Genomic DNA, 57,671 nt, shown 5'->3' with positions numbered 1-57,671 from the left:
ACCATCTTTTCGCATGGCACCTTCCTCGGGCGCGAGGCCGGGGTCACCCTGGTCATCGCCCTGCTGGCCCTGAAAACGCTGGAGCTGCGCGCACGGCGCGACGCGCTGGTGATTTTCTTCCTGGGCTTTTTCGCCATGATCAGCACGTTCTTCACCTCCCAGTCGCTGCTGACTGCGGCGGCCATGCTGCTGGGCCTGCTGGGCATGTTGACGGCGCTGGTCAATGCCCACATGCCGGTGGGCCGCCCGCCGTTGTGGCAATCATTCCGCATCGCAGGCACCATGGCCCTGCTGGGCACGCCCATCATGGTGGCGCTGTTTGTGCTGTTCCCCCGCATGGCTCCGCTGTGGGGGGTGCCCAACGACCAGCTGGTGGGTGGCACGGGCCTTTCAGGCTCCATGAAGGTAGGCACGATTGCAGAGCTGGCGCTCAACGAGTCCGTGGCATTCCGCGTGCGTTTTGATCAGCCAGCACAGCAACTGCCCCCGCCCTCCAGCATGTATTTCCGGGGGCCTGTGCTGACGGGATTTGATGGGCGCGAATGGAAGGCCGAGCCATACCGTGAAGACAACAACTGGGCACGCCGTGTCGGCCTGCCCGCCGACTTGCAGGTGCAAGGCCCACCACTGCGCTACGAAGTCACCATGGAAGCCCTCAAGCGCCCCTGGGTCATGGTGCTGGAAGCCACCCCCACCGCCCCCACATTGCCCGACAACCCCGTCTACATGACGCAGGACCTGCAATGGACGGCGGCCCGCCCCATCATGGACATCGTCCGCTACCGGGCCGAAAGCTACCCAACCTTTCAGCACGGGCCCCTCACGCCCGTGAGGCAACTGCGCGAATTCACCGATCTGCCCCCCGGCTTCAACCCCCGCACTCTGGCGCTGGCAGCGCAAATGCGCGCCGACCCGGCCCTGGCCAATGCCGACGCCGCCGCCCTGGTAGACGCCACGCTCGCCCGCCTGCGCACCGGTGGCTATACCTACACGCTGGAGCCCGGCGTGTACGGCCAGCACACGGCGGACGAATTCTGGTTTGACCGCAAGGAAGGCTTTTGTGAGCACATCTCGTCGGCCTTTGTGGTGCTGATGCGCGCGCTGGACGTGCCCGCGCGCATCGTCACCGGCTACCAGGGCGGCAGCATGAACCCGGTGGATGGCTTCTGGACCGTGCGCCAAAGCGATGCCCATGCCTGGGCCGAGGTCTGGATGGAGGGGCGCGGATGGGTGCGCGTAGACCCCACCGGGGCCGTGGCACCGGGGCGCGTGGGACAGGCACAGCGCCTCACCGTTCCGCAGGGAGCCTTCGCATCGGCCATGGGCACCATGATCGGTGCCAGCACCTTGCAGCGCATGCGCGCCATGTGGGAAGCCGTGAACAACAGCTGGAACCAGTGGGTGCTGAACTACACCCAGAACAGCCAGATGAACCTTTTGAAAAAGCTGGGATTTGAATCGCCCAGCTGGCAGGACCTGAGCACCGTGCTGGGCGCGCTGCTGGCCGCAGCAGCCCTGGCAGGTGGCGGCTGGAGCTGGTGGGAGCGCAGCCAGCACGACCCCTGGCTGCGCCTGCTCACCCAGGCACGCAAGCGCCTGGCCGACAAGGGCCTGGAGCTGCCCGAAAACCTGCCCCCCCGCAGCATGGCCCAGCGCGTGCAGCAGCACTGGGGCGCGGCAGCCAGCGTGAAACCCCTCCACGACTGGCTGATGCGCATGGAGCAGGTACGCTATGCCCCGCAACCCGCCGCATCCCTCGGCACCCTGCGGCGCGAATTCAAAGCCCTGGCGTGGCCAGAGCCCCCGCCCCGTTCTTGATGTATTTCATGTTCAAAACTGTTCTGCTTGCTACTAGTTTCATAGCTGCCACCGCTCTATCCGCAAGCGCAAAGCCCCAAAAAACCTCTCAAGTTCCCGCTATAGCGCGCAGCCCTGTGCAAGGGGGTACCCTCTACGCCCAGCGCGGCGATGCCATGCAGTTTGCCGACGACGTGGCAGAGCGTCGCGGGCTGGACCGTGAATGGGTGCGCCAGGCCATTGGGCAGGCCCGTTTTCTAAGCAATGTGCCCAAGCTGATGCTTCCCCCCGCATCGGGCACCGCCAAGAACTGGCGCGTGTACCGCAGTCGTTTCATCGACCCCATCCGCATTCGCGCCGGGGTGCGCTTCTGGCAAGAGCACCGGGAAGCCCTTGCGCGGGCCGAGCAGGAATACGGCGTGCCCGCAGAGATCATCGTCGGCATCATCGGCGTGGAGACTATCTACGGCCAGCAGATGGGCAACTTCCGCGTGATGGACGCATTGGCAACGCTGGCGTTTGATTTTCCGGCGGCCCACCCCCGAGCCAAAGAGCGCACGGAGTTTTTCCGCCGTGAGCTGGAGCAGTGGCTCAGCCTGGCCAACCGCACCAACATCGACCCTTTCGAGGTGCGTGGCAGCTACGCAGGAGCCATGGGGCTAGGCCAGTTCATGCCCTCCAGCTGGGCCCGCTTTGCCGTGGACTTTGACGGTGACAGCCGCATCGACCTCTTCCGCAGCCCCACGGATGCGATTGGCTCGGTCGCCAACTACTTCAAGGGCCACGGATGGACCACGGGTATGCCCACCCATTACGCGGTGCAGTTTGACCCCGCCCTGCTCAAGCTCGACGAGCTGCTGGCCCCCGACATCCTTCCCACCTTCAGCGCAGCCAGCATGCAGGCCAAGGGCGTGGTACTGGAGCCCGCAGGCGCGGCCCACAAAGGCCCCATGGCCCTGGTGGAGCTGCAAAACGGTGGCGACACGCCCACCTATGTCGCGGGCACCGAGAACTTCTACGCCATTACCCGCTACAACTGGTCCAGCTACTACGCCATGGCGGTGATTGAGCTGGGGCGCGAGGTGGCCGCGGCACGTGGCAAGCTGTGATCGGACGCTTTCACGGTCTGTGCTGGTGACCAGCCCAGCGCGGGCGCGATGTACCGCGCGGTGTCGCTCAGGATCTGGGCGTACTCCTCGCCCGTGAAGTCGTATGGCAGCTCCAGCCGCAGCTCCTGCACGCTCGGCACGATGGGGTCCTGGCGCAGGCTCTCCAGGATTTCGTCAGACGTGCCCACCAGGTCGCGCGCGAACAGTGTGCAGCGATCACCCTGCGGCCCCAGCGTGCGAGGCACCCTGAGCGCAGCCCAGGCGCGGTAGCGTGCACGGGTGGCGGCGTCGGCGCTGTCCAGCGGCACGATGACACGGCCCAGCGCCACGCGCGGGGCATAGGGCGCCGACCAGTTCGCGTGGAACAGGTCCAGCTGGCTGCGCTGCGCCTCGAAGAAATTGTCGGTCTGCTCGCCCCGGTTGAGGTTACCGATGAGTAAGTGGTAGCCCTGCGCACCCGCCCACTGTGCCGATTTCAACGAGCCGCCGCCGTACCACAGGCGCTCCACCAGCCCGGCAGCATGAGGCTGCACACGCGGACGGTGGCGGCCTGCGGGCGACTCCACGAAGAAGTCGTCATCGCCAAAAAAATCACCCCGCAGGTTGCTGCGCAGGCGCTCCACACGCGCATGCGAGAAGTCGATGCCCTGCGCATCGCCATCGAACAGGCGCCCACCCAGCAGCGGCCCGTACGGCGGCACACCCGCGCTCAACCCCACCTGCAGCCGCCCGTGCGAGAGCACATCCACCGTCGCCAGGTCTTCCGCCAGCCTGAAGGGGTTTTCATACCCCATCTGGATCACCGCCGTGCCCAGCGCAATGCGCCGCGTGCGCTGCGTGGCGGCTGCCAGCAGCGTGGTTGCGGACGAAACCGCCCGCTCCAGATGCCGCTGGCGCACCCAAGCGCCCTGGTAGCCCAGGGCTTCCCCCTGCTCGAACAGGCGCAAGGTATCTTCCAGCCCCTGGTGTGGACTGTCCTCGGCGTAGTTGCCGGGGGTCAGAAATGCAAGGTGCTCAATCGCCATGGTCAGAACTTCGGCAGTCCAGGGGGGTTGGTCTCGGACTTGGGCAAGGCCTCTTCCAGCAGGCTCCAGCGCTGCAGCGCCTGCGTGTACTTGCCGCTCTTGATGAGCCCGTTGGTCGCCAGCGTGAGCGCATCGGCCAGGCCCGAGCCCTTGCGCGTGGTGATGGCCACGTCGGACTTGAGCGGCCAGCCCGCATTCACCGTGCCCACGAGCTTGATCTTGCCGTCCTTGGCCGCGTGGTAGGCCTGCGGTGCGTTGGGGTTGAAGTTCGCGTCGGCCCGGCCCGAGACCACGCCCAGCAACCGTGCGGCGTCGTCGTCAAAGTACACCGCCTCCACGGGTTTGAGGCCCGCTGCGATGTTCTGCTTGTTCCACTCCAGCAGGATGCGCTCCTGGTTGGTTCCCGAACCGGTGATGACCTTGAGCCCGGCAATGTCCTTGGGCTCCTTGATGGACGTGATTTTGCTGTCGGCACGCACGTAAAAGCCGTGCAGCCCCAGGCGGTAGGTGGAGAAGTCGTACTTTTCCTTGCGCTGCTCCGTCACGCCCACGTTGGAGATCACCGCGTCGTACTTTCCGGAGGAAAGACCCAGCGGCCAGTCGGCCCAGGCAATCGGCAGCAACTCAAGTTGGAGGCCCAGCGCATCGGCGATGAGCTGTGCGTAGTCGGGATCGAAACCCACCACGGTCTTGGCGTCGCTCGCGTAGGTGGCGATGGGCGGCGCAAAGGGTGCGATGGCCACGGTGAACACGCCCTCCTTCACAAACTTGAAGTTCTTCGGGATCGCCTGAATGGCAGCGGCGTCCTTCTCGGCGCGGACACGGCCTTTCTGCTCGGGGCTGAAATCGAATGCGGCGGCAGCGCTGGCAACGGTCCAAGCGCAGGACAGCGCACACGCCGAGGCCAGGGCCACAAGGCTGCGGCGCGACAGGGAAGACAGGGGATGGAGAGTCATGGAAGGTCCTTGAACACTGCAGAGGCTTACTTCTTGGGCAGGCCGGGTGGGTTGGTGCGCGCGACCTGGATCGCCTCGGACTGCAGGTTCCAGCGCTCCAGCGCCTTGGCATAGTTGCCGTTCTTGATCTGCGCGTTCAGCGCCACCGTGATCGCATCGGCAATGCCCGAGCCCTTGCGCGAGGTCACGGCGATCTCGGCCGCCTGGGGCCAGCCGCCCGAGAAGGTGCCCACCAGCCGGGTCTTACCGTCGCGTGCGTTGTGGGCGGCAATGCCGTTGGGGGCCAGGTATGCGTCGGCGCGGCCCGAAGCCAGGGCCAAATACAGCACCACATCGTCGTCGTAGTACTGGATCTCCACGGGCCTCAAGCCCGCTGCGATGTTCTGCTGGTTCCAGCGCAGCAGGATCTGCTCTTGGTTGGTGCTTGCGCCCACCACCACCTTCAGGCCCGCCACGTCCTTGGGCTCCTTGATCGACGTGATCTTGGATTTGGCAGACACGTAGATGCCCAGCTGATCGTTGCGGTAGGTGGAGAAGTCGAATTTCTCCTTGCGTTCCTCGGTCACGGTGACGTTGGAGATCACCACATCGAACTTGCCCGACTGCAAGCCCAGCGGCCAGTCGGCCCAGGCTACGGACACCAGCTCCAGCTTGCGGCCCAGGCTGTCGGCCACCAGCTGCGCAATGTCGGGCGCGTTGCCCACGGGCGTCTTGTTGTCAGTGGCGTAGGCACCAAATGGCAGGCGGCCTGTGGTGGTGCCCACGGTGAGCACGCCCTCCTTGGCGAACTTGAAATCCTTGGAGACGAGCTTGATCGCTTCGTCTACCTTTTGCGAGCGCGGACGCCCGGGCTGTTCAGGGCTCAGGTCAATGGCCTGAGCAGAGGCATGGATGGGCGCGAGGGCTGCGATGGAGGCAGCGGCCAGCGCCAGGGCGGCCAGGGTCTTGTTCACAAAGGTCATGGATCGACTCCAGGATAAAAAGGCTGTCGGGATGGTTGAGAAGTAAGCTGCGTTGCACACGCTGCCGCCAGGCCTGTGAACAGACCTGCAACAGCGGCGCACGAGAAAGGTCTAGAGCACCTTGGCCAGGAAGGCCGCCGTGCGGGGGTGATCGGGCTGGCTGAACACCTTGGCGGGCGTGCCGGTCTCCACCACCCGGCCTTGCTCCATGAACACCACGGTGTCGGCCACCTCGCGGGCGAAGCCGATCTCATGCGTCACGATGACCAGTGTGGTGCCGGTGCGCGCCAGCTCCTTGATGACGTCGAGCACTTCGCCCACCAGCTCGGGGTCTAGCGCCGAGGTGGGCTCGTCGAACAGCAGCACCTTGGGCTTGAGCGCCAGCGCCCGGGCAATCGCCACACGCTGCTGCTGACCGCCCGAAAGCTGCCGGGGGTAGCTGTGCGCCTTATCCGACAGGCCCACGCGGGCCAGCAGCTCCAGCGCCAGGGCCTCCGCCTCTGCACGCGCCAGCTTGCGCACGGTGACCGGCGCTTCGACGATGTTCTCCAGCACCGTGAGGTGCGGGAACAGGTTGAAGTTCTGGAACACCATGCCCACGTCCACGCGGCGCTTGAGGATGTCTTTTTCGCCCAGCTCGTAAAGCGTGTCCGCATCCTGGCGGTAGCCGATCAGCTCGCCGTCGATGGCGATGAAACCGCCGTCCACGCGCTCCAGGTGGTTGATGGAGCGCAGCAGCGTGGACTTGCCCGAGCCCGATGGACCGAGGATCACTGTCACGCTGCCGGGCAACACGGTCAGCGTCACGTCCTTCAAGACCTCCAGCGCACCATAGCGTTTGGACACCCCATGGATGGTGACCTCACCGCCGCGGTTGAGTGCGCCTGTCCAGCGGGGAACGGCCACAGGCGCAGGCGCTGCCGGCACAACGGCCTCCGGCGCCACAACGGCCCGCCGCGCGGGCCACAGACGGACCGCGACAGCGCTAAATAGGGAGGGCGGCGGGCTGCGTAGCGCGCCCTTGGAGAAATGGCGTTCGATGTAGTACTGCAGCAGCGACAACACAGTGAGGATGACGAGGTACCACACGGTGGCCACCATCAAGAGCGGGATCACTTCCAGATTGCGGCGGTAGATGATCTGGATGGTGTAGAACAGCTCAGGCAGGGCCAGGATGTAGACATTCGAGGTGCCCTTGGCCAGACCGATGATGTCGTTGAAGCCTGCGGGCAGGATGGAGCGCATGGCCTGCGGCAGCACGATGCGAAACGCCTGGCGGCGGCGCGGCAGGCCCAGCGCGGCCGCCGCCTCCAGCTGCCCCTGGTCCACCGACAGGATGCCGCCGCGCACAATCTCCGACGCGAAAGCCGCCTGGTTCAGCGTGAGCCCGATCAGCGCCGCCACGAAGGGGCTGATGAGCTGCGTGGTGGGGTACGAGAAGAAAGTCCAGTCAGTGAACGGCAGGCCCACACTCACGGTCTCGTACAGATAGCCCAGGTTGTTGATGATGAGCAGCAGCACGATGACCGGAATGGACCGAAAGATCCAGATGAAAGCCCACGACAGCCCCGCCAGCAGCGGCGACCGCGACACGCGAGCCAGGGCCAGCGCCGTACCTAGCGTGAAGCCGAACAGCGCCCCCAGCGCCGTGAGCAGCAGGGTCCGGCCCAGACCTACCAGCACGGGCTCCGAGAAGAAATACTCACCGAAAACGCCCCAGCCCCAGCGCGGGTTGGTGAGCACAGAGTACAGCACCAGCGCAATGACAACTGCGGCAAACACGGTGCCCGCGGCCCGCGCGCGGTGCCGCGCGGGCACGACCCGGTAGTGCGAGTAGTCGCCCTTGGCGGGCGATGGTGTTGCAGGGGGCGCACTGGGCGCGTGGCTGCCAGCAGGTGCAGCGGCATGCACAGGGCCTCGTGGCAGGCCTCCAGCGGCATCCAGGGTGGTGATTGTGGACATGGTGAGAACTTGTGGGGAGTGATCGATCAACAGCAGGCGGAATCAGGCGACGCGGGCCAGCGCGGCCACCCGCAGCCACTTCTCGAACGGCAGGTGCCGGTAGGTTTCGTGCGGCAGCGAGGTATCGAACAATGCGGTGTAGCCGTGGCGCAGGTACAGCCCCACAGCCTCGGGCTGGCGAAAACCAGTGGTGAGGTACAGCCGCGCATAGCCCTGGCGCAGCGCCTGGGCCTCCAGCTCCTGCAGCACGCGGCCCGCCAGCCCCTGGCGGCGATGGGCCGAGTGGGTCCACACGCGTTTGAGTTCAGCCGTTTCGGGGTCGTCATGGCGCTTGAAGGCGCCGCCGCCAATGGCTTGTCCATCGCGCAGCAGTAGCACGAAGTTTCCGCCTTGCGCGGGCGAGAACAGCTCGGGCGCGTATTTGTCCATTTCGCGCGGGCCGCCGTCCTGCTGGTAGAACTCGCCATAGCGGCTCTCGTACTCGTGCGAAAGCTCGTCGATCAGTGGCCGGGCCAACGGATCCAGTGGCGTGGTGTAGATGAATCTGTCGCTCATGGTGGGCTCCCGTCAGGCAAGAAACCGCTCGGCCAGACGCACCCAGTAGGTGGCCGAGGGCGCGAGGATGGCGTCGTTGAAGTCGTAGTAAGGGCTGTGCAGTGATGCACCATCGCCATTGCCCACGAACACATAGCTGCCAGGTCGTTTGAGCAGCATGAATGCGAAGTCCTCGCTGGCTGTGCGCGGGCGAAAACCTGCATCGACGCGTGCATCTCCGAAGGTGTCCCGGGCCACACTGCGCGCCAGTTCCGTCTCTACTTCGTGGTTCAGCACGGCGGGGTAGCCCGGCAGGTACAGCACCTCGGCCGTCGCGCCAAAGCTCTCGGCCTGGGCTCGGGCAATGGCGGGAATGCGCTGCTTGAGAATTTCGCGCACCTCCGGCTTGAAGGCACGTGCGGTGAGCTTGAGTTCCACGCTCTCGGGCACCACATTGGGCGCATTGCCACCGTGGATGGAGCCCACCGTGACCACGCCCATGTCCAGCGGGTCCACGTTGCGCGACACCACCGTCTGCAGCGCGGTGATGATGTGGGCGCTGGCCACCACCGGGTCCACCGTGTCGTGCGGTGCGGCGCCGTGGCCGCCCTTGCCGCGTACGGTGATGGTGATCTGGTCCACCGAGGCCATGGCCGGGCCAGTCACGCAGCCAAAGTGCCCTTCGCCCACACAGGGCCAGTTGTGCAGACCGAACACGGCATCGCACGGAAAGCGCTCGAACAGGCCCTCGCCGATCATGCGGTTGGCACCGCCGCCATGCTCCTCGGCGGGCTGGAAGATCAGGTTCAACGTGCCGTCAAAGCGGCCCGACTCCGCGAGGAAACGCGCCGCCGCCAGCAGCACCGTGGTGTGCCCGTCGTGCCCGCAGGCGTGCATCACTCCGGTGTTGCGGCTGGCATAGGGCAGGCCCGTAGCCTCGGTGATGGGCAGTGCGTCCATGTCGGCACGGATGCCCAGGGCCTTGCTGCCCTGCCCTTTGCGCAGCGTGCCCACAACCCCGGTGCCCGCAATGCCTGTGGTGACGGAATAGCCCCAGTGCGCCAGGCGCTCGGCCACAATGGCCGAGGTCCGGTGCTCCTGGAACGACAGCTCGGGGTGCTGATGCAGGTCGCGGCGCAATGCCTTGAACTCGTGGATGAAGGCGGCAATGCCTGCTTCCACGCGTTCCACGTCCTGCTTCAATGGGATGGGCAACGCCGCTCCCATCACGCCACCTTTCGAGCTGGCGCCGGTGCAGCACCTGCATCGGCTTGCGCGTAACGGCTGGCCTTGCGTGGCAAGCCAAGGTGGTCGCGCAGGGTGCTCCCAGGCAGCGTGCGCTGGTAGCGGCCCCGCGCCTCCAGCACGGGGATCACGTAGGTGATGAAGTCATCGAGCCCCTGCGACAGCACCGGGAAGCCCAGGATGAAGCCATCGGCCGCGCCTTCATCCACCCAGCGGATGATCTCGTCAGCCACGCGCGCGCCCGTGCCCACGAACTGAGAACGCGGTGTGGCGGCCTCCAGCGCCACCTGGCGCAAAGTCAGGCCACGCGCCTTCGCATCGGCCTTGATGCGGTCGGTGGTGGAGCGAAAGCTATTGCGTCCGATCTCGCCCAGCTCAGGGAAAGGCTCATCGAGCGGGTACTGGCTGAAGTCATGGTGGTCGAAAAAGCGGCCCAGGTAGGCCAGCGCTTCATCGACCGTGAGCAACTCTCGGATGACCTGGTACTTGGCCTCGGCCTCTTCCTGTGTGGCCCCCACCACAGGCCCGATGCCTGGAAAAATTTTTACATCATCTGCCTGGCGGCCCTGCGCCACGGCACTGGCCTTGACCTTGCGCAGAAAACTGCGGGTCTCTTCGATGGAGGGCGAATGGGTGAACACCGCATCGGCGTACTTGCCCGCCAGGCCGATGCCCGCGTCCGAAGAGCCAGCCTGAAAGATCACTGGCTGCCCCTGAGGGGAGCGGCCAATGTTGAGCGGCCCCGCGACCTGGAAGAAGCGCCCCTTGTGGTTCAGCGTGTGCAGCTTGTCGCGGTCGAAAAACTGACCGGTCTCGCGGTTGCGCACCAAGGCATCGTCGTCCCAGCTGTCCCACAGCCCCTGCGTCACCTGCAGGTACTCGTCCGCGATCTCGTAGCGCAGCGAATGCTCGGGGTGGTTGCGGCTGTAGTTGGTCGCCGTGCCCTCCAGCGGCGTGGTCACCACGTTCCAGCCTGCGCGCCCCTGGCTGATGAGGTCCAGCGATGCAAATTGCCGGGCAACAGTGAACGGCTCGCTGTATGAGGTGGAGATGGTGCCCGCCAGACCGATCTTGGACGTTGCCACGGCCAAGGCTGACAGGATGGAGATGGGCTCGAAGCGGTTCAGAAAGTGCGGAATGGACTTCTCGTTGATGAACAACCCGTCGGCCACGAAGGCGAAAGCAATGCCGTTGGCTTCGGCCTTTTTCGTGGTCTCGATGTAGAAGCCAAGGTTGACGCTCGCGTCCGCTGGGCCTGCCGGGTGTTTCCACGAATTCATGTGGCCGCCCGCGCCGTGCAGCATGACGCCAAAGCGGATGGGAGACTTGAGGGTGTCTTGGTGGCTCATGGGTTTTTCTCCAAGGGATGGGGGTGAGCAAGCTCAGGCTTCCGCCGTGGCGTAGGCACTGGCCAGCAGCTCGACGGAGGCCAGCCGTTCAGCGAAGCCCGTGACGGGCGTATCGATCACAAACTCATCAATGCCGTATCGCTCGCTGAGTACATCGAACTGTTCGCGCACATGCTCGGGTGAGCCCGCAATCACATGGGGGCGGGTCTCTTCCAGCCGGTAGTCCGCCACGCCAGCTTGGCGCGCAAACTCCGCTGCGGCCTGGGCGCTGGGTAGGTTGACGCTCTGCCCCGTAGAAAGGTGCAGCTTGAACACGCGCAAGGCACCCACCAGGCTTTCAGCCTGCGCCTGCGTGGGGGCCACCAGGGCATATAGCGCCAGCGATGGCGAACGCCCCGAAGCCTCGCGGTACACACGTACCGTTCGCTCAATGTTCACCGGGTCGCCATTGAAATGGCCTGCGTAAGTAAAGTGCCAGCCGTGGCGCGCGGCCAGCGCTGCGCTGTCGGGGCTGCCGCCGAGCAGGTGGCGCTCAGGCAGGGAGGGCGGCGCGGGGAAGGCTACCGCGCCCGCCAGCGGGTGCTCAGGGTCCAGGGTGCCGTGCAAAAAGGCATCCAGCTCCGCAATGCGCACATCGAAGCCTGAAGCCGGGGACTTGACGTGCATAGCCTGCAGCGCACGGGTGGCCAGTGGCAAGCCGCCAGGCGCCTTGCCCACGCCCAGGTCCACACGGCCCGGCGCGAGCGAAGCCAGCACCTTGAAGACCTCGGCCACCTTGAACGGGCTGTAGTGCTGCAGCATCACACCGCCTGAGCCGATGCGAATGCGCGAGGTGCGCGCCAGCAGGTGGGCCACCAGCACCTCGGGTGCCGAGCCGGCCAGGCCCGGGTTGCCATGGTGCTCGGCCACCCAGAAGCGGCGATAGCCCAGTTGTTCTGCGCGTTGGGCCAGCGCTACGGTGCGCTGCAGCGCCTCGGCCGCCGTAGCCCCTTCGGGGATGGGACTTTTGTCAAGCAGGGAAATGGCGTAGGGCACGGTGGGAGCAGCAATTTGCGCATGAGTGATCAATGCGACAAATTCTGTGGCCCGGAGCCATGTGCTGGTTGCGCTAACTTTTCATATCAATATGCGGCGGGCGCTTCGCCGCATATTCCACAGTTTTCTAATCAGGGGCGCTGCATCTGGCAGCTGTGCGGTTGCTCTGCCCTGGCTGCAGCAATCTGCCGCACCACGCGGAAGCCGTAACCCGAGCCTTCCACATCAAACTTCACGCCGGGCGCGCCTTTCTTGTCCATCACGCCCACCGCCAGGGCCTGCTGAAACTGGTGGTCTGCTGCGCGCATGCTGCCGCCCTGCCCGGCCAGCTGCACGCTGGCTTTTTCCATCTGGCGGGCAATGGCCACCACGTCGGTGCTGCCTGCACGCTCCATCGACTGGGCCAGCGCCTCGATCATGAGCTGCATGCGCATGTGCACATAGTCGTCCTGCGGCTTGGGAAAGCGTTCGCGGAAGGACTGGTAGAACGCCTCGCTTTGCGCACCGGGCACATTGGGCAGCCAGTCGGCCACGGCCACCACCTTGCCAATGCCTGCGTCGCCCATCGCTGCGGGCGCTCCCAGCGCATTGCCGTAGAAGGTGTAGAAGCTGCCTTCAAAGCCCACCTCGCGTGCGGCCTTGACCAGCAGGGTCAGGTCATTGCCCCAATTGCCGGTGATGACGGCCTGCGCACCGCTGGCTTTGATCTTGACGGCATAGGGAGCGAAGTCTTTCACACGGCCCACAGGGTGCAGCTCATCGCCCACCACGTTCACGTCCGGGCGCTGCACGGCCAGTTGCTTCTTGGCCTCGCGCAGCACGGCCTGGCCAAAGCTGTAGTCCTGGCCGATGAGGTAAACGCTCTTGAGCGCCTTGTCCTCGCGCATCACTTCCATCAGCGCAGCCATGCGCATGTCGGCATGGGCGTCAAAGCGAAAGTGCCAGAAGCTGCACTTCTCGTTGGTCAGAATCGGGTCTACCGCCGAGTAGTTGAGGAACAGCACGCGCTTGACGGGCTCACGTTCGTTGTGCTTGTTGATGGCCTCGATCAGCACGGCTGCGGTGGCTGATGAGTTGCCCTGCAGGATGACCTGCGCCCCATCGTCAATGGCGGCGCGCAATGCCGACAGCGCCTCTTCGTTCTGGCCCTTGCTGTCGTAGCGCTCAATGACCAGCGGGCGCGCGCCACCGGCAGAGGCAGGCAGCTTGACGCCACCGCGTGCATTCACCCGCTCCGTAGCCCAGTAGACGTTGCGGAACACCGCTTCGCCCGTGTTGGCAAAGGTACCCGAGAGGCTTTCAATCAATGCCAGCTTGAAGGGCTTGCCCGCAGGTGCGGAGGCCGCAGCCCCTGCCGGTTGCGATGTTGCCGCCGATGCGGGCTGGGCCAAGACCACGAGTGCAGCGCTGGCAATGGCCGATGCCCCGACAAGGGCCTGGACAGCGCTTTTTAAGGCGCTGCGGCGATTTTTCAAGAGGCGAGGCTTCAAAAAAAACATGCGAAAAAACTCCTTGAAACCCGGCGCGCCATGCACACCTGTTGAGCATGCGGCCACCACCGAGCGCCGCGCAGTGTATAGGAGTCCCTCTCATGATCTTCGCCCCCGTAATGCGCCGTGCTGCTGTAGCCTACGCCCCCGCTTACTCTCCCCGCGCTGCTGACGCCGCAGTGCAGCGCTTCATGGCCGATGCCTTGCGCGCATCCCGCCCCGCCCAGCGCACGCCGGGCCTGCAGTTCAGCCACGACGAAAAAACCTTCACGCTGCAGCTGGATGTGCCCGGCCTGGCCCGCGAGCAGCTGGACATCGAGATCGAAAACGATGTGGTGCGCGTGAAGAGCGTAGAAGGTGCGGCCCGTCCCTTCCAGGGTGCATGGCAACTGCCCGAAGCGGTGGACGCCACCACCAGCCGCGCCAAACTGGAACATGGGGTGCTGACGCTCACGCTCACCCGCATTCAGCCCGAGAACAAAGCCACACGTCTTGCGGTGGAATAAGGCCTCGTTCCTTCATTCCTTCATCCTCTTCACCCGCAAGCCCCTGGTCTCACGGCCAGGGGCTTTTTCATTGCTATCGGCGGGATCGTTCATCAGTCTCCCGCCGTCGCTCACTCATGCCGTAGCGCGTCAATCGGGTCCATGTGCGCCGCGCGCCGTGCCGGAAAGTAGCCAAATACCACCCCGATACCGGCAGAAAACACGAACGACAGCAAGTTGACCCCGGGGTTGAACAGGAAGGGCACACCCATGAGCGCGGACAGCCCCAGCGATGCCAGCCCCGCCAGCACAATGCCCGTGAGCCCGCCCAGGGCCGCCAGCACCACGGCCTCGATCAGGAACTGCATCAGCACCTCGCGCTCCAGCGCGCCAATGGCCAGGCGCAGGCCGATCTCGCGGGTGCGCTCCGTCACGCTCACCAGCATGATGTTCATGATGCCGATGCCGCCCACCAGCAGGCTCACCGCCGCCACAGCGCCCAGCAGCGTGGTCATCACCTTGGTGGTGCCAGACAGCGTATCGGCCAGTTGCTTGGTGTCCAGCACGTTGAAGTTGTCCTCATCGGTATCTGCCAGCTTGCGCAGCTCGCGCAGCAGCTGGGTCAGCGCCTGCTTGACGCGCGTGGGGTCGCTGCCGTCCTGCATCGACACCAGCAGCGTGTTCACGCGGGTATTGCCGGTGACCCGCCGCTGCAGCGTCTTGAGGGGCACCAGCACCATGTCGTCCTGGTCATTGCCAAAAGCGCCCTGCCCCTTGGATGCCAGCAAGCCCACGATCTCGCACGAGAACGCCTTGACCCGCAATTGCTCGCCCACCGGGTCGCGCCCGCTGTAGAGCTCGCGGCGAATGGTCTCGCCCACCAGGCACACGGCAGCGCCTGCGCGCATCTCCTCATCGGTGAACGCGCGGCCCGAACTCAAAGTCCAGTTGCCTGTCTCCAGCCAGGCGTTGGTGCTGCCGATGATGCTGCTGGTCCAGTTGCGTCCGCCGGCCACCACCGTGGTGCTGGCGCGGGCCTCGGGCGCTACGGCCAGAATGCCACCGATCTGCTGCGCAATCACATCGGCATCAGTGTCCTTGAACGCCGGGGCCCCCGTACCACCGCCGGGCCCCATGCGCTGCCCAGGCCGCACCTGCAGCAGGTTGGTGCCCAGGCTGGAGATTTGGGTCTGCACGGCCATGGTGGCACCGTTGCCCAGCGTGACCATGGTGATCACGGCACTCACACCAATGACGATGCCCAGGATGGTGAGGAAAGAGCGCATCAGGTTCCGCCGGATGGACCGCAGGGCCAGCAAGATGGTGCTGAACAGCATCACACACCTCCCTGCATGTCTGTGACCGGAGCCACTGGTGCGTGGCCTGTGGCGCGCAGACCGGTAGGACGCGGGTTGATGGCATCGGTGTCCACCACGCCATCCACAAAGCGCACGATGCGGCGCGCATATTCCGCCATGTCGGGCTCGTGCGTCACCATCAGCACGGTAATGCCCAGGTCGGCGTTCAAGCGCCACAGCAGTTCCATGATTTCGTGGCTGCGCTGCGAGTCGAGGTTGCCCGTGGGTTCATCGGCCAGCAGCACGACGGGTTCGGTCACGATGGCCCGCGCAATCGCCACCCGCTGCTGCTGCCCGCCAGAGAGTTCGGCCGGGGTGTGATGCTCCCAGCCCTTCAGGCCCACCGCCTCCAGCGCACGGGCCGCTGCGGCCTTGCGCACCGGGGCAGGTTCGCCACGGTACAGCAGGGGCAGCTCCACATTCTCTTGCGCTGAGGTACGTGCCAGCAGGTTGAAGCCCTGAAACACAAAGCCGAAGTAACGGCGGCGCAGCAGCGCGCGTTCGTCACGCGAAAGCGACTCCACATGCACGCCCTTGAACAGGTACTCGCCCGTGGTGGGCCGGTCTAGGCATCCCAGCGTGTTCATGGCCGTGGATTTGCCCGAACCGCTCGGGCCCATGATGGCGACAAAATCGCCCGGGGCAATGCGCAGGTCCACCCCTTTCAGGGCCTGAAAAGCCAACGCACCCTCGCCGTACACCTTGGTCACGCCCCTCAGTTCGATGATGGGCGCAACAGCTTCGTCAGCGTGGCCCGCACCATTGCGGCGGTCTTTCATCATGGTGCGGCCTTGCCCGTGCGTTGGTCGGTGATGACGCGCGCGCCCGGCTCCAGCCCCTCTGCGCTCACCTCGGTCATCCGGCCATCGCTGATGCCCACCTTGACCTGCAGCGGCTGTGGCACGCCGTCTTTCAGCAGCCAGATCTGTTTGGACTGGCCCTCTCCTTCACGTGCGTTGCCCGCGCCTGCAGGCTTGCGCCCCGAAGGGGCACTGCGCGGTGGTCCGGGCATGAGCTGCGACATGATTCCACGGTTTCCGCCAGCAGGTTTGCCTGCAGCCTCGGGCCCTGCCGCACTGGCGGGGGCAAAGCGCAACGCCGTGTTGGGCACCAGAAGCACATCGTTGCGCTCTGTGGATGTGATCGTGGCTGCCGCCGTCATGCCGGGGCGCAGGCTCAGGTCCTTGTTGTCCACGTCCAGCCAGGTGATGTAGGTGACGACGTTATCAGTCTTGGTAGAGCCAAACGACACCCGCGTCACATCGGCCGGGTAGCGGCGTGAAGGGTAGGCACTGACCGTGAAGCTGGCCTTCTGCCCCACTTTCAGGGCCCCCACATCGGCCTCGTCCACGCTCACATCCAGGCGCAGGCGGGTCAGGTCTTCCACCACGGTGAACAGGGTCACTGCCTGCAGCGATGCAGCCACGGCATTGCCGGGCTCCACACTGCGGGTCAGCACCACGCCGTCAATGGGTGAACGGATGGAGGCCTTGGACAGATTGGTTTCATCGGTCGCCAACGCCGCCTTGGCATCATCTACCGATGCGCGGGCACTGGCTTCATCGGCCTTGGCGCGGTCCAGCGTGGCCAAGCCCGAATCCAGTTCGGTGGCAGAAGGCACCTTGCCGCCAGAGAGGCGGGCCACTTCCTGCAAGCGTGCATAGGCCGCCTGGGCCTCTTTGGTGGTGGCTGCTGCCTGGGCCAGCTTGGCCTGGGCAGACGCCAGCGAGGCGCGCGAGCGGAGCACCTGCGACTCCAGCTTGGCGGTGTCCAGCTCGACCAGCACCTGGCCTTTTTTGACCTTGTCGTTCACATCCACCAGCACGCTGCGCACGGTGCCCGAGAGTTCGCTGCCAATGCTCACCGTCCGGGTGGGCTGCAGCGTGCCGTTGGCCGACACGCTCAGGGTCAGGTTGCCACGGCGCACCTCTTCGGTCACATAGCTGGGGGCCGCCTGCGCGGCGCGGCTGGCCTGCCAGGCTACCCAGCCGCCTGCCAGAACGACCACGGCCGCCACACCCAGCCACACGGTGGTGCGTTGCCACCAGCGGCGGCGGGGGTGCCCACCCAGCAGGTCTGCAATGCCATCTTGCGAACTGGGGCGAGCGCCGGAGGATGCGGGTGCAGACGCACCCGGTTGAGAGGAAGAACCCGTGGAAGTGGGAGACTGGTTCATGGAGTCAAGCCAAAAGAGAAAAATGAGGGATCAGGAAAGGGCAGCCGGGCAGGACCTGCACGCAGGACCGGGGTGGGGATGCACTGCACCAGGAGGTGCTGCTGCCGTGTCATTACCGCGCTACTGCCAGCCACCACCCAGCGCCTTGTACAGGCGCACATGGTCGGCCGCCACGCTGGCAGCGGTCGAGGCCACGCTGTCCTGCGCGGACAGCTGGGTACGCTGTGTCTCCAGCACCGTCGCAAAGTCAATCAAGCCGCTGGCATAACGCTGCTGGGCCAGCAATGCCGCGTTGGACGCTGCCTCTGCCGCGGCCTGCAGGCGCTGCAGCCGTTCGCGGTCGCCTTGCAGGGCCACCAGCGCGTCTTCCACGTCCTTGAGGGCTGTCAGCACCGCGGATTCGTAAGCCCCCCGCACCTGCTCCAGTGCGGCCTCTTGCGATCGCACCTGGGCACGCGCTGCGCCGCCGTCCAACAGCGCCGCCGTCATACCCGCCGCCAGCGAACTCGTCACCGCATTGCCCGCTGTCAGCGCACCCACCGTGAGCGCCCGCAGCCCGAGCGTGCCGCTGAGCGAGAAGTCGGGGTAGCGGGCCGCATCGGCCTGCGCCACACGCGCCACGGCAGCAGCTACGCGGTGCTCGGCAGCGCGTACATCGGGGCGCTGGCGCAGTGTCTGGGCCGGTATGTCCAGGGCTAGGTCGTCAGGGGGCAGCGGCACGGTCGCCACAGCCTCCAGCCGCTGGTCCAGCGCTGCAGGGGGCTGGCCCGTCAGCACCGCCAGGCTGTGGCGCGACTGGGCCAGGCTGCTTTGCAAAGCCGGTATCTGCGCCGCCGTCTGCTCAGCCGCCGCACGGGCCTGCTCTGCCACCAGCGAGGTGGTCAGCCCTGCCTGCAAGCGCCACTGGGTAATCTGCAGCGTCTCTTGCTGGCTGGCCAGGTTGCTGCGCGCAATTTGCAAGCGCTGCTGCAGGCCACGCAGCTCGATGTAATTCACCGCCACCTCAGCCGCCAGCGACACCTGCACATCCGCCAGGCTGGCCTCGGCCGCACGGGCATCGGCCTCAGTGGCCTTCACCCCCGCACGCACACGGCCAAACACATCGGGCTCCCAGCTGGCATCAAACCCGGCGCTGTAGGTATTGCCCGTGCTGCCCGAGGCCCGGCTGCGCTGCGCCGAGGCCGATGCCCCGACCTGCGGCAATGTGCTGGCCGCCTGCACATCCACCAACGCCCGCGACTGCTGCAACGCCGCCTGCGCGCTGCGCACTGAAGTGTTTGCCGCCAGCGCTTCGGTGATAAGCGCCGTCAGCTCCGCATCCCCCATACGGCTCCACCACTGGGCCAAGGGCGTGGCAACGCTGCCGGCAGGGGCTACCGACCAGCCCCCAGGTACGGCCACTGCTGGTAGCGGGGCATCGGAGGAACGCAAGTTGCTGCAACCCGCCAGCACCAGGGCCGATGCCAGTGCCAACAGGACACCGGCCTGCCGCGGGGCGGAGTGCCCGCGCACGGGCAGGCCCTGCGGATGGGAAAACGAAAACTTCATGGATGTATTTGACAATCATTCTCAACAACATCCATTGTCCCGGTTTCCGTTGTCAGGCTGAAGACTCTTGCGTCAAGCTTTGGTAAAGAAACCATGCAACGGCAAACTGAGTTTCCAGGCAGCGCGCCCCTGCGCTCGGGGCATCACCAAGCTGCGCCCCGATGTGTGCGGCCTTGCGGGCTAAGCGCAGGCTACGGGACAACGATACCGAGTGGGAGCGTGTCAGCCGCTCTTAATCCGACTGCAGACCAGCGGCCAAGTCCAAGGCCGTTGATCGAAACTCCGTAGGCGACACCCCCACCCGCGCCCGGAACACACGGCTGAAATGCGCACTGCTGCTGAAGCCCCATCCAAAGGCAATTTCGCTGATGGTGCGGTGGCGACTTTCGGGCTGGCGCATCTCATCCATGCAGGCCTGCAGGCGGCGTTGCAGGATGTACTCGGCCAGGGTTGTGTCGGCGTTGGCAAAGGCGTTGTGCAGGTGCCGCTTGCTGCAGTTCAGGGCCTGGGCCATGCGCTCAATGCTCAGCTGGGGGTCTCGCAGGTGCTGGGCGATGTAGGCGTGGATGCGGTCTTTGAAGGCGGCTTGCAATGCGGGGGCGGGCGCGTGTCCGGCCAGCTCCTGCAGCGACAGGCACACCAGCTCGCCAATCATGCGCCCCGCGCCCGCTGCGGCCTCGGCGGTCATGCTGGGCAGCTCCTGGTAGGTGCTGCGCATGGCATCGAGCGCTACACGCGAGATACCTGCGGCCCCGCCCACTGTGCGGCCCATCAGCGTCGGCAGATGCAGGCCCCGCTGGGTCAGCAAATGGGTGGGCACCATCACGATAAGGTGGCGGATGCGCTGGGGGTTGGCGACTTCATAGCTGCCCGAAGTGTCGTAAATGGCCCAGCCACCGGGCTGCACCAGCGCCTGCCGCCCGTGCTGCTGCACCACGGCCTGGCCGTGCCATGGGGCGACGATTTTGAGATAGCGCTGCGCACTGGCGCGGGCCGCGCGGGGGCGGCGAATGACACGGTGGCGGTTGGCCTCCAGCTGCGTCAGCACCACATCACCCGCCCAGGCGCTGTGCAGGTGGCCGTCAAAGCCAGTGTCGCCGTACAGGTCAGACTCCAGCCCATCAAACAGCGAGGCCATCCAGTCGCGCCAGGCCAGCGCGCTGTCCTGCGGTGCAAGGTTGTCGGTGGTCAGACGGGTTTCGGCAGGCATGGTTTGGACATTGAACCTGTTCAAAGGGCTGATGGATTATGGGCCGCATGCCAAAGCCATTGCACCCAAGTGGCAAGGGATATCCCTAGCGGACGTGCGCTACCAGTCAACACGCCCGTGCGCTGTGAGACAAGCAAGTAGCACCGCGCTTACATAGCATTGCTGCAACAGATACCCAGGAGACGCATCCATGCAAACCATTTCCATGCTCATTGGCGGACAACCCCGCGCTGCATCCAACGGCGCAACGTTTGAACGCCGCAACCCGCTGGACCACACCGTGGCCACCACCGCACCTGCCGCCACGGTGGCCGATGCCGTGGCTGCAGTGGATGCTGCAGCCACGGCCTTCCCCGCCTGGGCCGCCCTGGGGCCGGGCGAGCGCCGCGCCCTGCTGATGAAAGCCGCCCATGCGCTGGAGGCCAAGGCCGAGGCCTTCGCCCAAGCCATGGCAGCCGAGACCGGCGCATCCGGCATTTGGGCGGGGTTTAACGTGCACCTGGCGGCCGACATGTTGCTGGAGGCCGCAGCCATCACCACCCAGATCAATGGCGAGGTGATTCCATCGAACGTGCCGGGCTCGGTGGCGATGGCGGTGCGCCAGCCAGCGGGCGTGGTGCTGGGCATTGCGCCGTGGAATGCGCCGGTGATTCTGGGTGTGCGCGCCATTGCCACACCGCTGGCCTGCGGCAACACGGTGGTGCTCAAAGGCTCGGAGCTGTGCCCCGCCACGCACGGCCTGATCATCGAGGCGCTGCAAGAAGCCGGGCTGCCGCCGGGCGTGGTGAACTTTGTGACCAACGCCCCCGCTGACGCTGGAGCCGTGGTGGAGGCCATGGTGGCCCACCCTGCCCTGCGGCGCGTCAATTTCACGGGCTCCACCAAAGTGGGCCGCATCATTGCGCAGACCTGCGCCAAATACCTCAAGCAGGCGGTGCTGGAGCTGGGTGGCAAGGCCCCCTTGGTGGTGCTGGACGATGCCGATGTGGACGCCGCCGTGGCTGCAGCCTCGTTTGGCGCGTTCGCCAACTCGGGGCAGATTTGCATGTCCACCGAGCGCATCGTGGTTGACCAGAAAGTGGCCGACGAGTTTGTGGCCAAGCTGGCCGCACGCGCTGCCAGCCTGCCCCTGGGCGACCCGCGCAAGGGGCCGGTGGTGCTGGGATCGGTGGTGGACCAGGCCACCGTCACCCGCTGCAACGCCCTCATCGACGATGCCCTGGCCAAGGGTGCCACGCTGGTGTGCGGCGGCAAGGCCCACAGCACGCTGATGCCCGCCACGCTGCTGGACCATGTGACGCCTGCGATGCACATCTACCGCGAGGAATCCTTCGCCCCGGTCAAAGCCATCGTGCGGGTCAACGGTGTGGAGGAAGCCGTGGCCTGCGCCAACGACAACGAGTTCGGCCTCTCGGCCGCCGTGTTTGGCCGCGATGTGGCACGTGCCTGGCAGGTGGCCGGGCGCATCGAATCGGGCATTTGCCACGTCAACGGCCCCACGGTGCACGACGAGGCACAGATGCCTTTTGGCGGCGTGAAGGCTTCGGGCTATGGCCGCTTTGGCGGCAAGGCGGGGATTGATGCGTTTACCGAACTGCGCTGGATCACGGTGCAGACGGCACCACGGCACTATCCGTTTTGAGAAAAAATGGGCTGCAGCGCTTATCCATCAAGCGCAAGCAGCTCACTTTTTGATAGCAAACACCTGTACAAGAATCAGGCTGCAGGTGCTGTGATCGCATCCAGCGGCCAGCGTGGCTTCACGTCAAAGGCGTAGGCTGTGTTGGCCTGCTGTTGCCCGGCCTGCAGGCGCATGGCGGCAGCCATGGCAATCATGGCGCCGTTGTCGGTGCACAGGTGCAGCTCGGGGTAATGCACGCGCACGCGGTTTTTCTCGCAAGCGGTGTTGAGCTGCTGGCGCAGCAGCCGGTTGGCCCCCACGCCACCGGCCACCACCACGCGCTTCAGGCCTGTTTGTTTCAGGGCCGCCAGGGTCTTTTTCACCAGCACTTCCACAATCGCTGCCTCGGTGCTGGCAGCCAGGTCGGCCTTGCGGGCTTCCAGGTCGTCGCCCAGCTTTTTGGCCTGGGTCAGCACCGCGGTTTTGAGCCCGGCAAAAGAAAAATCCAGATCGCCGCTGTGCAGCAGTGGCCGGGGCAGCTTGAAAGCCGTGGCATCGCCCTGCTGCGCCAGGCGCGACAAGGCAGGCCCGCCGGGGTAGCCCAGGCCCATGAGCTTGGCGGATTTGTCAAACGCCTCGCCCGCTGCGTCGTCAATGGTCTCGCCCAGAATTTCGTAGCGCCCCACTCCGTCCACCCGCATCAGCTGGGTGTGGCCGCCCGACACCAGCAGCGCCACAAACGGAAACTCGGGCGGGTCGGCACTCAAAAAGGGCGAGAGCAAATGCCCCTCCAGGTGGTGCACCCCCAGCACGGGCTTGCCCAGGGCCGCACCCAATGCGCAGGCCACGCCCGCGCCCACCAGCAAAGCACCAGCCAGGCCCGGGCCCTGCGTGTACGCCACCACATCCACATCAGCCAGGGTGTGGTGCGCATAGTCCATGACCTGGGTGGCCAGTGGCAGCACGCGGCGGATGTGGTCGCGGCTGGCCAGCTCTGGCACCACGCCGCCATAGGCCTGGTGCATTTCAATCTGGCTGTGCAGTGCGTGGGACAGCAGCACGGGCACATTGGTGCCAGTGGAACGCACCAGCGCCACGCCGGTCTCGTCGCAGGAAGATTCAATACCCAGGATCAGCAAACTCATGCGCCGAGTGTAAAACCCCTGGACGAGCATCCCGCTGCCCAGGGCATCCACCGCGCGTCTACCAGCGGTCAGACCGCATGCGCAGCTCCCAGTTGCCGCCGCGCAGTTCGTACACGCCTACCGCGCCGTAGCGTTGCTCGCCCTTGTCGTCCCAGCTCATGGTGCCGATCACCGGGGCGTAGCCGTTGATGGCGTGCAGGGCTTTGGTGATGTCTTTGGGGTCGGCAGACTTGGCCTTCTGGATGGCGGCGCTCAGCACGTAGGTGCTGTCGTAGCTGTAGTGACCGCCGTAGGCGGGCGGCTTCTTGTAGGCCGCCAGGTATTTCTCCAGAAACGGTTTGCCGGTGGTGAACTCTTTGGCCTCCAGCACGGGCGAGGTGGCGTACACGCCTTCGATGAGCCCGGCCCCCTTGGTCATGTCGGTGGTCTTGACCGTGTCGCCCCCCAGCAGGCGCACGCGGGTGTAGCCGATCTTCTGCAGTTCCTTGAGCAGCGCCAGCGCCTGGAAGTCGTTCAGGGTGGAGACGATCACCTCCACGCGGGCGGCCCTCAGCTCGCCTGCCAAGGCCTCAAACTCCACGGTCTTGTCGTCAAACGACTTGCGGATCACGACCTCCTTGTTCTCGGACTTGAGCTGAGCGGCTGCACCATCGGCCAGGCCCTTGCCGTAGGGTGTGCCGTCGTCCAGCGCTGCGTAGCGGGCCGCGCCGAGCTGTGTCGCGGCAAAGGAGCCAATGGCACGGGCCTGCAAGGTGTCGTTGGCCACCATGCGGAAGGTGGTGTCAAAGCCGAGCTGTGTGAATTTGGGGTTGGTGGAGATGGCGATTTGCGGTATGCCCTTGGCCGCGTAGATGGGCGCGGTCTCAATGCTCACGCCCGAATTCAGGTGGCCAATGACGGCCACCACACCGCCATCCACCAGTTGCTGGGCCACGGTTTTGCCGGTGGCGGCATCGGCCTTGTCGTCCACCGCCACCACTTCCAGCGTCACGCGCTTGCCATCCACCGTGTAGCCGTCGCGGTTGAGCTCTTGCACAGCCAGGTTGACGCCGTTGAGCAAGTCCTGCCCCAAAGCCCCCAGCGGACCGCTGAGTGGCTGTGCCACGCCGATCTTGATGGTGTCTGGCACCTTGCTGCAGCCCGACAGGATTGCGGCCCCCACAAGGGTGGGCAACAGTGCCAGGGCCCAGGAAAAACGGCGGCGTGCCATGGAATTCATCATGCAAACAGCTCCTTGATAAAGGGTGATTTCAAAGTGGCAGGAGGTATAGAAGCGCCAGCACGGAAGCGCCACAGGGTATGCCCTGCCCCACAGTCCGCGCCAGCGCCCGCCCGGGTCAGGCAGGCTGCAGCGACGGCACTGGTTACAACTATTAGCAAATTCCGGGCCCCGCCAATGCTGGCAAGCGCTGCACGCCGATGGCGCACCGCAACAGTGCACCAAAATGTGGCGTGCATCTTGCTTGCATCAGCGGCATGAATGAGGCATTACGGATTGTGGTGGTAGCGCCCGACCTGCATGTGGCCGACCCGGGCGACGACCATGCGGTGCTGCAGGCCGAGCGTTCGCGGGCCCTGCGCATTGGCCTGCTGGAGAACAACTTCAACTTGGTTGCCACCCTGCCTGCCGACGTTTTTCTGAGCGACCGGCTGGCGCAGCTGCAACCCGATCTGATCATCGTGGACGCCGAGAGCGAAGCGCGCGATGCACTGGAGCATGTGGTGATGGCCACACGCGACGCACGCAGGCCCATCGTGATGTTCACCAACGACGAGGACACCTCCCACGTCAAGGACGCTGTGGCCGCCGGCGTGTGTGCGTACATCGTGGCGGGCCTGGCCCCGCACCGCATCCGCCCCATTCTGGATGTGGCCATGGCCCGCTTTCAGCATGAGCAGGCCTTGAGAGCCGAATTGGCGGACGCACGCACCGAACTGAAAGACCGCAAGACCATTGACCGCGCCAAGGGCCTGCTGATGCAGCGCCAGGGCCTGAGTGAAAAAGAGGCCTACGAAAAGCTGCGCAAGACAGCCATGGACAAGGGCCTGAAGCTGGCCGAGGTGGCGCAGCGCATGCTGGATGTGATGGACCTGCTGGGGTAAGAGCTCTGCCAAACCCGCATTGGTGCACCGCACAAGTCACGTGCATGCACTCGCCCTGCCAGGCGCAACCGCGAGACATACCTTGTTGAGATAAAAAATGCCTGTAGCTCTTGCTGGATAAGCGCAAGAAGCTATCAAATAAATAGCAAACTCCACACATCACAAACTGGCACACAGCTTGCATAAGCCATGGCACCAGGCCAAAGAAGGTCTGGCACTGGCGGCAAAAGCCCAACGGAGGGCCGATGCAGCCACAAGGACAGAGGCGTCCCCACCCTGACCACCGTCTGCAACTGCAGCCGGGGCCAGGCGTGAGGACGCCTTTTTTGTTTTCTTCGCCGTTTTTCCTCACTCGCCTACAGGGAAGTGCCATGACCGATTTGTTGAAGACCAGCCTCCATCGCCGCACCGTGCTGCAAGCGGCCACTGTGGGTGCAGTGGGGGTCAGCCCCGCGCTGCGCGCCCTTGTCCACGCCCAGGGATCAGACGCGCCGGAGAAGAAGGAAGTCAAGATCGGCTTCATCCCGCTGACCGATTGCGCCAGCGTGGTGATGGCCTCGGTGCTGGGTTTTGACAAGAAGTACGGCGTCACCATCATCCCCACCAAAGAGGCAAGCTGGGCGGGCGTGCGCGACAAGCTGGTCAATGGCGAGCTGGACTTTGCCCATGTGTTGTACGGCCTGGTGTACGGCGTGCACCTGGGCACCGCTGGCCCCAAGAAAGACATGGCCGTGCTCATGTCGCTCAACAACAATGGGCAGGCAATCACCCTCTCGAAAGCACTGGCAGACAAGGGCGCGGTGGATGGCCCCAGCCTGGCCAAGCTCATGGCCAAGGAAAAGCGCGAATACACCTTTGCGGGCACCTTCCCCACAGGCACCCACGCGATGTGGATGCACTACTGGCTGGCGGCTGCGGGCATCAATCCGCTCTCGGGTGCCAAGCTCATCACCGTGCCGCCCCCGCAGATGGTGGCCAACATGCGCGTGGGCAACATGGATGGCTTTTGCGTGGGCGAACCCTGGAACCACCGCGCCATCATGGATGGCATTGGCATCACGGCCAACACCACGCAGGATATCTGGAAGGACCACCCCGAGAAGGTGCTGGGCACCACGGCCGAGTTCGTCAAGAAATACCCCAACACCACCCGCGCCGTGATGATGGCCGTGCTGGAGGCCAGCCAGTGGATTGACGCCAGCCTCTCCAACAAGATGAAGATGGCCGAGACGGTGGCGGGCAAGGCCTATGTGAACACCAGCGTGGATGCCATCAACCAGCGCATTCTGGGCCGCTACCAGAACGGCCTGGGCAAGACGTGGGACGACCCCAACCACATGAAGTTCTTCAACGACGGCGCGGTGAACTTCCCCTATCTGTCAGACGGCATGTGGTTCCTCACGCAGCACAAGCGCTGGGGCCTGCTCAAGAGCCACCCCGACTACCTGGCGGTGGCCAAGCAGGTCAACCAGGTGGACCTGTACAAGTCCGTCGCCAGCGCCATGAAGATCAACGCGCCCAAGGATGCGATGCGCACCAGCAAGCTCATGGATGGCGTGGTGTGGGACGGCAAGGACCCCGCCAAATACGCAGACAGCTTCGCCATCAAGGCCTGACGCGGCAACGCACCGGCCCGCCGCTTCAACGTCCATCGTTCACCACAGGAGATCGCCATGGTCAGTGCAGTCTTCCACACGCCGCTGGAGGCACCCGCGTCCGGCAGCGCCAGCGCCCATACAGCCATCAAAGCTACAACTTCCATAGCGCCTAGCGCTTTATCCATGAGCACTACAAGCCCAAATGAATCCAAAGCCCCGCAGGCTGCAACACCGGCGGTGAGAGCGGCTACGACACCGGCAGCAACATCGCCTGCAGGCCGTGACATGGCCGCATGGTCGCGCAACTTCTGGATGGCTGTGCTGCCCCCTGCCTGCGGCATCGCGTTGCTGCTGGCCATCTGGTCGATGGTGTCCGCCTCCACGGGCAAGAGCATTCCTGGCCCTGTGGAGACCTGGGGGCAGGCAGTGGAAGTGTTCAGCAACCCCTTCTACCGCAACGGTCCCAACGACCAGGGTGTAGGCTGGAACGTGCTGATGAGCCTGCAGCGCGTGGCCGTGGGCTTTGGCATGGCGGCGCTGGTGGGCATCCCTGCGGGCTTCGTGATCGGGCGGTTTACCTTCCTCTCGCGCATGTTCAACCCGCTCATCAGCCTGCTGCGGCCCGTGTCGCCACTGGCCTGGCTGCCCATCGGCCTGCTGGTCTTCAAGGGAGCCAACCCCGCGGCGATCTGGACCATCTTCATCTGCTCCATCTGGCCCATGATCATCAACACCGCCGTGGGCGTGCAGCGCGTGCCGCAGGACTACATGAACGTGGCCCGCGTGCTGCAACTGTCGGAGTGGAAGATTGCCACCAAGATTCTCTTCCCTGCCGTGTTGCCCTACATGCTGACCGGCGTGCGCCTGGCCGTGGGCACCGCCTGGCTGGTGATCGTGGCGGCCGAGATGCTGACCGGCGGCGTAGGCATCGGCTTCTGGGTGTGGGACGAGTGGAACAACCTCAACGTCAAGAACATCATCATTGCCATCTTCGTGATCGGCATCGTCGGGCTGCTGCTGGAGTTTGCACTCATCAAGCTGGCTACAGCCTTCACATTTGAAGAGGTGAAATCATGAGCAGCGCACCCACCACGACGGCCAGCACTACAGCCAGCGGCACGGCGCTCTCCAGCGCACCCCATGCGTCGATGTCGAGCAAGTTCATCGAAATCCAGGGCGTGGAGCAGACCTTCAAAACAGCCAAGGGCGTGTTTCCTGCGCTGCGCAACATCCACCTCACCATTGCCAAGGGCGAGTTTGTGGCGCTCATCGGTCACTCGGGCTGCGGCAAGTCCACGCTGCTGAACCTGATTGCCGGACTGACCACGCCCACAGGCGGCGCGCTCATCTGCGCCAACAAGGAAATCAAAGGGCCTGGCCCCGAGCGTGCGGTGGTGTTCCAGAACCATTCGCTGCTGCCCTGGCTCACCTGCTTTGACAACATCTACCTGGCGGTGGAGCGCGTGTTTGGCGGAAAAGAGAGCAAAGCCCAGCTCAAGGCCCGTACGGACGCCGCCCTGGCGCTGGTGGGCCTGACGCACGCGGGGCAAAAGCGGCCCGGCGAAATATCGGGCGGCATGAAGCAGCGCGTGGGCATTGCCCGTGCGCTGAGCATGGAGCCCCAGGTGCTGCTGATGGACGAGCCCTTTGGCGCGCTCGATGCCCTCACCCGCGCCAAGCTGCAGGACGAGCTGCTGGAGATCGTGGCCCGCACGCAAAGCACCGTGGTGATGGTGACGCACGATGTGGACGAGGCCGTGCTGCTGTCCGACAAGATCGTGATGATGACCAACGGCCCCGCCGCGACGATTGGCGAGGTGCTGCAGGTGGAGTTGCCACGGCCCCGCAACCGCGTGGAGCTGGCGGAAAGCCCGCGGTACGTGCAATACCGCAAGGCCGTGATCGACTTTCTGTACACACGACAGGGGCATGTAGAAAAGTCAGCCGCCTGAACCGACCTCTTGAATCGGTGGCGTTACACAGGCGGCCCCTCCGGGCTGCTCATCAGTGAGGGAGAGTGCTGAATGAACGGATGGATTGCGCACCTGAAGCTGTGGCAAAAATTTGCCTTGGTATGTGTGGCCAGCCTGCTGCTGGCCGGGATGTCCTCTGTGCTGGTCCTGCAGGATCGCTATCAGGATCTGCACACTGCACGACTGGAGCAATCCGGCCTGAAACCCGCCGATGACGTACTCAAGCTGATCCAGCTCAGCCAGCAGCATCGGGGGCTTTCGAACGGTGCTCTTTCGGGCAACGCAGACTTCATCGCCCAGCGAGAAAAAAAGCAGGTTGAAGTGCAGACGGCCTTTGCCCAGGCACTGCGCTCGGTGCAGGCACTGGCGGCCACCACAGGCAGCGGCAAGCTGGTCCCGCTGGCGCAGAAAATCGAGGGTGACTGGAGCGCGTTGACGCGCTTGGTGACCACCCCCGGCACCAAGGCAGCCGAGAGCTTCAAGGCCCACACGGCCATGATCACTGCGCAATTGGGCCTGCTCTACCAGGTGCTCGATGCCTCCACACTCACGCTGGACCCCGAGGCAGCCAGCTATTACCTGATGTCTGGCACGCTGGACCAGCTCCCGGGCCTGACAGAGTCGCTAGGCCAAGCGCGAGGCTTGGGTGCCGCAGCCCTGACCAGACGTGAGCTGACCGCCGCTGACCGCGCGGCCGTCCAAACCGTTGCCACCACGGCCAGACTGCAGGCAGAAAAAGCGCAGGCACTACTGCAGCGCGCTGCAGAGGCCGACAGTGCGGTGACGCAAACGCTGGGCTCCCTTCAGAAAAAGGCAGCAGACGATGCAGCCCGGGCCATTCAGACCATGGAGCAACAACTGCTCACACCGACCGAGCTGACCCATTCGCCCAAGGAGTATTTCGCAGCCCTGACCGAGGCCATCGACTCGCAGTTCGCGCTGATCACCAAGGGACAGGAACTGCTCAACACCATGCTCAACGACCGGGTTAGCCAAGCCTGGCAGTTCATGGCCTATTTTGCGATTTTGTTGACCGGTGCCATCGTGCTGTCAATCTGGGTGTGCGTGGCTACCGTGCGCCAGGCGCAGCAGGCAGTGCATGAGACGCTGGACGCAGCACGCGCCCTGGCTGCAGGTGACCTGGGCTTTTACCGCGGCAAGCAGACGCGCCATGCGCAAGACGAGTTTGGGCAGATTGCGCAGGCGCTGCAGGAGTCCACGCGGTCCCTCGCGCAGACCGTGCAGGGCATTCAGCAATCGATTGCCAGCGTGAACACCGCGGCGACCGAGATCGCATCCGGCACGCATGACCTGAGCGCCCGCACCGAGCAGCAGGCCAGTGCGCTGGAGCAAACTGCCGCCTCCATGGAGACGCTCAACCAGACGGTGAACACCAACAGCCAGAGCGCCAGCCAGGCCCATGCACTGGCCCGCCAAGCCAGCGCCGAGGCGCAGCAAGGCGGTGAACAGGTGCAAAAGCTGGCCCAGCTGATGCAAGGCATTCACGAAAGCTCCCGGAAGATTTCCGAGATCACCTCGGTCATCGACAGCATTGCGTTCCAGACCAACATCCTTGCGCTGAACGCTGCAGTAGAAGCCGCCCGCGCGGGCGAACAGGGCCGTGGCTTTGCCGTGGTGGCCAGCGAAGTGCGCAGCCTGGCCCAGCGATCGGCACAGGCCGCGCATGAGATCAAGGCACTCATTACCGATTCTGTGCAACGGGTGGATGAAGGATCACGCCAGGCTACCCACGCAGGTCAGGCGGTTGAGGGCCTGGTGCAAGGCATCCAGCGGGTGAGCGGCATCATGGCGGAGATCAGCGCGGCCAGTGCAGAGCAGGCATCGGGCATCACCCAGGTGCTGGAAGCGGTGGAGCACATGGACCGCATGACGCAGCAAAACGCCGCCCTGGTGGAGCAGACCGCTGCCGCATCGCAAGGCCTGCGCTCACAGGCGGACCAGGTGAGCCTGGCGATGGGGCGATTTCAGCTGAAGTGAGGCAGCTGGAATAAGAGCGGATGGATTAAGAGCGGCTGACACAACCCGGCAAAAGCGGGCCTGGCCAGGCGTTCCGTCACAGGCAGTACATCAGGTACTGCAACACGGAACAACGACGCCAGAGGAGTTGTGTCAGTTGCTATTAACGGCTGCCGGAGATGTACTGCTCCAGCTGCTCAATGATGAATTTCTGCTCGGAGATGATGTCCTTGACCAAGTCACCAATCGAGATCATGCCCACCAGCTTTTCGCCCTCCACCACCGGCAGGTGACGCAGGCGGTGGCTGCTCATGATCTGCATGCACTGCTCGCTGGTCTGATGCGGGCGCACAAAGAGCACATCGGGCGTCATCACATCGCGCACCTGGGTGGCTGCAGAAGTGCGGCCCAGCAGCGCAATCTTGCGGGCGTAGTCGCGCTCGGTAAAGATGCCGACGATGCGCTCGCTCTCCGTAACCAGCAATGCGCCGATGCCCTTTTCGGCCATGAGCCTCAGCGCATCCAGCACCGAGTCGGCGGGCCGCACGGTGTATACGGTGGAATCGGGCTTGGACTTGAGGATTTCTGCAACCACTGTCATATCAACCTCCCTTGAATGCACCTGAGTGGGAAGATTTCAGCCCATCCTTGGAATGATTGCAACTGGTATAGACGCGCAGCGTTTGCAGATATGCCTCAACTCAGCCTCTTGCGCTCACGCATCACCTCCCAGATCCCCCAATAAGAAAGGGCGCAGCCCTTGCGGACTGCGCCCCGTGTGACCAATTGCAATAAGTGCGAGCAGTTCAGATATGCCGATATGCCGCACCTGGTCTGGATGCAAGCGGTTTACAGGCGGGCGGCTTACTTGCCTGCACGTGCCTGGGCCACAGCGCCCTGAACTTCTTTCCACAGCCCTTCACCCACGTTGGCAGCGATGCTGGCGTTGACTGCCGACAGCTTTTCGCGCATGCGCCCTGCCTCGGCGGCAGGCAGCTCATTGACCTGCATGCCCTTGGCCTTCAGGTCAGCCAGGGCCTTGTCAGCCTCTGCGCGGGTGTCCTGGCGCTCAAAGTCGCGGCTTTTCTTGGCTGCGTCCAGCAGCACCTTCTGTTCGGCCTTCGAGAGGCCATCCCAGTATTTCTTGCTCACCAGCACGATCCAGGGGCTGTAGACGTGGTTGGTGACGGTCAGGTACTTTTGAACTTCGTAGAACTTGCTCGACAGAATGGTGTTGAAGGGGTTTTCCTGACCATCTACCGTGTTGGTCTCCAGCGCGGTGAACAGTTCTGAGAACGGCAGCGGAACGGCGTTTGCACCCAGCGTCTTGAAGCTGTCCAGAAACACGTTGTTCTGCATCACGCGCAGCTTGATGCCGTTCATGTCCTCCAGCTTGGCCACAGGGCGCTTGCTGTTGGTGAGGTTGCGAAAACCGTTCTCCCAATACACCAGACCCACCAGGCCTTTTTCCTGCAGCTTGTCCATCACCTTCTGACCCACGGGGCCGTCCAGCACCACATCCGCTTCCTTCGCGTTGTTGAACAGGAACGGCGTATCCCAGATGGCCATTTCCTTGGTGATGCCTACCAGCGTCGCGGTGGAGCCCACCATCATCTCCTGCGCCCCACCAATGAGCGCCTGTTGCATTTGCAGGTCTGAGCCCAGGGCGGCTGCACCAATGGCGCGCACGCGCATCTTGCCGCCCGAGGCCTTTTCCACCTCCTGCGCAAACAGCTTGGTAGCACGCCCCTGGTTGGAGTCCTCATTGAGTCCGTAGCCGAAACGGATGATGCGGGGCTTGAAGTCCTGCGCTGCTGCCTGGAACGAACAGGCCAGCGCAGCCACAGAAAGGGCAGCCAGCAGGGTACGACGGAAAGTTTTCATGGTTGTCTCCAGTAGGGAAAGAATCAAAGGGAATCAGCGCATCCAGACAATGGGGGCTGTCACGATCTGGGGGAAAACGACGAGCAGCGCCAAGATCAGCACATAGGTCAGCAAGAACGGATTGACCCCCTTGATAACGCTGTGCATGGAGATGCGCCCCACTCCGGCCACCACATTGAGCACCGTGCCCACAGGGGGTGTGATGAGGCCGATGGCACCGTTGAGCACGAACATGAGGCCAAAGTACACGGGGTCGATGCCCGCCTTCACGGCTATGGGCAACATCACCGGCGCAAAGATGAGGATGGTGGGCGTGAGGTCCAGCGCCGTGCCGATCAGCACCAGCACGATCATCATCACAGCCATCAGCAAACGCGGGCTTTGCACCAGCGGTCCCAGCCAGTTGGTGAGCACATTGGGTAGGTCAGCCAGCGTGATCATGTAGCTGGCCACCTGGGCCCCTGCGCACAGGAACATCACGATGGAGGTGGTCTTGGCCGCACGCACCAGCACGCCGTGGATGTCTGCCAGCTTCATCTCGCGGTGCACGAACAGCGCGACCGCCAGGGCATAGAAGGCAGCGACCACGGCGGCCTCGGTCGGGGTGAACATGCCCGACTTCATGCCACCAATGATGATGAGCGGCATGAGCATGGCCCAGAACGCACGCGCGGTGGCACGCAAGCGCTCTTTCATCGGAAGTGGCTGGCCTTGGGGAAGCTCCAGATCACGCAGCACCCAGCGCCAGGCAAAGATCAGCCCCACGCCCATCATCAGCCCAGGAACGATGCCAGACACAAACAGCGCCGAGATGGAGGTGTTGGTCGTCACCCCATAGATCACAAACGGCATGGACGGAGGAATGATGGGCGCAATGATGCCGCCCGAGGCAATCAGCCCCGCCGAGGTGTTCATGGGGTAGCCCTGCTGGCGCATCATGGGCAGCAAGATGGTGGCCAGCGCAGCCGTATCGGCCAGGGCCGATCCACTCATGCTGGCCATGAGCACCGCAGCGCCAATGGCCACATACCCCAGACCGCCCCGGATGTGACCCACCCAGGCCTGCGCCATGTCGATAATGCGGCGGCTGATGCCACCCGAATTCATCAACTCGCCCGCAAGGATGAAGAAAGGCACGGCCAGCAGAGGAAAGCTGTCCACCCCTGCCACCAGGTTCTGGGCCAGCAGTTGGGTATCCCAGAAATCCAGCACCCAGGCCATGCCCGCGCCCGTGAGCACCAGGGCCAACCCCATGTTCATGCCTGTGCCCATCAGCACCAGCATGCCTACCGAAAAGACCACAAAGGCCATTGCTTCAGGCGTCATACCCCACATCACTCCACCTCCGCACCGTGGCCCAGATCCAGCGGCTTGCGCAGGATCAGTTCCCATAAAGCCATCACACCAATGGCCGCAGCACACAGCAAAGCAGGCAGGGGCAGCAGCGCGGCCGGGTAACCCAGCACCACCGAGCGGCTCTCCATGCCGACCACCACCTGCTGCCAAGCGCCCCAGCCCAGCATGCAACTGGCCGCAATCACCAGCAGACGAATCACGGCCGTGAGCGAAGCAAACGCCCAGGGCCTGCGCACCAGCAACCCCGCCAGGCTGGTGAACGCCATGTGCTCACCCGTGGGGTAAGCAGCTGCAGCGCCAATAAAAACCATCCACACGAACAAGAGGCGTGAAAGCTCTTCGCTCGCTGGCAGACCACTGCCAAAACCGTAGCGCAAGACCACATTGGTAAAAACAGAAACGGCCATCACGCCGAGACACCCGGCCATGAGCACGCCGGTGATGCGGGCCATGGGCGTGGGCGGAGGCGCGTGCTCTGCCCCGGGCGAGGGAGAAGTCGATGGTGATGAAGTAGTGCTCATGCAATCTCCTTGGCGCTGATCCAGGCGCAGGTCTGCTCCTGCAATGCAGCAAGGGGCAATGCGGCATCCAGAGCCAGCACACCCGGCTCACCCACCGGTAGCTCCAGGGTGGCGAACTGGCTGTCTACCAGGGCTGCCGAGAAGAAGTGGGTTTGCGCCCGCGCCTTCACACGCATCTCGGCTTGCGACTTCTCAATGCGCAAGAAGGCAAATCGCAAAGCCGGGCATGCATTGCGAAGCCGGTCGCGATAGACCTTTTTGAGTGCGGAGCAGGTCAGCACTGCACCCTGGGGGTGGGACTGGAGCAAATCGCCCAGGGTGGTCAGCCAACCCTCCCGATCTGCATCTGTGAGGGCGATGCCTTGGCTCATCTTGGTGCGGCTGTCCGCACTATGGTGGTCATCCCCCTCGATGAGAGGCAAAGCCAGGGCAGTAGCCACGGCTTGCCCGAGGCTGGATTTGCCGCAGCCTGCGACCCCCATCACCACAAGGAACACCGGACGTTGGTTTGAAGACATATTGGTAGCGCTATCCATCACAGCTCAAAAAAAGCACACGCGCTCAGGGGTGTGCAGCACACTCTCCACTAAAGCAGAAAGATGCAAAAATACGGTGAGTTGACTTGTCCAGCCGTTTGGACAGCGCTATCCTAACGACACAACCACAAAAATTACCGAGGGAAAACCCTTGATCAAGACCGAGACAAAACGACGCTCCAGCGGCCGCATCACCCTCAATGAAGTGGCCAAGGCTGCCGGGGTGAGCCCCATTACCGCCTCCCGCGCACTGCGCGGCGAGCGCGGCGTTGCCCAGGAACTGGTGGAGCGCGTGAAAGCCGCAGTGCAGCAACTGGGCTACGTACCCGACCCGGCTGCCCGGGCCCTGGCATCGCAGCGCAGTGTGCAGGTGCCCGTGCTGGTGCCGCTGCTGTCCAACGCCCTGTTTGTAGATGTGCTCGACGCCGTGCACCAAGTGCTCTTCCCGCTGGGCTACCAGGCGCTCATCGGTGTCACTCACTACGACCCCATGGAAGAGGAACAGCTGCTGCGCACCTACCTGGCACACCGGCCCGCAGGCTTGCTCGTCACGGGGTTTGACCGCACGGAAAATGCGCGCCAGATGATTGCTGCCAGTGGCGTGCCCTGCGTTCATCTGATGGAAGTGACCGGCGCCGCTGGCGTGTACTGCGCGGGCTTCTCACAGCAGGAAGCCGGAGCGGCCATGGCAGAACATTTGCTGGAACGTGGCTATCGCCACATTGCCTTTGCTGCAGCACAGCTTGACCCCCGAACCCTGCAACGGGCGGAGGGTTACCGACGCACCCTGCGCAAAGCGGGTCTGTACGACGCAAGGCTGGAAGTGCTCAGCCCCGAGCCCTCATCCATTCGCCTGGGCGCTGCGCTGCTGGAGGAAATCATGCGCACCCGCCCCCAGGTGGATGCGATTTTTTTCTGCAACGACGATTTGGCCCAAGGCGGGCTGCTGGCAGCACAAAGGCTTGGGATAGCGGTACCTGAGCGCGTGGCCATTGCTGGCTTCAACGACCTGGCGGGCAGCGACCAGATGGTGCCCCCGCTGACCACTGTGCGCACACCCCGCTCTGCCATGGGAGAAGCCGGAGCACGCATGCTGCTGGCATTGATGCAAGGCCAAGTACCAGCGACCAACTCCATCGATGTGGGGTTTGAACTGACCGTGCGGGCCAGCACCTGATCTGAAGCGATGAGCGGCCTCAGGCCGCGGCCAGTGCACGCTGGGAGGAAGCTGCCTTCATGGACCTGCGCAGCGCGACCGCATCCGCCTGCCCTGCGGAGGTTGTTGCATCGATTCGGAACACCTGAACCGCCTCAGTCACCGACTGAGCCTGACCTTGCAATGCCATGGCAGAGGCAGCGTTTTCCTCCACCAACGCGGCGTTTTGCTGGGTGATGGTGTCCAGTTGCGCGACCGCAGCGTTCACTTGCGATATGCCACTGAGCTGCTCGGTGGAAGCGCCGTTGATTTCCCCCATCAGCGAGCTGACTCGGCGCACCAGCTCCAGCGACTGGGCCATGGTTTTCTGCGCGGTATCGGTCTTGGCGTTGCCCTCTTGCACCTTGTTGGCCGAGTCATCGATCAGCTCACGAATCTCCTTGGCTGCAGACAGCGTGCGGTGCGACAGGCTGCGCACTTCCGATGCCACGACGGCAAATCCCCTGCCCTGCTCGCCCGCACGGGCGGCCTCAACGGCGGCATTCAAGGCGAGGATGTTGGTCTGGAAAGCGATGCTGTCGATCAGCTGGGTGATCTCGCTGATACGGCCAGAGGCGGCCTGGATCTGCTTCATGGTTTCTGCCACGCCATTGACAGCATTGCTGCTGTTTTCTGCCACCGTGGCAGCCTGCGAGGCCAACTCGGTTGCGCGGCGTGACGACTCTGCCGTCTGGCGCACCGTGCCGGTGATCTGCTCCATGGAGGCGGCTGTCTCCTCCAGGTTACTGGCCTGGGACTCTGTGCGTGCTGAAAGATCGTGATTGCCTTGCGCAATCTCCCCGGTGGAGAGCTGCATGCTCTCCGCCTCTCGCCTCGCATCACGCACGATGGAGAGCAAGTTCACGTTCAGTTGCGACAGGGCTTTTTGCAAATCCCCTGCAGTGTCGTTGCGCGTCACGGTGATCTTCTGCGTCAAGTCACCGGCCGCCATGCGATTGGCCCACACCAGCATCTGGTTGAGCGGAGCCACCGTGAGGCTGTGCAGGTACGTGGCTGAACCCACCGCCAGTGCAAGCACCCCCAGCCAGGCCAGGGTGGAGCCCCAGGTAAAGCTGTGCCCGCCCACCGTTGCAGCACCCCAGGCCGCCAGCACCACCAGCAGCACGCTGAGCACTATTTTGGGCAGTGCGCCCATGCGCAGCAGGCCCACCATGCGGCCCCAGAACGTGTTCTTGATGATCTGCCCTGCACGCAAACGGTGCACCAGCGCACCTGCTTCTTTTTCAGCGCGCATGGTCTGGTAGAGCTGCTCGGCCTGCTGAATCTGCTCGCGGGTGGCCTCGGTGCGCACCGACATGTAGCCCACAGGCCGGTCACCCTCCATCAGCGGGGTGACATTGGCCATGACCCAGTAGAAGGTGCCGTTCTTGCGTCGGTTTTTGACGGGGGCGGACCAGGGCAGGCCCTTTTCAATCGTCTCCCACATGTCCCGAAAGGCCTCCTCCGGCATTTCGGGGTGGCGGATCATGTTGTGGGGCTGACCCAAAAGCTCTTCTTTCGCGTATCCGCTCACCTCTACAAACATGGGGTTGCAGTAGAGGATGCGCCCTTTCAGGTCGGTGGTGGACACCAAAGTCTCACCAGGCGGAAACGGATACTCCTGGGGCACAACGGGCAAGTTGACACGCATGACGTCGCTCCTGAAAAGAACCTCGCAATCAAGCGAGGGCCGAGCACTCCGCACAGAGTCGACAGGCTCTGTAACAGAGTTATCGCACGTTCAGCATAGTTGAAAACAATCGTTACCGAAATGGCTATTTGTGCGGAACGCAACGAAATTTCCGCCGTTGTGTTGTCAAAGTCGCCCATATAGCGCTCACCCTGGACAGACACCTGAAGCGCCCCACACGGGTGCATTTTTCTGGCATGGCATTTGCATAGGTGGCTTCCACAGCCCCAAAGGCTGCGCAACGTCAGCGTGCAACGGCGCACTCTGGCATTGCGAGGACGAAGGCGTCCCCACATGTGGCTTCGATGATTCGAAGCGGCATCGTGCGGACGCCTTTTTTGTTTTCTGGCTTTGCCAGCGCAACTGCGGCAACGCCACCTTGACGGAGCACGGACGATGAAGAAGCCCCAACTGGTGATGGTGGGAAACGGCATGGCCGGAGTGCGCACGCTCGAAGAGCTGCTCAAGATTGCGCCAGACCTCTACGACATCACCGTCTTTGGCGCAGAGCCGCACCCCAACTACAACCGCATCCTGCTGTCGCCCGTGCTGGCAGGTGAACAGACGCTGGACGAGATCATCCTGAACGACTGGCAGTGGTACACCGACAACCACATCCGGCTGCATGCAGGCTTCACGGTGACCAATGTAGACCGGATGCGCCGCGTGGTCACCGCCACCCGCAAGGATGGAGAGGTGGTGACCGCGGAATACGACCGCCTCATCATGGCCACGGGCTCCAACCCGTTCATCCTGCCCATCCCCGGCAAAGACCTGCAAGGCGTTCTCGCCTATCGCGACATTGCAGACACACAGGCCATGATTGACGCAGCAGCCACCTACAAGCATGCCGTTGTCATCGGCGGCGGCCTGCTGGGACTGGAGGCCGCCAACGGCCTGATGAAGCGCGGCATGCAGGTCACTGTGGTGCATGTGGGCGACTGGTTGATGGAGCGCCAGCTGGACGATGTGGCCGGCAAGATGCTGCAAAAGTCGCTGCAAGAGCGCGGCATGCAGTTCCTGATGAAAGCGCAGACCCAGGAGCTGGTGGGCAACGCCGAGGGCCGCGTGAGCGCCGTCAAGTTCAAGGACGGCACCGAGGTGCCCGCCGACCTGGTGGTGATGGCCGTGGGCATCCGCCCCAACACCGCGCTGGCAGAAAAAATGCGCCTGCATGTGAACCGCGGCATTGTGGTGAGCGACACGCTGCAAACCACCACCGACGCCCGCATCTACGCCGTGGGCGAATGTGCCGCACACCGGGGCATTGCCTACGGCCTGGTGGCCCCGCTGTTTGAACAGGGCAAGGTGCTGGCCAACCACTTGGCGGAGTACGGCATTGGCCGGTATCAGGGCTCACTCACGTCCACCAAGCTCAAGGTCACGGGCATCGACCTGTTCTCAGCAGGCGACTTCCAGGGCGGCGAAGGCACCGAAGAGATTGTGATGAGCGACCCCTTTGGCGGGGTGTACAAAAAGCTAGTCATCAAGGACGACAAGCTAGTGGGTGCCTGCTTGTATGGCGACACGGTGGATGGCAGCTGGTACTTCAAGCTGCTGCGCGACGGCCGCAGTGTGGGCGACATCCGCGACAAGCTGATGTTTGGCGAAAGCAACATTGGCGATGTGGGCCACCAGGGCCACAACAAGGCTGCCGCCATGGCCGACAGCGACGAGGTGTGCGGCTGCAACGGCGTGACCAAGGGCGCCATCTGCAAGGCCATCAAGGACAAAGGCCTGTTCACGCTGGATGAAGTACGCAAGCACACCAAGGCCAGTGCATCGTGCGGCTCGTGCACGGGGCTGGTCGAGCAGATCATCATGTTCACCGCCGGTGGCGACTACAGCGCCACGCCCAAGACCAAGGCCCTGTGCGGCTGCACTGACCACGGCCACCAGGCAGTGCGCGATGCGATCCGGGCCAACAAGCTGCTGAGCATTGGCGATGTGTTCAAGTTTATGGAATGGAAGACGCCCAACGGCTGCGCCAGCTGCCGCCCCGCCGTCAACTACTACCTCATCAGCACCTGGCCCAAGGACGCGAAGGACGACCCGCAAAGCCGCGCCATCAACGAGCGCAGCCACGCCAATATCCAGAAGGATGGCACCTACAGCGTGATCCCGCGCATGTGGGGAGGTGAGACCACGGCCGACGAGCTGCGCCGCATTGCCGATGCGGTAGACAAGTACAAGATTCCCACCGTCAAGGTCACAGGTGGCCAGCGCATTGACCTGCTGGGCGTGAAGAAAGAAGACCTGGTCAATGTGTGGAAAGACATCGGCATGCCCAGCGGCCACGCCTACGCCAAGGCTCTGCGCACCGTGAAGACCTGTGTGGGCAGCGAGTGGTGCCGCATGGGCACGCAGGACAGCACGCAGATGGGCAAGGACCTGGAGCGCGCAATGTGGCGCATGTACGCGCCGCACAAGGTCAAGTTTGCCGTGAGCGGCTGCCCGCGCAACTGCGCCGAGGCCGGCATCAAGGACGTGGGCATCATCGGCGTGGACAGCGGCTGGGAGATGTACATCGCTGGCAACGGCGGCATCAAGACCGAGGTGGCGCACTTCTTCACCAAGCTGAAAACCGCAGAGGAAGTGCTGGAGTACACCGGCGCATTCTGCGAGCTGTACCGCCAGGAAGGCTGGTACCTGGAGCGCACCGTGCACTACGTGAACCGCGTAGGCCTGGACTATGTGAAAAAGCGCATCCTCGAAGACCACGAAGGCCGCAAGGCGCTGTGGGAGCAACTGCAGTTTGCGCTCGATGGCGAGCCAGACCCCTGGTTTGAATTTGACAAGGCGGCGGTGGACACGCGGCAGTTTGTGCCGCTCGGCTCCTGAGTCTGCCGTGCCTCACCCATCTGCTCTCACACCTTTGCCGGAGGTTTCCATGTTGCAACGCCGACGCATTTTGGCCCTGTGCACCAGCACATTGTTTGCCGGAGCATTTGTTGCGCCGACGATGGTGCAGGCGCAAGTCGCAGACATGAACGACGCCATCAACAAAGCAGGCCGCCAACGCATGCTGAGCCAGCGCATGACCAAAGCCTGGCTTATGCTGGCACACCAGGCGGATGCGAATGCGGCGCGCCAGATCATGGGCCAGTCGATCAGTCTGTTTGAGCGCCAGTTGGGTGAGTTGAAGACCTACGCCCCACAAGCACAGATCCGCGAAACCTATACAGCGCTGGAAGCAGCCTGGGCCAGCTACAAAACGCTGCTCACAAAGGGCCTGCCCGCCAAGGATGGGGCGTCGGCCCTACTGGCGGCAGACGCCAAGGTGCTGGCCTTGGCGCACCAGGGCACGGTGCAGTACGAAGCGGCATCGGGCAAGCCGGTAGGCAAGCTGGTGAACATTGCGGGGCGGCAGCGCATGCTCAGCCAGCGCATGGCCAAGTTCTGCCTGGCGGCCATGCTGCAGGTGGATACCGCCACCAGCGCTGCCGAAATCGACAAGGCGCGCAAGGAGTTCCTGAGCGCCAACGAACTGCTGCGCACCGCCCCGGAAGCCACGGAGCGCATTCGCCAGGAACTCCTGCTGGCCGATGGGCAGTGGGTGTTTTTTGACGCAGCCCTCCAGCGCATGCAAAGCGGGGCGAACACCTTCCGGCAGGTCAACGAGGTCTTCGTCACCAGCGAGAACCTGCTGGCCAGCATGGACCGCATCACCGGCATGTATGCCGCGCTGGCGGCATAACGGCACCGCCCGCCTTTTCTGCATATCGACACATCCAAGGACTGACCCATGAATGACTGGAAACTGATTTGCCGCGTGGACGACATCCCCGTACTCGGCTCCCGCCGCGTAGCGCGCGAGCGCGGGCTCGATGTGGCCATCTTCCGCAACGACGCAGGCGGCATCTTTGCCCTGCTGGACCGCTGCCCGCACAAGGGCGGCCCGCTGAGCCAGGGCATTGTGTTTGGCACCCAGGTGGCTTGCCCCATGCACAACTGGACGATTGGCTTGTGTGACGGGCAGGCGTCTGCACCGGATGAGGGGTGTACGCCGAAGTTTGCGGTGAAGGTGGAGGATGGGGCGGTGTATCTGGATGCGGGGGAGCTGGCTTCTGTGGCGACGGATTTGACGCGGCCGATTGCGGGGCCTGCGCGGCGGGTAGCTGGGGTTTGAGGTGGTTGGGTCTTTGCTTCTTTTTGATGTTGTGCCTTGGTTGAAGGCGGGAGCCGGGGAGTGCGCCCGGCGGCGCAGTAACTTTCTCTTGTCTCGCCAAGAGAAAGTCACCAAAGAGAAAGCGACCCCACTGTCTGCGTCCCCTGCGCTTCGCTTCGGGGCAACCTGCGGTGCTCGCGGGCGGGGTGCGCCGCAGAACTCGCTACGCGCTCTCGCGCTCCGCTCAAACAACTGCGGCGAGTCAGTTCACGAAGCGCGTGTGTCCTGCGGCACACGCGCCACCCCGCCCTCTGTGCTCCTCGGCGCATACAGAGGGGATGAGGGAGCAAAACAGCCACTCGGGCCATTGCTTCGCTCGGCCCCGTATCGGGGGCGCAAGCGCCGCGCGCTGGGCGCAGGACTGGCAGGGGCGAGCGCAGCGATGACCCGTTTGGCTGTTCGGCTGTTTGGCTCCCCCCCCTGCTGGCTGCGCCTGCGGCGGTGCGGTTGCGGGGTGAGCATGGGCGTCGAAGCGCCCATGCTTCGTCAACTGACTCGCCGGGGTTGTTCGAGCGGAGCGCCCAAGGCGCGCAGCGAGTTCCACGGCGCACCCCGCAACCGCACCGCCGCAGGTCTACCCCTTCGCACCGCGAAGGGGTCGCAGACTGGGGGTCGCCTTCTTTTGCCTTCTTTTCTTGGCGACGCAAGAAAAGAAGGTGCGCCGCCGGGCGCACATCCCGGCTCCCGCCCCAAGCAAAGGCATGCCACCCCATCAACCCACAAGCCCTGGCTTCGACAGGCTCAGCCCCAACGGACTCGGGGGCGAATGAACTGGAACGGTGCCCCCGACCAAGACCAGCTCATTCCCCACGGACTGCGAAAAGACTGAACACTATCAAAACCATAGCTGCTCACGCTTGATAGAAAAGCGCAAGAAGCCAAAAACACCACAAACCACGCCATGCAAGAAACCCAATCCACCTGCCCTTACTGCGGCGTAGGCTGCGGCGTGATCATCGAATCCGAAGGTGCACACATCACCGGCGTGCGCGGCGACCCCACCCACCCCGCCAACTTCGGCCGCCTGTGCACCAAAGGCTCCACCCTGCACCTCACAGCCAGCCAACCCATCACCCTGCAAAGCCGGTTGCTGCACCCGCAATTCAGGTCAGAGCGCCACACCAAACCGCACCGCATCACCTGGGACAGCGCACTGCAAATGGCTGCCGACCAGTTCGCCCGCATCGTCACGCAGCACGGGCCCGACGCCGTGGGTTTTTACGTCAGCGGGCAACTGCTCACCGAGGATTACTACGTCTTCAACAAACTGGCCAAAGGCTTGATAGGTACCAACAACATCGACACCAACTCCCGCCTGTGCATGAGCAGCGCGGTAGCGGGCTACAAGCAAACGCTGGGTGCCGACGCCCCACCCGCCTGCTACGACGATGTGAACCACGCGCACTGCCTGTTCATTGTGGGCAGCAATGCCGCCTGGGCGCACCCGGTGCTGTTTCGGCGCATTGAAGACGCACGCGCTGCCAACCCCGGCATGAAGGTCATCGTGGCGGACCCGCGCCGCACCGATACCGCCGGGCTGGCCGACCTGTTCCTGCCCATTCAGCCGGGCAGTGATGTGATGCTGTTCAACGGCATGCTGCACCTGATGCTGTGGGAAGGCTGGACCCACGCCGAATACATCGCCAAGCACACCACGGGCTTTGACGAACTCAAGGCCCTGGTGCGCGACTGCACGCCAGAGCGTGTGGCGCAGGTGTGCGGCATCAGCGTGGCCGACCTGACCACAGCAGCGAAGTGGTTTGCGAGTTCGACAGCCACCCTGAGCCTGTACTGCCAGGGCCTGAACCAGAGCAGCAGCGGCACCGCCAAGAATGCCTCGCTCATCAACCTGCACCTGGCCACCGCGCAGATCGGCAAGCCCGGGGCAGGCCCCTTCAGCCTGACGGGCCAACCCAACGCCATGGGCGGGCGCGAAGTGGGCGGTTTGGCCAACCTGCTCAGTGCCCACCGCGACCTGGCCAACCCCCAGCACCGCGCCGAAGTGGCCGCGCTGTGGGGCGTGGCCGATGTGCCGAGCCAACCGGGCAAGACGGCGGTGGAGATGTTCCAGGCCGCGGCCGATGGCGAGATCAAGGCGCTGTGGATTGCCTGCACCAACCCCGCGCAGAGCATGCCCGACCAGGTCACGGTGCGCCGCGCACTGCAGCGTGCGGAGTTTGTGGTGGTGCAAGAGGCCTTTCACACCGCAGAGACTGCGCAATACGCCGACCTGCTGCTGCCCGCCACCACCTGGGGCGAAAAGACGGGCACGGTGACCAACAGCGAGCGCCGCATCTCCCGCGTGCGCCCCGCCATCCCTGCCCCCGGGCAGGCGCGGCATGACTGGGCGATTGCGGTGCAGGCAGCCCAGCTGCTGGAGGCACGGTTGCGGCCCGGCCAGCCCACGCTGTTCCCCTACTCCACCACGGATGCCGAGCAAGGGGCCCAAGCCATCTGGAACGAACACCGCGAGAGCACCCGAGGGCGGGATCTGGACATTACCGGCCTGTCGTGGGAGATGCTCGAAACCCAAGGACCGCAGCAGTGGCCGTGTCCTTCGGACCCGGCCGGCGGCGGCTATGTGGACGGCAGCGCGACCGCGTTGCCGTCCCGAAGACACGACTTCGGCAAGGCCCGCCTGTACGAGGACGGCATCTTCCCCACCGCTGATGGCCGTGCGCGCTTTGCTGCCCACGCCTGGCAGCCCACCGCCGAGCAGCGCGAATCGCGCTACCCCTTCAGCCTGACCACGGGCCGCCTGCGCGACCACTGGCACGGCATGACCCGCACCGGCACGCTGGGCCGCCTGTTTGGCCATGTGGCCGAGCCCAGCCTGCAGATGCACCCGCAAGACATGGAGCGGCGCAAGCTGGCCAGCGGTGATCTGGTGCATGTGACCAGCAAGCGCGGCTCCATCGTGGTGCCTGTGCAGGCCGATACGACGCTGGGGCTGTCGCAGGTGTTCATAGCCATGCACTGGGGCGGCGCATTTTTGAGCGGAACCTCGGCCACCGGCGAGCGGCTGGCAGGTGTGAACGCGCTGACCACCTCGGCGTTCTGCCCCACCTCCAAGCAGCCCGAGCTCAAGCATGCCGCCGTCAAGGTGCTTAAAGCCGAGCTGCCATGGACGCTGCTGGCCATGGGCTGGGTACCCCCCGACCAGGCGCAGAGCGTGCGCGCAGAGCTGGCTGAGCTGATGGCACAGTTTCCGTTTGCCAGCTGTGTGCCCTTTGGCAACAACGCACCCTTGGGCGGCACGGTGCAGGAACGCACCGGGGTGCTGCTGCGCGCCGCAGCGCATGAAGCGCCGACTGACCCACACCATGAAGCACTGCTGGAACGCATCGAAGCGCTGCTGGGCCTGAACGCGCCTGACACGCTGTGCTACGCCGACAGGAAGCGCGGCCAGCGCCGCGCTGCACGGCTGGAGCGCCGAGGCACCGATGCAATCCTGCAGGCCGTGGTGCTGGCGGGCGACACCAGCGCCGAGGGCTGGCTCAAAACGCTGCTGCAGGAAGAAATGCCCGCACAGACCTATGGCCGCCTGTTGCTGGTACCCAGCGCGCAGGCCCCGGTCGCCGTGCAGTCACGCGGCAAACCCGTGTGCACCTGCCTGAACGTGACAGACAACGCCATCACCCAGGCGCTACAAAGCTGCCACGGCACCGACAGCGACCGCCTGGCCCAACTGCAGGGCGCGCTGCGCTGCGGAACCCAGTGCGGCTCATGCGTGCCCGAGCTCAAGCGCATGGTGCGACACACGGGGCCACTGGCGTCCAAGCCCGTCATGCAGGCCACCATATAACCAAAAGTTTTCTGGATTGCGCCAGAATAGCGCCCCACCCACTTTACCGACACAACCGCCGCACCAGGGCAGGTGCAATAAGGCTCCCGCGTTTTCGGCGCAGACCGCACACCTGTACGGCAAGCCGAAATAACGACGCTGGAGCCCTATTTCACAAGTCCCGCCACATAACACCATGGGCATCAGCCAGTACATCAAGGAAATAGGCCGCGGCCAGCGCGGTGCCAAGCCCCTCACGCGGGAGCAGGCTGCAGACCTGCTCGGCCAGGTGCTGGACGGCAGCGTGACCGACTTGGAAATTGGTGCCTTTTGCCTGGCCATGCGCATCAAGGGCGAGACCGCCGAAGAGATGTGCGGCTTTCTGGACGCGGTACATACACGCATCAGCAAGCTGCCCGCCACAGACACCCCCACCGTGGTACTGCCCAGCTATAACGGTGCGCGCAAGCTGCCGGTGCTCACGCCACTGCTGGCGCTGTTGCTGGCGCGCAAAGGCCTGCCCGTGCTGCTGCACGGCATGCGCACCGAGGCGCGACGGGTTTTGGCATCAGATGTGCTTGTAGCGCTTGATATACCAGCGCTGGCAGCTCCTGAAAAGATAGCGCCAGGACAGGTGGCGCACATCACCACAGAAAAGCTGCACCCCGGGCTGGCCCGCCTGCTGGCGGTGCGCCAGGTTGTGGGCCTGCGCAACCCCGGCCACAGCGTCGTCAAGCTGATGAACCCCTGCGCCGGGCCTGCCGTGGTCGTGTCAGCCTACACCCACCCCGAATATCTGGACATGCTGCGCGCCACCTTCGGCACGCTGGGCATGACGGCCCTGCTATCCCGCGGGCTGGAGGGCGAAGTCGCCACCGATCCACGCCGCACACCCCGTTACGACGGCTTTGTGCACGGCACCTACCATCTGCTGGAAGAACAGCAGCCCGGCACTGCGCCCGAGGTGCCGGGCCTGCCCACCGAGATCGACGTCGCCACCACCGCCACTTACACCCGCCAGGTACTGGACGGCGCGCTGCCCGTGCCCGATGCGCTGCAGCGGCAGGTGGAACACATCTTGCGTCTGGCAGCGCAAACCCCTGCGACCACTGCGGAGACACAACCATGAGCCGCCCCCACACCCCTACATCCAGCGGCGCAGACCGCCCCCACCTTGGCACCGGCGGTCAATGCACGCTGGTGGGCGCAGGCCCTGGCGATCCGGAGCTGCTCACGCTCAAGGCACTCAAGGCCATACAGGCCGCGACCGTGCTCCTGGTGGATGACCTGGTCAGCGACGCCATCGTGGCCCATGCCTCTCCCACCGCCCGCATCGTGTATGTAGGCAAACGCGGCGGCTGCAAGAGCACCCCGCAGGCTTTCATTGAAAAGCTGATGCTGATGGCGGTAAACGAGGGCGAGAACGTGGTGCGTCTCAAGGGTGGCGATCCGTTCATCTTTGGCCGCGGCGGCGAAGAGGTGGAGCACCTGCGCGCAGCCGGGGTGCCGGTTACCGTCATCAACGGCATCACTTCGGGTCTGGCGGGGTTGACCTCGCTGGGGGCCCCCCTCACCCACCGCGACTACGCCCACGGCGTGGTGTTCGTCACTGGCCACGCCAAGCCCGGTGACACAGGCACCGACTGGCCCACGCTGGCGCGCACCGCACGCGACGCCAAGCTCACACTGGTCATCTACATGGGGGTGAGCGGCTCTGCCAGCATCGAGCAGCAACTGCTGACCGGGCTGCCCGCTGAGACTCCCGTTGCCATCATCCAGCACGCCACCCTGCCCCAGCAAAGGCACGCCGTCACCACTTTGGACCAGTTGCACACCACCATCGTGCGCGAAGGGCTGGGCAGCCCTTCCATCATTGTGGTGGGTGATGTGGTGCAGGGGGTTGCGGCCGCCACCGGGGGCAATGCGGCACCTGCACCGCAGGCTCGCAGAGCCACCTGACCGCTGCACCTGCAAGCATCTCCCCTCTCCCACCAGGCGCAAGGGGGCTGCGCTCGACAGGAGAAAAAGAGCTTATTGCCCTGCAGTCTGCCGCACCTGCGCAAACCGTTCTGCAAGTTCCTTGCGCAAGGTCTTGCGCATCACGGCGGCATCCCAGCGGCGGCGCTCATCGGGGGTGGAGGGGCTAAGCGGCGGCACAGCCACGGGCTTGCGGTTCTCGTCCACCGCCACCATGGTGAAAAAGCAGCTGTTGACGTGCCGCACCACTTGCGAGCGGATCTCCTCTGCCACCACCTTGACGCCCACCTCCATCGACGAGCTGCCGGTGTAGTTCACGCTAGCGAGGAAGGTCACCAGCTCGCCCACATGGATGGGTTGCAGAAACATCACCTGATCGACGCTCAGCGTGACGGTGTAGCAGCCCGAATAGCGGCTGGCGCACGAATACGCGACCTGGTCGAGCAATTTAAGAATGGCACCGCCGTGCACGTTGCCCGAGAAGTTGGCCATGTCGGGCGACATGAGCACCGTCATGCTGAGTTGGTGTGAAGGGATGTTCATGCTGCGATTTTAGGAGTGAGACCCGATGTGCCAGCTCATGCATTGCGCCAGATCAGAAGACATGCACGCGCCGTGCCCGCTTCGCTACACTCGCGCGTCGCCCCACCACCAGGGCGCGAGGGAGTTACAACAATGATCGAACTGGAAAAACTCAACGAATTTACCGAGAGCCACGGCGCGCTGCGTACCGGCAAGGGGCTGGTATCGGGCGTGATCGCACTGACGCTGGCTGTGCTTTGCCTGCTGGGCGTGCTGGCATTTCACTTTCCGCAATACCTCACCACGCCTGAGCTGCGCAAGAGCTACGACGTGAACGTCATCCGCACCATCATGCTGGTGGCGATGGCCATTGCAGGGGGTATCTCGCTGGTCAACATTCTGTTCAACCGGGCACGATGGCTGGCAACGTTCTCCTTCGCCATGGTGGCCCTGGCAGCCTTGCTGGGTGGACACAAGGTGGAGGTGGACCCGAACTTCCCGGACCATACGCCCTACATTGGTCTGGACTGGTTCATCCTGGACCTGCTGGGCAGCTCGCTCATCTTCATCTTCATTGAAAAGCTTTTTGCGCACCGCAAGGACCAGCCCGTGTTCCGCGCCGAGTGGCAGACGGACTTTCACCATTTCATCGTGAACCACATGGTGGTGGGCTTTGTGCTGCTGGCCACCAACCTCATCGTGCACAAGTTCTTTGGCTGGGCCGCCAACGATGGCGTGCGCGGCTGGGTGCAGGGACTGAACTTCTGGGTGGCGCTGTTCGGCATCATTCTGGTAGCCGATCTGGTGCAGTACTGGACGCACCGCGCCTACCACGAGGTGCCGCTGCTGTGGCGTTTGCACGCGGTGCACCACAGCGTCAAAAGCATGGACTGGATGGCAGGGTCGCGCCAGCACATTCTGGAGCTGATCATCACCCGCTCGATGGTGCTCGCGCCCATCTATGTGCTGGGCTTCAGCAAGGAAGTGATTGACGCCTACATCGTCATCGTGGGCTTCCAGGCGGTGTTCAACCACGCCAATGTCAGCGTGCGCCTGGGCCCGCTGCGCTATGTGTTGGTCACGCCCAACTTCCACCACTGGCATCACAGCCAGGACCAGGAAGCGCTCGATAAAAACTACGCCGCGCACTTCGCATTTCTGGACTACCTGTTCGGTACCGCCGTCAAAAGCACCAAGCTCTGGCCCGAGCAGTACGGCGTGCTGGGTGACTACGTGCCCAATGGCTTCTTCAAGCAGTTGAAGTTTCCGTTCACGTGGAAGGGATGACCTCAAGAGGGCTCAGACTGAACCGTCGCCAAACTACAACGCAGTGAATCCAGAAGACGAGAATTATTCTCAACAAATTTACAATCCGATGCTTCGTTAGCAAGCAGTGCCCCCTGAAGGAGAAGCGCAGCCAGCCAGTTGTGTAGCCTTCTTCAGGACCTTGCATGCGCACCTTGTGCCCCGCAGGCAGCCCCCGCGCTGCCTTCCATTCGCTCTCGCATCTCCACCCCATTGCACTGGCCGCTGCGCTGCTCTCGCTGAGCCCCGCCTGGGCGCAAACCCCACCTGCAGAGCCCGCGGCGACGCAGAGCGAGGCAGCAGCCCCAGGCGAGGGTGTGACAGAGCCTAAGGCGCTGGATCACATCACGATCTCTGGCGCACGCGAAAGCGCATCCACTCGCCTGCCGCTTACGCCGCGCGAGAACCCCCAGTCCCTCAACACCATAGACCGTGCGCAGATGGAACGCCAGTCGCTCACCAGCATTGATGCGGTGCTGCGCAACGTGACCGGCGTGGCCGTGAGCTTTTACGACACGCAGCGCCCCATCTACTTTGCGCGCGGTTTTCAGATCACCGACTTCAAGGTCGATGGCCTGCCCACCTACAGCGGCAATACCAACCAGGAATACGACACCGCACTGTACGAGCGCATCGACGTGGTGCGCGGTGCCAACGGCATCCTCACCGCCATCGGTGTGCCCTCTGCCACCGTGGACATGATCCGCAAACGCCCGCAGCGGGAATTTGCAGCGTCGGTGGCGCTAACGGCCGGGTCTTGGAGCCTGTGGCGCGGTGAGCTGGACCTGAATACCCCGCTGACCAGCGATGGCAGTGTGCGCAGCCGTCTGGTGGTGGCACCACAAACCAAAGAGAGCTTCCGCGACCGCTACAAGGAAGACAAAACCTCCTTGCTGGCAGCCATCGAGGCCGACCTGGGCAACGCCACGGTGGCGACGGTGGGCTTTCAGCGCCAGCGCAATGTGCCCGAGGCCCCCATCTGGGGCACCATCCCGCGCTTTGCAGCCGATGGCGGCTTGGCCAACCTGCCGGTGTCTACCAGCTTCTCTCCATCGTGGACGCGCTGGGAGCGCACCTCATCCACGCTCTATGCCAATGTGGACCATCAGATCAACGATGACTGGAGTGCCAAACTCAGCCTGAACCACACTGAGGGCGAAACCTTTCGGCTGGCAACCTACGGCTCAGGCTATGTCAACCGCAGCACGGGCGCGGGCATGACATTGCGCGCTGCCGTCGGCGGCGGCACAGAGACCCAGGACACGCTGGACGCTTACCTGTCGGGCAAAGTGCAACTGGGTGGCCGCAAGCATGACCTGGTGGTGGGCGTCAGCGCATCGCGCGTGGAAACCCACACCGACAGCTACAGCAGCGTGAACGGCTGGACTTACAACATCCCCAACCTCTACACCTGGGACGGCAGCGCGCCCGCGCCCAGTTACCGCGCGACCGGGGCATTCACCGAGCAGATCACCCGCCAGACCGGCTTGTACGCATCGGCCCGCTGGCGCTTGAGCGACCCGCTCTCGCTGCTGACAGGGGCGCGCATTACCGACTGGCACCGCCAGACCGACGCGTACAACACTAGCGGCACCTACACAGGCACCTCGGCCATTCAGGACGAGAACCGCAAGATCACGCCCTTCGTGGGCGTGGTGTATGAGCTGACGCCCACCCTGTCCGCCTACGCCAGCCACAGCCGCATCTTCAACCCGCAAAACTACAAGGACGCGACCAACCAGCCACTGAGCCCTGTGGTGGGCTCCAACACCGAGGCAGGCCTGAAGGCAGAGCTGCTGGAGCGCCGCATGCAGGCATCCGTGGCCCTGTTCCAGACCAAGCAGAACAACTACGGCGTGCGCGACAGCAGCGTGCCCGAGGCCAGCCTGCCGGACGGCACCAGCGCCTACAAAACCGTCAACGGCACCCGCTCGCACGGCTTTGAAATCGACGTGTCTGGCTACATCAATCGCCAGTGGCGCATGAATGTGGGCTTTACCCGCACCATGGTTACCCGCGCCGCCACCGATCTGATCTGGGCCAACCTGCCCGAATACCAGTTGCAACTGGGCTCTGACTACCAGTTCACCGGCGCGCTCGCGCCGCTCTCTGTGGGCGGCGATGTGCAGTGGCAAAGCAAGATCGTGGGCTACAACATCCCCCACCCGACCCTGGGCACAGTCACCGTCACCGAATCGCCCATGGCGCTGGTCAACCTGCGGGCCACCTGGAAGTTCAACCCCAAGCTCAGCGCCACACTCGCCATCAACAACCTGACGAGCAAAAAATACTGGGCCAACCTGGACTACCCCAACTACGGTGACCCGCGCAACGTGAGTTTGACGCTGCGCGCGGCGTTCTGACGGCGGCAGAAGACGAGATCTACTTGGCGGGTGTTGCGATACATCTAGCCCAAGCAAAGATCTCATCCCATTTGGGCCACGAACTGAGCCAAGCCCTCCTATCCACCCCGTAGAATTAGCGGCTTTACTTTAGTTTACAAATCAAATGAAATTAATTTATGCATCGCTGATGTTTGCAACTTTGACAGCCTGCGGCGGGGGCGGAGGCACTGGCGATTCAGGCATAACGCCAACAGGGCCCATCGGAGGTGGGACAGGTAATTCCAGCGAAATTATTACCTACACCAGTGGCGATTACTACACATTCAAAAATGAGCGTACTACCATTAAAAATGGCGTAGAGATTAGCAAAACAATTTCTTACTATACATACACAATTAAAGATCCACAACCCGATGGTTCGCATCAAAGGTATGAAACGTCATCTGTCAGTCAAATTGTTTTAGATTCCTACAATAAGAACAACTTTAGATTTTCAGAAAATTACCAGACATCTAGCTGCACCTCCACAGATGGGCTGGACAATCCAACATTTCAGATGCAAATAGGGCAAAAATGGGACTCAAAATACAGCAAAAAATGCATTCCTGAGAGCGCTGGACTACCTTCCGACTTCCACTCAACAGGCACCATAACATCTAAAGACCTGATAAAAACTGAAGCCGGGGACTTCATTGCGTATAAAGCAGACAGGACAAGAGAACAAGTTAGTTTATCCACTTCATCTACATCATCTACTTTAAAAGGAAGTTGCTGGTACGACGAAAAAACTTCCATCATCGTCATGTGCGATCAAACTACTTTCTCTAGCCCTACAACTGCAGCAAATAGTGACGCTACCGAATTTAAAACAAAGATCACGTTAATAGGGATCAATGCGAAAAATCATCCCACAAAAAAACTTAGTGCAGCTAGTTTTTACGGAAAATGGCAAGTCAAATTCTCTGGTCAGCAAGCTGGTCAATGTTTAGCAGACGTCCTGCCGGACGGAGATGTCAAAGGCGACTGCTCAACACAATTCGAAGCCTTTTCAATTGCAGGGAAAATTACTCCAAATGGGGCATTTGATCTCACAGGCACAAACGGAGTTAAATTTTTAGGCAATTTGAGTACTCCAATTGAGTCTGGCGGCACTTGGTCTGCTAACAGTTCCAATCAAACCTTGGGAACCTGGACAGCAAACCATCTTTAATAGCTATTTGCTCACCCCTAAATCGCCAACAATTGAATTTGCGACTCTTATTCACTAGCCACAAGCCAAAGTTCATGAAGTTTATCAATTTATTATTTGTCGCGGCAGTGCTTTCAGCTTGTGGGGGTGGAGGTGGGGGTGAATCAATTACCCCCCCTCCCACGCCCTTGCCTCCCACTGGCACTGGCACTGGCACTGGCACATCAGATTCTGTCGAAATCATTAAGTATGCAGAAGGCGACACCTACACATATCGCACTGAGCGTACAGATTTCATCAAAGGTGGAGTCGTCGGAAGCGAAGTCTCCTATTACACCTACACGCTTCGCAATGTAAAATCGAATTACGAGCACGAGCGCATTTATACAGCTCAAAATTACTTCACATCCATAGAAAATTTCAATAGCAAAAATTTCAAAACATCATCTAAATACAAGGGCTACAGATGCACTTGGACCGATGGGCAAGATGGTCCGGCGTTTAATTTGAAAGTGGGACAGCAGTGGGATTCCCGCTATTCCGCAAATTGCACAGAAAACGTTACTGCCGCCACTGACACACATTCCAAGGGGAGCATCGTTGCAAAGGAAGATATCAGTACGGATGCAGGAATTTTCAAAACATACAAAGCTGAGAGCGTACAAGAGCAAAAAAGCACCTTAGCCTCTAGCGTTATCCGAAGCACCTGCTGGTATGACGAGAGAACAGCGATGGCTGTCTCCTGCGAAAATCATATACAAACCACCACGACCCAAGGCAATACCTCTGAGTACAGCATCAAAACCAAACTGGTCGGACTCAACGTCAAAAATCATGTGACCAAATCACTGTCACCAGCCACCTACGCGGGAGATTGGCTGGTAATTTTTTCGGGAACCGTGCTCGGTTCGTGCAAGGTCAAGATCGCTCCTGCCGGGGATATGTCTGGCTACTGCAGTTCAAACAACTCCTACGTCACAGCAACAGGAAAAATATCGGGCGACGGCAAGATGGTTGTGCGCAAAGGCGCTGATGAGTTTTCTGGAAGACTCACTAATGGAGTAGAAGTCAGCGACACGGCATCAGGCACATCTCCCTACAACTACTCCATTCAGTGGACAGCAGTGCACGAGTAAGCTTCAACTCTGGTCGAAAATTTCCATTTAATTCAGTGCACTCTCTTCCCTTTTTTGATGCCGTCATCATCGGCGCGGGCGCCGCTGGCCTGTTTTGCGCAGGCCAGGCGGGCCAACGGGGCCTGAAGGTTTTGCTCGTTGACCACAGCGACAAGGTGGCAGAGAAAATCCGCATCTCGGGTGGCGGGCGGTGCAACTTCACCAACCGCGATCTGGATGTGCGGGCACCCCACAAGCACTTTGTGGGGCAAAACCCGCAGTTTTGCCGCTCGGCGCTCTCGCGCTACACACCGGCCGATTTCATCGCGCTGGTACAAAAGCACGGCATCCCTTTCCATGAAAAGCACAAGGGCCAGCTGTTTGCCGACCGCTCGGCAGAAGACATCATTCAGATGCTGCTGGCCGAGTGCGAGGCGGGCAACGTCACGCGGTGGCAGCCTTGCAGCATCAAGAACATAGCCTTTTTGCCCTCTAGCGCTGATGGATCAAGCGCAGGCAGCTATCAAATTGATACCAGCCAGGGCCCGGTGCGCACGCGCAGCGTGGTGGTCGCGACGGGAGGGTTGTCGATTCCCAAGATCGGGGCCACAGACCTGGGCTACCGGCTGGCGCAGCAGTTCAACATACCGCTGGTAGAAAGGCGGCCCGGGCTGGTGCCACTGACGTTTGACGGCGCAGGCTGGGCGCCCTATGCCCAACTGGCAGGGTTGGCGCTGCCGGTGCAGATCAGCACCGGAGCCAAAAAGGAACGCATGGCTTTTGACGAGGACCTGCTGTTCACCCACCGGGGGCTTTCCGGCCCGGCGGTGCTGCAAATCTCCAGCTACTGGCAGGAAGGCACGCCACTGTCGATCAACCTGGCCCCCGGCGCTGATCTGGCCGCGGCGTTGCAGCAAGCCAAGGGCCGCTCTCGCAAGCTGATTGCCAACGAACTGGCGACTCTGGTGCCCAGCCGCCTGGCAGACGCCTGGGCGGGGCAGGACGCGCAATGGCAGCGCCCGGTGAACGAGGCTTCGGACAAGGCACTGAACCTGCTGGCAGAGCGCCTGGCACGATGGGAGCTGACGCCCACCGGCACCGAGGGCTACAAGAAGGCCGAGGTGACCTTGGGCGGTGTGGACACCAAGGCTCTGTCGCAGCAGACCATGGAGGCCAAAGCCCAGCCCGGGCTGTACTTCATTGGCGAGGTGGTGGATGTGACCGGCTGGCTGGGCGGGTACAACTTTCAGTGGGCCTGGGCCAGCGGCATGGCCTGCGCGCAAGCGCTGCCTCACGCCTGAGAGCGGCTAACACGACCCAGCGAAGCGGCCCTGGCTAGGCGTTCCGTCGAAGGCAGTACCAGTAGTACGACAAGACGGAACAACGACGCCAGGGGGGTTGTGTTAGTCGCGCTAAGCAGCCTCTGCACGAATCACCGCTCCGTGTGCATCTGCCAAATCTTGCTGAGCCGGTCCACAACAAGTTCACTCACCGGCTGAGTCCCCCGTCACAAAGCGCCAACGCTCCAGGCCCAGCAGATGACGCATGGCTACCGCACCCGCGGGCGTCACCTGCAGCGCCCTCGCGGCCGTGCCACGCAACAGCCAGCCGCTTTGCAAGCCATGGGCGCACAACAACCTGCCCAGGGGGCCACCGATGTGTGAGCGGCGCTCGCTCCAGTCCAGACAGGGGCGACACCAGGGTTTGCGGTGCCCCCGAGCCCCGGCCGAGGGAACGGTAACGCCCCACGCCTGCAGCACCTGGGGCGCAATCCCTGTCACCCGCCCACCGCCCTCTTCATCAAACGCAATGGCCTGCTCATCCAGCAGGTGCGCCGCAATGGCTACGCCCAGACGTCCGGCCACGTGGTCGTAGCACAGGCGTGCCATGCGCAATGCGGGGTCGCGCGGGCCGGTGTGCACGGGGCGGTGCTGGGGTGGCTGCATGGCCAACTGCATCAATCCTTCCAGCATGCGCGCTACATCGAGCGATGCCAGGCGGTGATACCGGTGACGCCCCTGAGGCTGTATGACCAAAAGCCCCGCCTCGACCAGCAGACCCAGGTGGCGACTGGCAGTGGCTGCGGAGATATGGGCAGCCGCTGCCAGCTCCTTTGCAGTGAGGGCACGCCCATCCATCAGGGCCAGCAGCATGGCGGTACGCGCCGGCTCGCCAACCAATGAGGCGAGATGGGCGATGCGGTTGGTATTCATCCCGCCAGTGTGCCGCAGCCGCGCATCCGGACACTTCGCTCCACAGCGAAGCATGAGACAGCAGTGCCCACCGAACATGGAGCGCTTTCAAACCACTGGAATTGCACCATGCCCATCACCTGCTTCATCCGCTATGAGATTGACCCGTTTCAGCTAGAAGCCTTCCGCAGCTATGCCGAGGCCTGGGGTCGCATCATTCCCCGCTGCGGCGGGCATCTGGTGGGCTACTTTCTGCCATGTGAGGGCAGCAACTATGAAGCGTGGGGGCTGATTGCATTCGACAGCCTAGCGGCCTACGAGGCGTATCGCGCGCGTTTGCGGGCCGACCCCGAAGGCCGCGCCAACTTTGACTGGGCCCAGCGCCAACGCTTCATCGTGCGAGAAGAGCGCACCTTCACCGAGGCAGTGGCGGGCACACTGTGGCAGGCTCCGCATCCTGGACTGGAACCCGCTGACAGAGCATCGCCCGCCGGGACAGGAGAAGCCGCATGATTGCCGTGCTCTTTGAAGTGGAACCGCATCGCGATGCCCATCAGGCTTATCTGGACCACGCAGCCAGCCTGCGCATACCGCTGGAGGCCATGGATGGCTTTATCTCGGTAGAGCGTTTTGAAAGCATCACGCAGCCCGGCAAGCTGCTGTCACTCAGCTTTTGGCGCGATGAAGCGGCGGTGGTGCGATGGCGCGGCAGTGCAGAGCACCGACAGGCGCAGCAGGCGGGCCGTGCGAGCATCTTCAGGGACTACCGGCTGCGAGTAGCCACCGTCGTGCGCGATTACGGCATGCACGAGCGAGATCAGGCGCCCGGGGATTCCAGGGCTTTTCATCAGCCCTTCCACCGGCCGTGATGGGGAGAGGCGCTACACAGAAAGTGCAGGCCCGGCCTTTGCCTGGGTCAGCACGGTCTGCACAACCGCCTGTGAGCCTCGCCGCTCATCGGCCTTGCCACAGGCTTTGGTCCACTGCTCCAGCTCCTGCGCAGACAAGGGGCGGCTGAAGTAGTAGCCCTGCAGCTCGTCACACCCTAGAGCCGTCAGTACCTGGCCAGTCGCCATGTCTTCCACGCCCTCCGCCACGAGACTCAACCCCAGCGACTGGCCCAGCGCGATGATGGCCCGTGTGATGGCCATGTCAGCCGGGTTGGAGAGCAACTCACGCACAAAAGAACGGTCGATCTTCAGCTTGTCGATATCAAAGCGCTTGAGGTAGGCCA

At 63.4% G+C, this 57,671-nt stretch carries 48 protein-coding genes (2 of these 48 running past the window's edge); 23 read left to right on the top strand and 25 right to left on the bottom strand.

Annotated features, from left to right (window positions below):
- Together AACH87_RS09225 and mltB are read left to right on the top strand one after the other, a co-directional pair.
- Window positions 1-1,818, top strand: partial view of a DUF3488 and transglutaminase-like domain-containing protein gene (locus AACH87_RS09225; RefSeq protein WP_338798511.1) — the 3' portion only. Its footprint begins 267 nt before the window's first position; the window shows 1,818 of its 2,085 coding nt (coding positions 268-2,085); its start codon lies beyond the left edge, outside the window; its stop codon occupies window positions 1,816-1,818.
- A gap of 155 nt (window positions 1,819-1,973) precedes the next feature.
- Window positions 1,974-2,906, top strand: coding sequence for a lytic murein transglycosylase B (gene mltB, locus AACH87_RS09220; RefSeq protein ID WP_338798901.1), 933 nt, complete (start codon window positions 1,974-1,976; stop codon window positions 2,904-2,906).
- Here mltB and AACH87_RS09215 read toward each other — a convergent pair.
- The 9 genes from AACH87_RS09215 to AACH87_RS09175 form a co-directional block, all read right to left on the bottom strand.
- Window positions 2,846-3,931 carry an LLM class flavin-dependent oxidoreductase gene (locus tag AACH87_RS09215; RefSeq protein ID WP_338798510.1) on the bottom strand — a complete coding sequence of 362 codons (1,086 nt, stop codon included), beginning with the start codon at window positions 3,929-3,931 and terminating at the stop codon, window positions 2,846-2,848. The genes mltB and AACH87_RS09215 overlap by 61 nt on opposite strands.
- 2 nt (window positions 3,932-3,933) lie before the next feature.
- A complete protein-coding gene (locus tag AACH87_RS09210; RefSeq protein WP_338798509.1) occupies window positions 3,934-4,887 on the bottom strand; it encodes an ABC transporter substrate-binding protein in 954 nt (317 codons plus the stop codon).
- Between the two features lie 26 nt (window positions 4,888-4,913).
- Window positions 4,914-5,849 (bottom strand): ABC transporter substrate-binding protein, encoded by a 936-nt coding sequence (locus AACH87_RS09205; protein WP_338798508.1) that lies wholly within the window; start codon window positions 5,847-5,849, stop codon window positions 4,914-4,916.
- Window positions 5,850-5,960: 111 nt separating this feature from the next.
- On the bottom strand, window positions 5,961-7,811 hold the full coding sequence (locus tag AACH87_RS09200) for an amino acid ABC transporter permease/ATP-binding protein (protein WP_338798507.1): 1,851 nt from the start codon (window positions 7,809-7,811) through the stop codon (window positions 5,961-5,963).
- A 42-nt stretch (window positions 7,812-7,853) separates the two neighbouring features.
- A complete protein-coding gene (locus tag AACH87_RS09195) occupies window positions 7,854-8,366 on the bottom strand; it encodes a GNAT family N-acetyltransferase (RefSeq protein WP_338798506.1) in 513 nt (170 codons plus the stop codon).
- A 12-nt stretch (window positions 8,367-8,378) separates the two neighbouring features.
- A complete protein-coding gene (locus tag AACH87_RS09190; RefSeq protein WP_338798505.1) occupies window positions 8,379-9,572 on the bottom strand; it encodes a M20 aminoacylase family protein in 1,194 nt (397 codons plus the stop codon).
- Window positions 9,572-10,939 carry an LLM class flavin-dependent oxidoreductase gene (locus tag AACH87_RS09185; RefSeq protein ID WP_338798504.1) on the bottom strand — a complete coding sequence of 456 codons (1,368 nt, stop codon included), beginning with the start codon at window positions 10,937-10,939 and terminating at the stop codon, window positions 9,572-9,574. Before AACH87_RS09185 ends, AACH87_RS09190 begins: the two co-directional genes overlap by 1 nt.
- Window positions 10,940-10,972: 33 nt before the next feature.
- Entirely contained in the window at window positions 10,973-11,974 is a 1,002-nt protein-coding gene (locus AACH87_RS09180; protein ID WP_338798503.1) for an LLM class flavin-dependent oxidoreductase, read from the bottom strand.
- A 131-nt stretch (window positions 11,975-12,105) separates the two neighbouring features.
- A complete protein-coding gene (locus AACH87_RS09175) occupies window positions 12,106-13,371 on the bottom strand; it encodes a branched-chain amino acid ABC transporter substrate-binding protein (protein WP_338798900.1) in 1,266 nt (421 codons plus the stop codon).
- Between the two features lie 194 nt (window positions 13,372-13,565).
- On the opposite strand from AACH87_RS09175, the gene AACH87_RS09170 reads away from it, so the two are divergent.
- Window positions 13,566-13,970, top strand: coding sequence for an Hsp20/alpha crystallin family protein (locus AACH87_RS09170; RefSeq protein WP_338798502.1), 405 nt, complete (start codon window positions 13,566-13,568; stop codon window positions 13,968-13,970).
- Window positions 13,971-14,080: 110 nt separating this feature from the next.
- On the opposite strand, the gene AACH87_RS09165 is transcribed toward AACH87_RS09170, so the two are convergent.
- The 5 genes from AACH87_RS09165 to AACH87_RS09145 all read right to left on the bottom strand — a co-directional run bounded on the left by AACH87_RS09165 (window position 14,081) and on the right by AACH87_RS09145 (window position 20,241).
- Window positions 14,081-15,286 (bottom strand): ABC transporter permease, encoded by a 1,206-nt coding sequence (locus AACH87_RS09165; RefSeq protein ID WP_338798501.1) that lies wholly within the window; start codon window positions 15,284-15,286, stop codon window positions 14,081-14,083.
- Complete coding sequence (locus AACH87_RS09160; protein WP_338798499.1) at window positions 15,286-16,089, bottom strand: ABC transporter ATP-binding protein; 804 nt, start codon at window positions 16,087-16,089, stop codon at window positions 15,286-15,288. Before AACH87_RS09160 ends, AACH87_RS09165 begins: the two co-directional genes overlap by 1 nt.
- Entirely contained in the window at window positions 16,086-17,483 is a 1,398-nt protein-coding gene (locus tag AACH87_RS09155; protein ID WP_338798498.1) for an efflux RND transporter periplasmic adaptor subunit, read from the bottom strand. Before AACH87_RS09155 ends, AACH87_RS09160 begins: the two co-directional genes overlap by 4 nt.
- A gap of 120 nt (window positions 17,484-17,603) precedes the next feature.
- Complete coding sequence (locus AACH87_RS09150) at window positions 17,604-19,031, bottom strand: efflux transporter outer membrane subunit (protein ID WP_338798497.1); 1,428 nt, start codon at window positions 19,029-19,031, stop codon at window positions 17,604-17,606.
- A gap of 232 nt (window positions 19,032-19,263) precedes the next feature.
- Window positions 19,264-20,241: a helix-turn-helix domain-containing protein gene (locus tag AACH87_RS09145; RefSeq protein ID WP_338798496.1), complete on the bottom strand. Its 978-nt coding sequence runs from the start codon at window positions 20,239-20,241 to the stop codon at window positions 19,264-19,266.
- Window positions 20,242-20,431: 190 nt separating this feature from the next.
- On the opposite strand from AACH87_RS09145, the gene AACH87_RS09140 reads away from it, so the two are divergent.
- Window positions 20,432-21,883, top strand: coding sequence for an aldehyde dehydrogenase (locus AACH87_RS09140; protein WP_338798495.1), 1,452 nt, complete (start codon window positions 20,432-20,434; stop codon window positions 21,881-21,883).
- Window positions 21,884-21,957: 74 nt separating this feature from the next.
- Here AACH87_RS09140 and tsaD read toward each other — a convergent pair whose 3' ends face one another.
- Entirely contained in the window at window positions 21,958-23,007 is a 1,050-nt protein-coding gene (tsaD, locus tag AACH87_RS09135) for a tRNA (adenosine(37)-N6)-threonylcarbamoyltransferase complex transferase subunit TsaD (protein ID WP_338798494.1), read from the bottom strand.
- A 58-nt stretch (window positions 23,008-23,065) separates the two neighbouring features.
- Window positions 23,066-24,229, bottom strand: coding sequence for a branched-chain amino acid ABC transporter substrate-binding protein (locus AACH87_RS09130; RefSeq protein ID WP_338798493.1), 1,164 nt, complete (start codon window positions 24,227-24,229; stop codon window positions 23,066-23,068).
- A gap of 254 nt (window positions 24,230-24,483) precedes the next feature.
- On the opposite strand from AACH87_RS09130, the gene AACH87_RS09125 reads away from it, so the two are divergent.
- From AACH87_RS09125 to AACH87_RS09105, 5 genes are all read left to right on the top strand, one after another.
- Window positions 24,484-25,110 (top strand): ANTAR domain-containing protein, encoded by a 627-nt coding sequence (locus tag AACH87_RS09125; RefSeq protein ID WP_338798492.1) that lies wholly within the window; start codon window positions 24,484-24,486, stop codon window positions 25,108-25,110.
- Window positions 25,111-25,481: 371 nt separating this feature from the next.
- On the top strand, window positions 25,482-26,726 hold the full coding sequence (locus tag AACH87_RS09120; RefSeq protein WP_338798491.1) for a CmpA/NrtA family ABC transporter substrate-binding protein: 1,245 nt from the start codon (window positions 25,482-25,484) through the stop codon (window positions 26,724-26,726).
- 57 nt (window positions 26,727-26,783) lie between these two features.
- A complete protein-coding gene (ntrB, locus tag AACH87_RS09115) occupies window positions 26,784-27,785 on the top strand; it encodes a nitrate ABC transporter permease (protein WP_338798490.1) in 1,002 nt (333 codons plus the stop codon).
- A gap of 71 nt (window positions 27,786-27,856) precedes the next feature.
- On the top strand, window positions 27,857-28,660 hold the full coding sequence (locus AACH87_RS09110; RefSeq protein WP_338798898.1) for an ABC transporter ATP-binding protein: 804 nt from the start codon (window positions 27,857-27,859) through the stop codon (window positions 28,658-28,660).
- A gap of 72 nt (window positions 28,661-28,732) precedes the next feature.
- The gene (locus tag AACH87_RS09105; RefSeq protein ID WP_338798489.1) at window positions 28,733-30,679 is read left to right on the top strand and encodes a methyl-accepting chemotaxis protein; all 1,947 of its coding nucleotides are present in this window, start codon (window positions 28,733-28,735) and stop codon (window positions 30,677-30,679) included.
- 142 nt (window positions 30,680-30,821) lie between these two features.
- On the opposite strand, the gene AACH87_RS09100 is transcribed toward AACH87_RS09105, so the two are convergent.
- The 5 genes from AACH87_RS09100 to AACH87_RS09080 form a co-directional block, all read right to left on the bottom strand.
- Window positions 30,822-31,259, bottom strand: a complete 438-nt coding sequence (locus AACH87_RS09100; RefSeq protein ID WP_338798488.1) for a CBS domain-containing protein — start codon at window positions 31,257-31,259, stop codon at window positions 30,822-30,824.
- A 263-nt stretch (window positions 31,260-31,522) separates the two neighbouring features.
- On the bottom strand, window positions 31,523-32,542 hold the full coding sequence (locus tag AACH87_RS09095; protein WP_338798487.1) for a TRAP transporter substrate-binding protein: 1,020 nt from the start codon (window positions 32,540-32,542) through the stop codon (window positions 31,523-31,525).
- A 33-nt stretch (window positions 32,543-32,575) separates the two neighbouring features.
- Entirely contained in the window at window positions 32,576-33,868 is a 1,293-nt protein-coding gene (locus AACH87_RS09090; protein ID WP_338798486.1) for a TRAP transporter large permease subunit, read from the bottom strand.
- 8 nt (window positions 33,869-33,876) lie between these two features.
- A complete protein-coding gene (locus AACH87_RS09085) occupies window positions 33,877-34,350 on the bottom strand; it encodes a TRAP transporter small permease subunit (protein WP_338798897.1) in 474 nt (157 codons plus the stop codon).
- 65 nt (window positions 34,351-34,415) lie between these two features.
- Window positions 34,416-34,937 carry a gluconokinase gene (locus tag AACH87_RS09080; RefSeq protein ID WP_338798485.1) on the bottom strand — a complete coding sequence of 174 codons (522 nt, stop codon included), beginning with the start codon at window positions 34,935-34,937 and terminating at the stop codon, window positions 34,416-34,418.
- A 169-nt stretch (window positions 34,938-35,106) separates the two neighbouring features.
- Here AACH87_RS09080 and AACH87_RS09075 point away from each other — a divergent pair, with 169 nt between their 5' ends.
- On the top strand, window positions 35,107-36,132 hold the full coding sequence (locus tag AACH87_RS09075) for a LacI family DNA-binding transcriptional regulator (protein WP_338798484.1): 1,026 nt from the start codon (window positions 35,107-35,109) through the stop codon (window positions 36,130-36,132).
- A 19-nt stretch (window positions 36,133-36,151) separates the two neighbouring features.
- Here the strand turns inward: AACH87_RS09075 and AACH87_RS09070 are convergent, their stop codons facing one another.
- Window positions 36,152-37,801, bottom strand: a complete 1,650-nt coding sequence (locus tag AACH87_RS09070) for a methyl-accepting chemotaxis protein (RefSeq protein ID WP_338798483.1) — start codon at window positions 37,799-37,801, stop codon at window positions 36,152-36,154.
- A 435-nt stretch (window positions 37,802-38,236) separates the two neighbouring features.
- On the opposite strand from AACH87_RS09070, the gene nirB reads away from it, so the two are divergent.
- From nirB to cobA, 6 genes are all read left to right on the top strand, one after another.
- Window positions 38,237-40,681 (top strand): nitrite reductase large subunit NirB, encoded by a 2,445-nt coding sequence (gene nirB / locus AACH87_RS09065; protein ID WP_338798482.1) that lies wholly within the window; start codon window positions 38,237-38,239, stop codon window positions 40,679-40,681.
- Window positions 40,682-40,730: 49 nt separating this feature from the next.
- On the top strand, window positions 40,731-41,537 hold the full coding sequence (locus AACH87_RS09060; protein WP_338798481.1) for a type IV pili methyl-accepting chemotaxis transducer N-terminal domain-containing protein: 807 nt from the start codon (window positions 40,731-40,733) through the stop codon (window positions 41,535-41,537).
- A gap of 48 nt (window positions 41,538-41,585) precedes the next feature.
- Window positions 41,586-41,969 carry a nitrite reductase small subunit NirD gene (nirD, locus tag AACH87_RS09055; RefSeq protein WP_338798480.1) on the top strand — a complete coding sequence of 128 codons (384 nt, stop codon included), beginning with the start codon at window positions 41,586-41,588 and terminating at the stop codon, window positions 41,967-41,969.
- 940 nt (window positions 41,970-42,909) lie between these two features.
- The gene (locus tag AACH87_RS09050; RefSeq protein WP_338798479.1) at window positions 42,910-45,813 is read left to right on the top strand and encodes a molybdopterin-dependent oxidoreductase; all 2,904 of its coding nucleotides are present in this window, start codon (window positions 42,910-42,912) and stop codon (window positions 45,811-45,813) included.
- A gap of 175 nt (window positions 45,814-45,988) precedes the next feature.
- Window positions 45,989-46,921: a DNA-binding protein YbiB gene (gene ybiB / locus AACH87_RS09045; RefSeq protein ID WP_338798477.1), complete on the top strand. Its 933-nt coding sequence runs from the start codon at window positions 45,989-45,991 to the stop codon at window positions 46,919-46,921.
- The gene (gene cobA / locus AACH87_RS09040) at window positions 46,918-47,751 is read left to right on the top strand and encodes a uroporphyrinogen-III C-methyltransferase (protein ID WP_338798475.1); all 834 of its coding nucleotides are present in this window, start codon (window positions 46,918-46,920) and stop codon (window positions 47,749-47,751) included. Before ybiB ends, cobA begins: the two co-directional genes overlap by 4 nt.
- A gap of 72 nt (window positions 47,752-47,823) precedes the next feature.
- On the opposite strand, the gene AACH87_RS09035 is transcribed toward cobA, so the two are convergent.
- Entirely contained in the window at window positions 47,824-48,312 is a 489-nt protein-coding gene (locus AACH87_RS09035; RefSeq protein ID WP_338798473.1) for an acyl-CoA thioesterase, read from the bottom strand.
- 132 nt (window positions 48,313-48,444) lie between these two features.
- Here AACH87_RS09035 and AACH87_RS09030 point away from each other — a divergent pair, with 132 nt between their 5' ends.
- From AACH87_RS09030 to AACH87_RS09010, 5 genes are all read left to right on the top strand, one after another.
- Window positions 48,445-49,578 carry a sterol desaturase family protein gene (locus AACH87_RS09030; protein WP_338798472.1) on the top strand — a complete coding sequence of 378 codons (1,134 nt, stop codon included), beginning with the start codon at window positions 48,445-48,447 and terminating at the stop codon, window positions 49,576-49,578.
- 164 nt (window positions 49,579-49,742) lie between these two features.
- Complete coding sequence (locus AACH87_RS09025; protein ID WP_338798470.1) at window positions 49,743-51,959, top strand: TonB-dependent siderophore receptor; 2,217 nt, start codon at window positions 49,743-49,745, stop codon at window positions 51,957-51,959.
- 145 nt (window positions 51,960-52,104) lie between these two features.
- Window positions 52,105-53,151 (top strand): hypothetical protein, encoded by a 1,047-nt coding sequence (locus AACH87_RS09020; RefSeq protein WP_338798469.1) that lies wholly within the window; start codon window positions 52,105-52,107, stop codon window positions 53,149-53,151.
- A 74-nt stretch (window positions 53,152-53,225) separates the two neighbouring features.
- Window positions 53,226-54,266: a hypothetical protein gene (locus tag AACH87_RS09015; protein WP_338798468.1), complete on the top strand. Its 1,041-nt coding sequence runs from the start codon at window positions 53,226-53,228 to the stop codon at window positions 54,264-54,266.
- 35 nt (window positions 54,267-54,301) lie between these two features.
- Window positions 54,302-55,546: an NAD(P)/FAD-dependent oxidoreductase gene (locus AACH87_RS09010; RefSeq protein ID WP_338798467.1), complete on the top strand. Its 1,245-nt coding sequence runs from the start codon at window positions 54,302-54,304 to the stop codon at window positions 55,544-55,546.
- Window positions 55,547-55,729: 183 nt separating this feature from the next.
- Here AACH87_RS09010 and AACH87_RS09005 read toward each other — a convergent pair whose 3' ends face one another.
- Window positions 55,730-56,458, bottom strand: a complete 729-nt coding sequence (locus AACH87_RS09005) for a helix-turn-helix transcriptional regulator (RefSeq protein WP_338798466.1) — start codon at window positions 56,456-56,458, stop codon at window positions 55,730-55,732.
- A 108-nt stretch (window positions 56,459-56,566) separates the two neighbouring features.
- Here AACH87_RS09005 and AACH87_RS09000 point away from each other — a divergent pair, with 108 nt between their 5' ends.
- On the top strand, window positions 56,567-56,950 hold the full coding sequence (locus AACH87_RS09000) for an NIPSNAP family protein (RefSeq protein ID WP_338798465.1): 384 nt from the start codon (window positions 56,567-56,569) through the stop codon (window positions 56,948-56,950).
- Window positions 56,947-57,306 carry an antibiotic biosynthesis monooxygenase gene (locus AACH87_RS08995; protein ID WP_338798463.1) on the top strand — a complete coding sequence of 120 codons (360 nt, stop codon included), beginning with the start codon at window positions 56,947-56,949 and terminating at the stop codon, window positions 57,304-57,306. The genes AACH87_RS09000 and AACH87_RS08995 overlap by 4 nt, the downstream gene beginning before the upstream one ends.
- 12 nt (window positions 57,307-57,318) lie before the next feature.
- Here the strand turns inward: AACH87_RS08995 and AACH87_RS08990 are convergent, their stop codons facing one another.
- A protein-coding gene (locus AACH87_RS08990; protein ID WP_338798462.1) for an EAL domain-containing protein crosses the window boundary here: on the bottom strand, window positions 57,319-57,671 show its 3' end. 2,944 nt of this gene lie beyond the right edge of the window; only the last 353 of its 3,297 coding nucleotides appear in the window; its start codon lies off the right edge, out of view; it ends in the stop codon at window positions 57,319-57,321.

Source organism: Acidovorax sp. DW039 (assembly GCF_037101375.1).
Classification (GTDB): Bacteria; Pseudomonadota; Gammaproteobacteria; order Burkholderiales; family Burkholderiaceae_C; genus Acidovorax.
Note: the sequence above shows the minus strand (reverse complement) of the source record. Positions and strands in the feature narration are given on the sequence as shown.

Coding starts and splice junctions, on each gene's coding strand:
- mltB (WP_338798901.1), top strand. CDS start 1,974: ATGCAGTTTGCCGACGACGTGGCAGAGCGTCGCGGGCTGGACCGTGAA.
- AACH87_RS09215 (WP_338798510.1), bottom strand. CDS start 3,931: ATGGCGATTGAGCACCTTGCATTTCTGACCCCCGGCAACTACGCCGAG.
- AACH87_RS09210 (WP_338798509.1), bottom strand. CDS start 4,887: ATGACTCTCCATCCCCTGTCTTCCCTGTCGCGCCGCAGCCTTGTGGCC.
- AACH87_RS09205 (WP_338798508.1), bottom strand. CDS start 5,849: ATGACCTTTGTGAACAAGACCCTGGCCGCCCTGGCGCTGGCCGCTGCC.
- AACH87_RS09200 (WP_338798507.1), bottom strand. CDS start 7,811: ATGTCCACAATCACCACCCTGGATGCCGCTGGAGGCCTGCCACGAGGC.
- AACH87_RS09195 (WP_338798506.1), bottom strand. CDS start 8,366: ATGAGCGACAGATTCATCTACACCACGCCACTGGATCCGTTGGCCCGG.
- AACH87_RS09190 (WP_338798505.1), bottom strand. CDS start 9,572: ATGGGAGCGGCGTTGCCCATCCCATTGAAGCAGGACGTGGAACGCGTG.
- AACH87_RS09185 (WP_338798504.1), bottom strand. CDS start 10,939: ATGAGCCACCAAGACACCCTCAAGTCTCCCATCCGCTTTGGCGTCATG.
- AACH87_RS09170 (WP_338798502.1), top strand. CDS start 13,566: ATGATCTTCGCCCCCGTAATGCGCCGTGCTGCTGTAGCCTACGCCCCC.
- AACH87_RS09165 (WP_338798501.1), bottom strand. CDS start 15,286: ATGCTGTTCAGCACCATCTTGCTGGCCCTGCGGTCCATCCGGCGGAAC.
- AACH87_RS09160 (WP_338798499.1), bottom strand. CDS start 16,089: ATGATGAAAGACCGCCGCAATGGTGCGGGCCACGCTGACGAAGCTGTT.
- AACH87_RS09155 (WP_338798498.1), bottom strand. CDS start 17,483: ATGAACCAGTCTCCCACTTCCACGGGTTCTTCCTCTCAACCGGGTGCG.
- AACH87_RS09150 (WP_338798497.1), bottom strand. CDS start 19,031: ATGAAGTTTTCGTTTTCCCATCCGCAGGGCCTGCCCGTGCGCGGGCAC.
- AACH87_RS09145 (WP_338798496.1), bottom strand. CDS start 20,241: ATGCCTGCCGAAACCCGTCTGACCACCGACAACCTTGCACCGCAGGAC.
- AACH87_RS09140 (WP_338798495.1), top strand. CDS start 20,432: ATGCAAACCATTTCCATGCTCATTGGCGGACAACCCCGCGCTGCATCC.
- tsaD (WP_338798494.1), bottom strand. CDS start 23,007: ATGAGTTTGCTGATCCTGGGTATTGAATCTTCCTGCGACGAGACCGGC.
- AACH87_RS09130 (WP_338798493.1), bottom strand. CDS start 24,229: ATGATGAATTCCATGGCACGCCGCCGTTTTTCCTGGGCCCTGGCACTG.
- AACH87_RS09125 (WP_338798492.1), top strand. CDS start 24,484: ATGAATGAGGCATTACGGATTGTGGTGGTAGCGCCCGACCTGCATGTG.
- AACH87_RS09120 (WP_338798491.1), top strand. CDS start 25,482: ATGACCGATTTGTTGAAGACCAGCCTCCATCGCCGCACCGTGCTGCAA.
- ntrB (WP_338798490.1), top strand. CDS start 26,784: ATGGTCAGTGCAGTCTTCCACACGCCGCTGGAGGCACCCGCGTCCGGC.
- AACH87_RS09110 (WP_338798898.1), top strand. CDS start 27,857: ATGTCGAGCAAGTTCATCGAAATCCAGGGCGTGGAGCAGACCTTCAAA.
- AACH87_RS09105 (WP_338798489.1), top strand. CDS start 28,733: ATGAACGGATGGATTGCGCACCTGAAGCTGTGGCAAAAATTTGCCTTG.
- AACH87_RS09100 (WP_338798488.1), bottom strand. CDS start 31,259: ATGACAGTGGTTGCAGAAATCCTCAAGTCCAAGCCCGATTCCACCGTA.
- AACH87_RS09095 (WP_338798487.1), bottom strand. CDS start 32,542: ATGAAAACTTTCCGTCGTACCCTGCTGGCTGCCCTTTCTGTGGCTGCG.
- AACH87_RS09090 (WP_338798486.1), bottom strand. CDS start 33,868: ATGACGCCTGAAGCAATGGCCTTTGTGGTCTTTTCGGTAGGCATGCTG.
- AACH87_RS09085 (WP_338798897.1), bottom strand. CDS start 34,350: ATGGCCCGCATCACCGGCGTGCTCATGGCCGGGTGTCTCGGCGTGATG.
- AACH87_RS09080 (WP_338798485.1), bottom strand. CDS start 34,937: ATGTCTTCAAACCAACGTCCGGTGTTCCTTGTGGTGATGGGGGTCGCA.
- AACH87_RS09070 (WP_338798483.1), bottom strand. CDS start 37,801: ATGCGTGTCAACTTGCCCGTTGTGCCCCAGGAGTATCCGTTTCCGCCT.
- nirB (WP_338798482.1), top strand. CDS start 38,237: ATGAAGAAGCCCCAACTGGTGATGGTGGGAAACGGCATGGCCGGAGTG.
- AACH87_RS09060 (WP_338798481.1), top strand. CDS start 40,731: ATGTTGCAACGCCGACGCATTTTGGCCCTGTGCACCAGCACATTGTTT.
- nirD (WP_338798480.1), top strand. CDS start 41,586: ATGAATGACTGGAAACTGATTTGCCGCGTGGACGACATCCCCGTACTC.
- AACH87_RS09050 (WP_338798479.1), top strand. CDS start 42,910: ATGCAAGAAACCCAATCCACCTGCCCTTACTGCGGCGTAGGCTGCGGC.
- ybiB (WP_338798477.1), top strand. CDS start 45,989: ATGGGCATCAGCCAGTACATCAAGGAAATAGGCCGCGGCCAGCGCGGT.
- cobA (WP_338798475.1), top strand. CDS start 46,918: ATGAGCCGCCCCCACACCCCTACATCCAGCGGCGCAGACCGCCCCCAC.
- AACH87_RS09035 (WP_338798473.1), bottom strand. CDS start 48,312: ATGAACATCCCTTCACACCAACTCAGCATGACGGTGCTCATGTCGCCC.
- AACH87_RS09030 (WP_338798472.1), top strand. CDS start 48,445: ATGATCGAACTGGAAAAACTCAACGAATTTACCGAGAGCCACGGCGCG.
- AACH87_RS09025 (WP_338798470.1), top strand. CDS start 49,743: ATGCGCACCTTGTGCCCCGCAGGCAGCCCCCGCGCTGCCTTCCATTCG.
- AACH87_RS09020 (WP_338798469.1), top strand. CDS start 52,105: ATGAAATTAATTTATGCATCGCTGATGTTTGCAACTTTGACAGCCTGC.
- AACH87_RS09015 (WP_338798468.1), top strand. CDS start 53,226: ATGAAGTTTATCAATTTATTATTTGTCGCGGCAGTGCTTTCAGCTTGT.
- AACH87_RS09005 (WP_338798466.1), bottom strand. CDS start 56,458: ATGAATACCAACCGCATCGCCCATCTCGCCTCATTGGTTGGCGAGCCG.
- AACH87_RS09000 (WP_338798465.1), top strand. CDS start 56,567: ATGCCCATCACCTGCTTCATCCGCTATGAGATTGACCCGTTTCAGCTA.
- AACH87_RS08995 (WP_338798463.1), top strand. CDS start 56,947: ATGATTGCCGTGCTCTTTGAAGTGGAACCGCATCGCGATGCCCATCAG.